The organism is Umezawaea sp. NPDC059074 (assembly GCF_042738955.1).
Lineage (GTDB): Bacteria > Actinomycetota > Actinomycetes > Mycobacteriales > Pseudonocardiaceae > Umezawaea.
The window spans coordinates 4,216-51,779 of sequence record NZ_JBHYHC010000062.1 but is presented as its reverse complement, the minus strand read 5'-3'; the positions used below and the strand labels follow the sequence as shown (position 1 = coordinate 51,779).

Here is a 47,564-nt window from a genome sequence, read left to right as displayed (position 1 = left end):
CCGCCCCCGGCGGGGGTGGCCGGGTCCGCAACGGGCACCCCGCCCCCCGCCACCCGTCACGCGCCGAGTCCCGAGGGGTCGTGCACGGCCTCGCCGCCCACGAAGGTGGCGACCACCGGGATGCGGCTGATCTTCGCCACGTCGTGGGTGCGCGGGTCGTCGCCCAGCACCGCGAAGTCGGCGAGCTTGCCCACCGAGAGGGTGCCCAGGTCGTCCTCGCGGCGGCAGGCGGCGGCCGCGCCCCTGGTGTAGGCCGTGAGGGCCTGGTCGACCGTGATGGCCTCGTCCGGCCCGATCCTGTTGCCGCCCTTGGACGTCCGGTCGACCATGAACTGGATCGCCTTCAGCGGGGCGCCGTCCGACACGGGCCGGTCCGAGCTGCCCGCGATGGTGATCCCGTGGTCCAGGAACGCCTTCCCCCGGTACATCCACGCGGACCTGCGCGCCCCCATGATCGTGCTGTAGTCGTCGCCGTTGTCGTAGAGGAACGCAGGCTGGATCACCGGGATCGCGTCCAGGTCGGCGATCCGCTTCAGCTGCTCCGGCCGGGTCATGCCGCAGTGCTCGATCCGGTGCCGCACGTGCCGCGGGAACCGCCGGTGCGCCTCCTCCAGCGTGTCCAGCGTGAAGTCCAGCGCCCGGTCGCCGATGGCGTGCACGGCCAGCTGCCACCCCGCCGCGTGCCCGTCCAGGATCGCGGCGGTCATGTACTCCGGGTCGTCCTGGAGGTGACCGCTGTTGTTGGTCCCCTCGTACGGCTCGGTCAACGCCGCCGTCCTGGCCATCATCCCGCCGTCGGTGAACACCTTGAGCGCCCCGATGGACAGCCGGTCGCCGCCGAACCCGGTCCGCAGCCCCAGGTCGATGGCGCGGGTGACCCGGTCGTCCCGGTGCGCGGCCACGGTGTGCAGCACGTCGGCGGACACCATCAGCTGCACCCGCAGCGGCAGCCGGTCCCGCTGGTAGGCCGCGACCTCCAGCGGGCTGCTGCCGACGATCCCGCCCGCGACCCCCGCCTCGGACGCCGTGGTCACGCCCTGCGCCAGGCACTGCCGGGCCCCGAGGGCGACGTGGTCCGCGATCTCGTCGACCGAGTACGGCAGCCGCAGCCGCCGGACGGCCGTCTGCGCGCCCTCCGCGAGCCCGCCGGTGGGGTTCCCGTCGCGGTCGAACTCGACGCCCGGAGTGCCGGGTGCCAGCGCCGACGGCGGAAGTTCCTTGAGCACGAAGGTGTTCACCACGCACGCGTGGCCGGACAGGTCCTGCACGTACACCCGGCGGTCCTGCGCGACGGCGTCCAAGTCGCGCGCGGTCAGCGGCCGGTCCAGCGCGCGATGGTCGTAGCCCGCGACCTCCAGCCACCCGCCCGCGGGCTCGATCTCCCTCAGCTGGGCGATGATCGCGGCGACGCTGCGGCACGCGGAGATGTCCGCGGTGACGCTCGCCCGGCCCGCCCAGGCGAGGTGGACGTGGGCGTCGACGAAGCCCGGCAGCACGACCGCGCCGTCGAGGTCGACCACCCGCTCGGCGTCGAGGTCGGCGATCTCCTCGTCGAAGCCGACGATCCGGCCGCGCCAGACCCCGACGCTGGTCGCTTCGGGCCTGGTGGGGTCCATCGTGACGAGTCGGCCGCGCACCAGCTTCATATCGAGGATCACAAAGTGGCAGGTTACCCACGCCTGTCCAGTTCGGTTAGCCTCACGTTACTTAGGTTAGGCTGACTTGATTTGGACGAGGAAGGGATGGCCATGCGGGTTGTCATGTTCGGCTACCAAACCTGGGGGCACCGGACCCTGCGGGCGCTGCTGGATTCCGAGCACGACGTCGTCCTGGTGGTCACCCACCCCAAGAGCGAGCACCCGTACGAGCAGATCTGGAGCGACTCGGTCGCGGACCTCGCGGCGGAGCACGGCGTCGAGACGCTCATCCGGAACAAGCCGGACGACGAGGAGCTGCTCACGCGCCTCAAGGAGCTGGAGCCGGACGTCATCGTGGCGACCAACTGGCGCACGTGGATCCCGCCGCACGTCTTCTCCCTGCCGAGGCACGGGACGCTGAACGTGCACGACTCGCTGCTGCCCGCCTACGCCGGGTTCTCGCCGTTGATCTGGGCGCTGATCAACGACGAGAAGGAGGTCGGCGTCACGGCGCACATGATGGACGACACGCTGGACGCGGGCGACATCGTCCTCCAGCGGTCGGTGCCGGTCGGGCCGCGCGACACGACGGCGGACCTGTTCCACAAGACGGTGGAGCTGTTCGGGCCGATCACGGTCGACGGGCTCGCGGAGATCGCGTCCGGGCGGACCGACTTCGTGAAGCAGGACCGGAGCAAGGCCAGCTTCTTCCACAAGCGCGCGGACACCGACCTGCGGATCGACTGGACCTGGTCGGCCGAGGAGCTGGACCGGCTCGTGCGGGCGCAGTGCTCCCCGTACCCGAGCGCGTACGCGTTCCACAAGGGCAAGCGGCTGGAGATCGTCGAGGCCGAGGTGTCGGCCGCCAAGTACGGCGGGACGCCCGGCCGGATCTTCTACCGCGAGGGTGACGGCGTGGCCGTCGTGGCGGGCGCCGACGCCCGGCGCGGGCGCAACCACGGGCTGCTCGTGAAGCGCGTGCGGACCGAGGACGGCGTCGAACTGGGCGCCGAGCAGTACTTCACGACCATGGGCGGATACCTCACCAGCACGCCCTAACGGGACCTGCCCGCCGCCCGTCCTCGGTGATCGCTGATCATAGGTCCGTCGATCACCGAGGACGGGAGAGCCGAGCGCATGGACCGCAAGCAGGCCACGGCGTTGACGAGCCTGGTCATCGTGATCGTCCTGGCGGCCCTGGCGTGGTACCTGGACAGGGCGAACAACGATTCGCCCACCGCCACGCCACCGTCGGCGGGGCCCCCGCCGTCGGCCGGTGACTCGACCGCCCAGCTGGCCGGGCTCGTGATCGCGCCCGAGGGCAAGATGGCCGGGTACAGCCGCGACCGGTTCCCGCACTGGGCGAGCCAGGGCAACTCCTGCGACACCCGCGAGATCGTGCTCCAGAAGCAGGGCACGAACGTGAAGGCCGACAAGGACTGCAAGGCCGTCGAGGGCACGTGGGTCAGCCCGTACGAGGGGCAGACCATCACCAACGCGGCCGACATGGACATCGACCACACGGTGCCGCTCGCGGAGGCGTGGCGTTCCGGGGCGGCGGCGTGGACCGACGAGGACCGGAAGAAGTTCGCCAACGACCTGGGCGGCGTGCAGCTGATCGCCGCGTCGGCCAAGACGAACCGGTCCAAGGGCGACCAGGACCCGGCCAAGTGGAAGCCCCCGGCCCAGACCTACTGGTGCAAGTACGCCAAGGACTGGATCTCGGTGAAGTCGACCTACAAGCTGACGATCGACCAGCCCGAGCACGACGCGCTGGCGTCGATGCTCACCTCCTGCGCGCCCTGATCACCCGGCCTGGGGCAGCCGGTCCCCCGGCGAGCCCTGGCCCCAGTCGGGGTACGGGACCGGGTTGGCGCTGACGGTGTCCAACTCCTCCAGGTCCTGCCCGGTCAGCACCAGGTCGACGGCCGCGAGGTTCTCGACGAGCTGCTCCGGCCGCTTGGCGCCGACGATCACGCTGGTCACGCCCGGCCGCGCCAGCACCCACGCGAGCGCCACGCGCGGCACGCCGACGCCGTGCCGCTCGGCCACGACCCGCAGCGCGTCCACGATGTCGTGGCCGCGGTCGAGGTCGACGGGCGGATAGCCGAACCGGGCGCGGCGCGCGGTCTCGTCGGTGGCGCCGTCGCGGCCGATCTTGCCCGACAGGAAACCTCCGGCGAGCGGGCTCCACACCAGCGTGCCGAGGCCCTGGTCCACGGCCATCGGCAGGATCTCGCGCTCGACCTCGCGGCCCGCCAGCGAGTAGTACACCTGCTGGGAGGCGAACCGGCTCAGGCCGCGCAGGTCCGAGGCGCCCAGGTACTTCATCATCTGCCACGCCGCCAGGTTCGACGCGCCGATGTAGCGGACCTTGCCCTGCCGGACGGCGTCGTCGAGCGCGCCGAGGGTCTCCTCCACCGGCGTGACCGGGTCGAAGCTGTGGATCTGGTAGAGGTCGACGTGGTCGGTGTCCAGCCTGCGGAGGCTGTCCTCCAGCGCCTTCGCGACCCACAGCCGGGAGAGGCCGACGTCGTTGGGCCCGGAGCCCATGCGGGCGAACAGCTTCGTCGCCAGCACGACGTCCCGGCGGCGGGAGCCGAGCGCCCGGCCGACGATCTCCTCGCTCTCGCCCGTCGCGTAGACGTCGGCGGTGTCGACCAGGTTCACCCCGCTGTCGAGCGCCATCCCGACGAGCGCGTCGGCGGCCTTGTCGTCCAGGCCGCCGATGGTGCTCCACGGCGGCGCGCCCCGCCCGCCGAACGTCATGGCCCCCAGGGCGATCCGCGAGACGAAGATCCCCGTGGTGCCCAGTCGCGCGTACTGCATGGTCCGCCTTCCGCCGGGTGCGCCGTTCGCACCGCCGCCACCGACGCTACGAACCGGCGGGCGCGCGGACCATGCCGCGGCGTCTACGGAACTTGCGCGGTCGTCCCGACCCGGAACTGCACGTCCGGCCACACGACCGGGCCCTCGAACGTGGCGAAGCGGTCGTCGCGGTACCGGGCGGGCGGCACGCCCGTGACGCGCTTGAACGCGGTGGCGAACGAGCTCTCCGAGGCGTAGCCGAACTCGGCGGCGACCGAGGCCACGGTCCGGTCGCTCGTCCGCAGCACCCGGCCCGCGGCGTGGATCCGCCAGCGCTGGAGGTAGTCCAGCGGCGGCAGGCCGACCAGGTCCTTGAACCGGGCGGCGAACCCCGCGCGGGACATCCCGACCTCGGCACCGAGCTTCGCCACGGTCCACGGGTCGCCGGGCCGCTGGTGCAGGGCGAGCAGCGCGCGGCCGACGTGCCGGTCGCCGAGCGCTCCCAGCCAGCCCCGCAGCCGGACCGGTTCCTCCACGAGCGCCCGCATGGCCTGGATGAACAGGATCCCGGTCAGCCGCTCGGACATCGCCGACGTACCGAGGCGGGTGTCGTCGACCTCGTCCAGGAGCAGCCGCATCAGGGGCGCGATGGCGAGCGCCTGCGGGGTGCCCGCCCGGATGACCGAGACCGGCGGCAGGCCCGCGAGCAGGAGCGCGACCGTGGAGTCCAGGAGGTCGACGCTGCTGCCGAGCAGGAGGAGTTCGTCGGCCGCGCCCACGCGCACGATCCGCGCGGGCGCCGCCCGGTACACGGCCACGCCGTCGGTGAGCGGGGCGGCGAGGTCGCTCGCGAGCTCGAACGTGTCCCGCGCGGCGAGCAGGTAGCAGTCGCCCGCCCGCAGCTCCACCGGGTCGCCGCCGTCCGCGGCCAGCCAGCACCGGCCGGTCAGCACGACGGCGATCTTGATGTGCTCGTGGACGGGGAAGCCGAACCGCCACGACCCGCTCGCGGCCAGCCCGGAGAGCGAACCGGTCCGCACGTTGAGCGAGGCGAACACGTCCGACAACGGGTCTTCCATGGGGCCAACGCTACGGGCGCAGGCCCTTCATCTGCTCGACGAGGTCGCCGTAGATCTCCGTCCGGCGCACCCACGCGGCCGAGCCGGAGGACGCCGACGGGATCGGGCCGAGCGGGCGCACCACGTCCGTCACGCCGTACTCCAAGCGGTACGCGACCAGGCCGGTGGCGGCCAGCAGCCACGGCGCCGGGTCGGGGCAGACGATCTCGCCGAGGCCGATCCGGAACCACACCGGCAGCCGCAGGTCCGCGGCCAGCGCCCGGTCGATCCTGGCCCGCGCGGCGGCCCAGATCTCCTCGCGCGCCTTCTCCCCGGCGACGATGGCCTCCAACCGCCACGCCTCCTGGGTCGCGCGCTCGTCGGCCGCCAACCGGTCGGAGGACTCCTGCGCGTTGCTCTGCCGCGCGCCGATGTGCCAGTCCAGCTGGTGGATCTCGTGGGTGATGTTGTCGCGCTCGAACTTGGCCTTGCGGCCGGACTCCAGCCTGCGGCGGCCCGCCTCGCGCCGGGCCTTCAGCTCCTCGAACTCGGCGACCTCCTGGCGGACCCGCACCCGCACCGAGTCGGCCAGCACCTCCTGCTCGGCGTCCCACGCCTTGCGCAGCGCCTCCACGACGTCCGCGATCTCGTCGTCGACGGCGTCGAGGTCCTCGTCGGGGCCGGAGCCCGCGCCGGACATCCGGCGTTCGAGCACCAGCAGCCGGGCGCTGACCCTGCCCAGTTCGGCGGTCAGCACCTCGGTGACGGTCTTGAGGTCGGCGATCGCGGGCTCGACTACGTCGAGCCGCTCCTTCTCCGTGGGTGCCACACGTCCAGCCAACCGCACGTGGGTCTCCTGCCAAGACCGTGATCGGGAAAACCAGCCGGACGGGCCCACGACTACCCCCGGCCAGGTCAACGGCCGCACACGGAAAGTGACCAGCGTGGCGAACACGGCTAAACGGACAGGGAACGGTGTATGTCTAGAAGATGCCGACCTCAGTGCAGGAGACCGAACGCAAGTACGAGGCGCCGTCCGGCGGCGACCTGCCCCCGCTCGACGGGTTCCCCGGCGTGGCCGCGGAGGCCGGGCCGGAGCGGATCGAACTGGAGGCCGTCTACTACGACACGGCCGACCTCCGGCTCGCTCGCGCGAACGTGACGCTGAGGCGGCGGACGGGTGGTGACGACGCGGGCTGGCACCTGAAGCTGCCGGTCGGCGTGGACACCCGCGAGGAGGTCCGGGTCCCCCTCGGACGGGCGAAGAAGCCGCCGAAGGAACTGGCGAACCTGGTCCAGGCGCACGCCCGCGGCAAGGCGTTGGAACCGGTCGCGCGGATCAGCACGACCCGCGAGCGGTGGCAGCTCGTCGACGACCGGGGCGGCCTGCTGGTCGAGGTGGTCGAGGACCTGGTGTCGGCGCAGGTCGTGGACGACGACTCGACGGCGGACTCGTGGCGCGAGATCGAGGTCGAACTGGGCGAGCGCGGCGACCTCGCGCTGCTGGACACGGTGGAGCGGAGGCTGGCCGACGCGGGCATCCGGCGGTCCACGTCGTCGGCGAAGCTGACCCGGCTGCTGTCCGACCGGCTGGAACCCGCCCCGAAGGGGCCGCGCACCGGCCGCAAGGCGACGGCGGGCGACGTGGTGCTGGCGTACCTGCACGAGCACGCGAAGGCCCTCAAGCACTACGACCCGGCCGTGCGCCGCGAGGCCGACGACGCCGTGCACCAGATGCGGGTGTCGACCCGACGGCTGCGCAGCGCGCTGCAGGCCTACGGCAAGGTCGTCGACCGCGAGCAGACCCGTGAGCTGACGAACGAGCTGAAGTGGCTGGCCGGGGTGCTCGGCGAGTCGCGCGACCTGGAGGTGCTGCGCGACCGCTTCGCCACGGCGGTCGCCGACCTGGACCCGGACCTGGTGCTCGGCCCCGTCCCCGCTCGGCTGACCAGGCACTTCGCCCCGTTGGAGACGGCGGCGCAGAAGAACGGCGCGGCGACGCTGAACGGCGCCCGCTACTTCGCGCTGCTGGACGCGGTGGACGCGCTGCTGGCCGATCCGCCGTTGACCGACCTCGCGGGCGAGCGGGCGGAGAAGGTCGTGCCGAAGCTGGTGGACAAGGCCTACCGCAGGCTGGCGGGGCACGCCGAGGAGGTGCCGCGCACCCGGCCGGGCGTCGACCGGGACGTGGCGCTGCACGAGTCGCGCAAGGCAGCCAAGCGCTTGCGGTACACGACCGAGGCGGCCGTGCCGGTGTTCGGCAAGCACGCCAAGGCGTACCGGAAGACGATCAAGGGCGTGCAGACGCTGCTGGGCGAGCACCAGGACAGCGTGGTGGCCCGGCCCGCGCTGCGGGAACTGGGCGTCCAGGCGCACCTCGACGGCGAGAACGGGTTCACCTACGGGCTGCTGCACGGGCTGGAGAGCGGTGTCGCCGCGCGGATCGAGGCGGAGTTCCCGGCCGTCTGGCGCAAGGTCGCCAAGCCGAAGCTGTCCTGATTGGTCTGGACCTTGACAGCTCCTGGGCGGGCTGTAACGGTGAAATCAGCCGCTGCCGCTCGGTTGGTTCCAGCCTGCCCAGGAGGAGTTTCGTGGGGATCGGGACAAGCACACGGCGGTTGCACGGCGCCGCGCTGGCGCTGCTGCTCGCGGCGACCTCGGCGGTCGCGGTGGGCGCGGCGAGCCCAGCGCAGGCGACCCCGGAGACATCGTTGCGCCACATCGTTCCCGCGCCGGTCAAGGTCACGCCCCGACCGGGCGTGACCTACTCGTTGACCGCGGGCGCGCGGATCCAGACCCAGCCCGGCTCGGCGGACGCGCGCAAGGTCGGCGAGTACGCGGCCGAACTGCTGCGGCCCGCCACCGGCTACCGGCTGCCGGTGTCCTCCGGCGTGACCCCCAGAGGGGTGACGCTGCTGCTCGTGGGCGCCGACCCCAAGGTCGGCCAGGAGGGCTACCAGCTCGACGTGACGCCGTGGGGCGTGGTGATCCGCGCACGGGCGGCGGCGGGCCTGTTCGCGGGCGTGCAGACGCTGCGGCAACTGCTGCCCGCGAAGATCGAGGCGAAGACCCGCCAGTCCGGGCCGTGGACCGTGCCCGGCGGCAGCGTCCTCGACTACCCGCGCTTCGGCCACCGCGGCGCGATGCTCGACGTGGCGCGGCACTTCTTCAGCGTCGACGAGGTCAAGCGGTACATCGACCAGATCGCCGCGTACAAGGTCAACTACCTGCACCTGCACCTCGCGGACGACCAGGGCTGGCGCATCGAGATCAAGAGCTGGCCCCGGCTCGCGACCTACGGCGGCAGCGTCGAGATCGGCCCCGGCGAGGGCGCGCTCTACTACACGCAGGAGCAGTACAAGGGCCTGGTGAAGTACGCCGGGTCGCGCGGCATCACGATCATCCCGGAGATCGACATGCCGGGTCACACCAACGCCGCGCTCGCCTCCTACCCCGAGCTGAACTGCGACGGCGTCGCGCCGCCGCTCTACGACGGCACCGAGGTCGGCTTCAGCTCGCTCTGCATCGACAAGCCCATCACGTACAAGTTCGTCGACGACGTCCTGCGCGAGCTGGCGGCGCTGACCCCCGGCCCGTTCCTGCACATCGGCGGCGACGAGGCCCACTCCACGTCCGAGCCGGACTTCAAGACGTTCATGGACAAGGTCCTGCCGCTGGTGGCGAAGCACGGCAAGCTCGCGATGGGCTGGCACGAGTTCGTGAAGACGAACCCGGCCACCTCCGCCGTGCCGCAGTTCTGGGGCACCGAGACCGTGGACGCCGACGTCGCCGCGGCGGCGGCACGGGGCAACAAGATCCTGATGTCGCCCGCCGTCAAGGCCTACCTGGACATGAAGTACGACGAGAACTTCCCGCTTGGCCAGGACTGGGCCGCCCTGATCGAGGTGAAGGACGCCTACGACTGGAACCCCGGCGCGTACCTGAAGGACGTGCCGGAGTCCGCGATCCGCGGCGTCGAGGCTCCACTGTGGACGGAGACCCTGGCCGACTCCTCCGACCTCGAGCAGATGGCCTTTCCGCGCCTGCCCGCGATCGCCGAGCTGGGCTGGTCGCCGCAGTCGACCCACAACTGGGACGACTTCTCGAAGCGCTTGGCCTACCAGGCCCCGCGTTGGAAGGCTGGTGGCGTCAAGTTCTACCCATCGACCCAGGTGAACTGGGTGAAGTAGGGCATGGCAACGGGCCGCGAGGGTTGTCCCCTCGCGGCCCGTTGTGCCGTCTAGCTGTTGAGCGCCAACGACTCCTCGTCGGTGAGCAGGCGCGACCGGATCAGGAAGCGCACCCCGAGCGGTGCTTCGAGGGAGAACCCGCCGCCGCGGCCCGGCACGACGTCGATCGTCAGGTGGGTGTGCCGCCAGTACTCGAACTGCTTGCCGGACATCCACACCGGCACGGCCTCGTCGTCCACCACGAGGTCGCCGAGGTGGACGTCCGACCCGCCGGTGCGGAACTCCCCCGCCGGGTAGCACATCGGGGCGCTGCCGTCGCAGCAGCCGCCGGACTGGTGGAACATCAGCGGCCCGTGGTCCGCCCGGAGGCGGCGGACCAGGTCCGCCGCCTCCGGGGTGAGCGCGACCCGGTCCATCAGAAGAAGCCCTGCGCGTTCTGCGAGTAGCTGACGAGGAGGTTCTTCGTCTGCTGGTAGTGGTCCAGCATCATCTTGTGGTTCTCGCGGCCGATGCCGGAGTCCTTGTAGCCGCCGAACGCCGCGTGCGCCGGGTAGGCGTGGTAGTTGTTCACCCACACCCGGCCCGCCTGGATGTCGCGGCCCGCGCGGTAGGCCGTCGCGCCGTCGCGGGACCAGACGCCCGCTCCCAGGCCGTACAGCGTGTCGTTGGCCGTCTTCACGGCGTCGTCGTAGTCGTCGAACCGGCAGACCGACACGACCGGGCCGAAGATCTCCTCCTGGAAGATCCGCATCTTGTTGTCGCCCTCGAAGATCGTCGGCTGGACGTAGTAGCCGCCCGACAGGTCGCCGCCGAGGTCGGCGCGCTCGCCGCCGGTGAGGACCTTCGCGCCCTCCTGCTTGCCGATGTCGATGTACGACAGGATCTTCTCCAGCTGGTCGTTGCTGGCCTGCGCGCCGATCATCGTGTCGGTGTCCAGCGGGTTGCCCTGCTTGATCGCCTTCGTGCGCTCGGCGGCGTCGGACAGGAACCCGTCGTAGATGGAGCTCTGGATCAGCGCCCGCGACGGGCACGTGCAGACCTCGCCCTGGTTGAGCGCGAACATCGTGAAGCCCTCGAGGGCCTTGTCGTAGAACGCGTCCCGCGTGGAGGCGACGTCCTCGAAGAAGATGTTCGGGCTCTTGCCGCCCAGCTCCAGCGTCACCGGGATGATGTTCTCGCTGGCGTACTGCATGATCAGCCGACCGGTGGTGGTCTCGCCGGTGAACGCGATCTTCGCGATGCGGCTGCTCGACGCGAGCGGCTTGCCCGCCTCGACGCCGAAGCCGTTGACGATGTTGAGGACGCCCGGCGGCAGCAGGTCGGCGATGAAGCTCAGCAGCACGTGGATCGACGCGGGCGTCTGCTCGGCGGGCTTGAGCACGACGCAGTTGCCCGCCGCCAGCGCGGGCGCGAGCTTCCACGTGGCCATCAGGATCGGGAAGTTCCACGGGATGATCTGGCCGACGACGCCCAGCGGCTCCTGGAAGTGGTAGGCCACCAGGTCCTGGTCGATCTGCGAGATCGAACCCTCCTGGGCCCGGATCACGCCCGCGAAGTAGCGGAAGTGGTCGATCGCCAGCGGGATGTCGGCGTTGAGCGTCTCGCGGACGGCCTTGCCGTTCTCCCAGCACTCGGCGACCGCGATGGCCTCGAGGTTCTGCTCGATCCGGTCGGCGATCTTGTTCAGGACGTTCGCGCGCTCGGTCGGCGACGTCCGGCCCCAGGCCCGCGCGGCGCCGTGGGCGGCGTCCAGCGCGCGTTCGACGTCCTCGGAGGTGCCCCTGGCGATCTCGGTGAACGCCTGCCCGGTGACAGGCGAGGGGTTCTCGAAGTAGTTGCCCTTGGCCGGGGCCACGTACTCGCCGCCGATGAAGTGGTCGTACCTGCCGAGGTACGACACGACACTGCCCGGCTGACCAGGTGCCGCGTACTCCGCCATGTGTCCCGCCTCCCGCTCCGTTGCGTGATGTGGGTCTCACGCTAGGCCAGGCCACGTTGCACGCCCGTTGCATCCGTTCGGGGGAACCGGCGGGTTGCGGTTTCCGGTAACCGCGGGTCATCCTGGGTGCGGGAGGTCCCATGGACGCCGAGCGGCACTCGCACGCGCTGAGCCGGGTGTACGACTCCGTCCTGGCGGGCGTCGGCGGGAAGCCCCGGCCGGTCATCTCCGACTCGTGGCACCGGTCGCTCGCCGCGCACGTCGACCCGGAGCAGCGCGAGGCCCCGGTCGTGTACGAGCCGTCGGAGGTCGTGGACCTGCGCGACGCGCACCCGCTCGCCTCGGTGCTGCCGATGCTGCGGGAGACGCTGGTGAGCATCGCGGACGAGGCGATGCACGTCATGATCATCACCGACGCGCACGGGTACGTGCTGTGGTGCGAGGGCGAGGCCGAGATCCGGCGGGCCGCCGACCGGGTGCACCTCACCGAGGGCGCGCAGTGGAGCGAAGAGGCCAGCGGGACGAACGCGATGGGGACCGCGTTGGCGTTGGGGCGGCCGGTGACGGTGCACTCGGCCGAGCACTTGGTCCGGGCCTACCACGGGTGGACGTGCGCGGCGAGCCCCGTGCGGGACCCGGACACCGGGCGGATGCTCGGGGTGGTGGACATCAGCGGGCCGCTGCGAACCGTGCACCCCGCCATGGGCGCGTTGGTGTCGGCCGCGGCCCGGCTCGCGGAAGGGCAGTTGCAGGTGCAGATCGCCACCCGCGACGAGCGGTTGCGGGCGCGGAACATGCGGCACCTGACGGCGTTGCGCGGGGAGCCGGGGGCGTTGTTGAGCCCCACCGGGCGGGTGTTGGCCGCCGAGCCGTTGGGGATGCTGCCGGGGCGGCTCGCGGTGGACGTGGACCGGCTCGTGCTGCCCGACGGGCGCGTGGGGGTGCTGGAGCCGCTGGCCGAGGGGTACCTGCTGCGGGTGCCCCGTGCCGGTGGGCCCACGCGGATGCCGTTGCTGGAACTGGCGTTCCTCGGCGCGGAGCACCCGACGGCGTCGTTGGACGGGCGGGAGCTGCCGCTGTCGCTGCGGCACGCGGAGATCCTGACGGCGTTGGCGTTGCACCCGGCCGGGTTGACGGCGGACCAGCTCGCCCTGCGGCTGTACGGCGAGCGCGGGAACCCGACGACCGTGCGGGCGGAGATGCACCGGTTGCGGGCACAGCTCGGCGACGGGGTGCTGCTGACCCGGCCCTACCGGTTGCGGGCGGACGTGCGGGCGGACTTCGCGGCGGTGCGGAAGGCGTTGCGGGGCGGGGACGTCGTGGGGGCCGCCGCCGGGTACCGCGGCACGTTGCTGCCCCGGTCGGAGGCCCCGGTGGTGTGCGAGGAGCGGGAGGACCTGCTGGCCGGGGTGCGGCGGGCGGTGATCACGCTCGGGGACGCGGAGAGCCTGTGGGAGTTCACCCGGACCGAGGACGGGCGCGGGGACGCGGAAGCGTTGCGGCACTTGAGCCGGGTGCTGCCTCGCGGGGACTTCCGGCGGGAACTGGTCGCGGGGGAACTGCGGCGGGCGTTGGCGGAGTCGTGATCGGGCGGAGGGCGACGCCCGATCTCCGGTCCCGTGGTGCTCAATAGGCGATGACCATGTTCTTCGTGTGCTGGTAGGACTCCACGAGACCGCGTGCGCATCCCTGGAAACCGGCGTGCGGCGGGGTGTTGTTGACCCAGAGGCGGTCCGCCCGGATGGCCCGTCCCGCGCGGTAGCCCGTGCCCGCGTCCCGTGACCACACCGCGGCGGAAGGGCTGCGGGGGACGTCGTTGGCCGCCTTGACCGCGTCGTCGAACTCGTCGAAGCGGCTCACCAGCGTGATGGGGCCGGTGCAGTCCTCGTGCAGGACGCGGGTGCGGTGGTCGGTCTCCAGGATCGTCGGCGTGACGTAGTAGCCGCCCGCGAGGTCCACGCGTTCGCCGCCCAGCACCACTCGCGCGCCCTCGCGGCGGCACAGGTCCACGCGGGACAGGACGTGGGCCAGGTGGCCCGCGCTGACCTGGGGGCCCGCCGTGGTGGCGGGGTCGAGGGGGTCGCCGAGGCGGACGGTGCCGGTGTGGGCGGTGGCGTCCAGGAGGAAGTGGTCGTAGGCCTTGCTCTGCACGAGGGCCGCGCCCGGCTGGTTGAGGGTGAACCTGGTGAACGCGGTCAGCGCCGCCTGGTAGCGGTCGTCCCGCTGCTCGGTCAGGTCGGCGAAGTAGACGGTCGGCGTCCACGTCGACGGTTCGCGGACGACCACCGCCTTCGCCACGCGGCGGTTCGCGGTGAGCGGGGCGGCGGCCTCCACGTCGAAGCCGGTGACGACGTTCAGCACACCCGGCGGGAGCAGGTCGCCGATCAGGCCCACCAGGACGTGGATCGACGCCGGGGTGTGCTCGGAGGGCTTGAGGACCACGGTGTTGCCCGCCGCCAGCGCGGGCGCCAGGTGCCACGCGGTGCTGAGCAGCGCCGAGGTCCACGGGAGGACCAAGCCGACCACGCCTAGCGGTTCGGCGAAGTGGTGGGCGACCAGGTCGCCGTCCGCCTGCGTGATCCCGCCCTCCTGCGCGCGGATCACGCCCGCGCAGAAGCGGAAGTGGTCCGCCGCGGCCGGGAGGTCGGTGAAGAGGGTCTCGCGGATCGGCTTGCCGGTGTCCCACGTCTCGGCCACCGCGATGGCCTCCAGGTTGTCCTCCAGGCGGTCGGCGATCTCGCACAGCACCACGGCGCGGTCGGCGGCCGAGGTGCGGCCCCACGCGCGGGCGGCGCCGTGCGCGGCGTCGAGGGCGTGGTCGACGTCCTCGGCCGTGCCGCGGGCGACCCTGGTGAACACCTCGCCCGTGACGGGGGTCGGGTCGTCGAAGTAGAAGCCCCGCGAAGGCGGCACGTACTCGCCACCCACGAAGTGGTCGTATCGGTCGCGGAACGAGACGACGCCGCCCGATCGGCCCGGTGCCGCGTACTTCGCCATGTCAGGCCTCCAGCTTGGGGGAAGCCCGGAAGCTAGGAAGATCGACGTTGCAGTCGCGTTGCATCGCGGCGGGTTGCCGCGACGCCCCGGCGCGCGTCATCCTGACGGCGGAGGCGGGAGGGCCGATGCACTGGGGGCACGATCAGCGGGCGAAGGCGCGCGCGTTGAGCCGGGTGCACGACGCGTTCCTCGGCGGCGGGTCCGCCGGATTCGTGCCGAGAAAGCTGATTTCCGAGTCCTGGGGCCGATCCCTGGCCGCGCAGATCGACCCGTACCGCCACGAGGCGCCCATCGTGCTCGGCCCGGACGAGGTCGCCGACCGGTGGGCCGAGCACCCGCTGTCCGGCGTGCTGCCGGTGCTGCGGGAGACGTTGGTGGGCATCGCGGAGGACGCGATGCATGTCATGATCATCACAGATGGCGACGGCCACGTCCTGTGGTGCGAGGGCGCGCGGAAGGTGCGGCGCAGCGCGGAGGACGTGCGCCTCGCCGAGGGCGCGCGCTGGACCGAGGAGGCCATCGGCACCAACGCGATGGGCATCGCGCTGGCCGTCGACACGCCCGTGGTCGTGCACTCCGCGGAGCACCTGGTGCGGACCTACCACGGGTGGACGTGCGCGGCGAGCCCCGTGCACGACCCGGACACCGGGACCACGATCGGCGCGGTCGACATCAGCGGGCCGCTGCACACCGTGCACCCCGCGATGGGCGCTCTGGTTTCGGCGGCGGCCCGGCTGGCGGAGAGCGAGCTGAGGCTGCGGCAGGCCGCGCGCGACGAGCTGCTGCGGTCGCGGAACATGAGGCACCTCATCGCGTTGCGCGGCGAGCCGGGCGCGCTGCTCAGCCCCACGGGCCGGGTGCTCGCCGCGGAACCGCACGGTCTGCTGCCCGCCCGGATCGACCCGACCGCCGACCGGGTGCCGCTCGCCGACGGCCGCGAAGGCGTGCTGGAACCCCTCGCCGAGGGCTTCCTGCTGCGCGTGGCGCGGACCACCGCGCAGCGGCACCCGGTGCTGTCGTTGACGTTCCTCGGCGTCGAGCACCCCAGCGCGGTGCTCAACGGCCGCGAGCTGCCGTTGACGTCCCGGCACGCGGAACTGCTGACGGCACTGGTGCTGCACCCGCACGGGCTGACGGCGGAGCAGCTGGCGCTCAAGCTGTACGGGGACCGCGGCAACCCGGCGACCGTGCGGGCCGAGCTGCACCGGCTGCGCGCCCAGGTGGGCACGGGCACGCTGCTGACCAAGCCGTACCGGCTGCGGGCCGACGTGCAGGGCGACTTCGTCGCGGTGCGGGAGGCGTTGCGGCGCGGGGACGTGGGCGCCGTCGCGGCGGGCTACCGGGGCGCGCTGCTGCCCCGCTCGGAAGCGCCGGTCGTGCGGGACGAGCGCGAGGACCTGCTGGCGGGCGTCCGCCGGGCCGTGCTGACCCTGGGCGACGCGGAGAGCCTGTGGGAGTTCACCCGCACCGACGGCGGGCACGACGACGTGGAGGCGCTGCACCTGCTCGTGCGGGCGCTGCCGCGCGACGACATAAGGCGGGAACTGGTGGCCGGGCAGTTGCGCCGGGCCCTGCGCGTGGATGGCTGAGGGGGGAGTCCGGCGCGGACTCCCCCCTCAGGGCTCAGGTGCTCGCTAGTACGTGACGTCCGAGCACGAGTAGAACGCCTCGGGGCTGTCCGACCGCTGCCAGATCACGTAGATCAGGTGCTTGCCGGTCTTGCCCGCGGGGAGCTTCACGTTGATCTGGTACGCGCCGTTGGCCAGCGGCGGCTCGGTGACCTTCGCGAACGACGGGTCGAGGTCGCTCCACTTGAGCGGCTGCGACGGGTTGTAGCCGTTCTTGGTGTTGAACAGCTCGAAGGTGCCCCGGTGCGGGGCGGTCGCCTTCAGCGTGAACGTGATGTTCGCGCCGCTGGTCAGCTTCGTGGAGGCCCAGTCGGTGCGGGCCAGGTCGAGGCCCTTGTACTTGTCGCGGCCCGCGCTGCACAGCTTGCCGTCCGGGATGATCGACCGGCTGTTGCCCGCGGCGTTGGCGATGTTCACCTCGTGCCAGTCGTACATGGCCTGCGTGCCGCCCGCGGCGACGGCGGCCTTGCAGCCGCCGGACGTGGGGGCCTCGGGGTTCTCGTTCCAGCGGCAGTTGTACGTCCGGCTGAACGGCCCCTGCGCCGAGCCGTGGCCCTGCGCTACACCGGTCATGAGCATCGGCAGCGCGACGGCGATCGACGCGAGCAAGGCCACCAGCCCAAGTTTGCGAGCTTTCACGTGGGTACTCCCTATCAAGTGTTCGGTTGGCGGCCTTGCACCCAGCAGAGGACTAGACCACTAGTGTCATAGGTCCAGACCTGTTGCACCAGGGCCGGATGGGCGTATGCGGACCCCTAAGCTGGTGACATGGGGTATTTCCGGCCGGGGGCCACGGTGCTGCGTCGCGAGGTCCTGCACGGCAGGCCGTGGGTGGTCACGCCGTCGCGGGTGGTCGTGGACGAGCCGGGGCTGCTGGCGGTGTTCCTGGTGCCGGGGACGCGGTTCGGGTACCCGCCGCACCCGTGGCCGCACGAGAAGCAGCTCGCCGGGAACGCGACCTGGCGCGGGCACGGGAAGCTCCAGCTGCACCGACCGGACGACGGGTACTCGGTCGACCTGTACTGGGAGGGGCCGGAGCGGCGGTTCAACGGCTGGTACCTGAACCTCCAGGACCCGTACCGGCGCACCGAACTGGGCTTCGACACGCTCGACCACGAGCTGGACTACTGGGCGCCCGCGGACGGGCCGTGGAGCGAGCGGGACCGCGAGGACTTCGAGCGGCAGGTCGTGGAGGGCAAGTACTCGCCGGAGCTGGCCGAGCGGATCCGGCGGCAGGGCAAGGAGATCGAGGCGATGCTCACCGACGGCACGACGTGGTGGGACCCCGCGTGGGCCGCGTGGGAGCCCGACCCGGACTGGCCCGTGCCGGTCCTGCCCGACGGCTGGGAGGACTACCCGCAGCCGTGAAGGTCCGCTCCCTGACCCCCGAGACCCTGGTGGACGAGCTGGTGGCGCGGATCGACGCGCTGCCCCGCGCCGCATGGGCCCGCGTGCTCGTGGACGGGGCCGCCCCCGCCGCGCCGGGCTCGCTGGCCGACGCGCTGGTCGACCCGCTGCGCGCCCGCGGCCGCCCGGTGCTGCGGGTGTCCGCCGCCGACTTCCTGCGGCCCGCGTCCGTGCGGCTGGAGCACGGCCGCACCGACCCGGACTCGTTCCGGCACGAGTGGCTGGACACCGGCGGCCTGCTGCGCGAGGTGCTGACCCCGCTGGAGCCCGGCGGGTCCGGCAAGGTGCTGCCGTCGCTGTGGGACGCGGCGGCGGACCGGGCCAGCCGCGCGTCGTACGTGACGCTGGGCGAGGGCGGGGTGCTGCTCCTGGACGGCACGCTGCTGCTCGACCGGTGGCTGCCCGTCGAGCTGGCGGTGCACCTCTGGCTCTCCCCCGGCGCGCTGAACCGGAAGACGGCCGACGACCTGAGGTGGACGCTGCCCGCCTACGACGACTACGACCCGGCGGCCGACGTGCTCGTCCGGTACGACCACCCGGATCGCCCCGCGCTAGTGGTGTGAGTCGGTATGGTGGCGGCATGACGAAACGGCAGCGGTTGCAGTTGCTGCTCGTCATGCTCTTCCCGGCCCTGTACGCGGTCACCCTCTTCCACAACCCGGTCGAGCTGCTGGCCGCGATCACCGCGCTGGCCGTCGTGCTGCTGCTGGTCGCGGGTCCCGTCACGCCGCGGAGCGCGCCCGCGTGGACCCGGTCGCTGTCGTTGCGCACCAAAGCCCTGCGCACGGCCTTCCTGCGCCTGCGCGATCCCGACGCGGCGGGCCGTCCCCGTCCTCGAGCACCCGGATTCGGCGTCTCCCCCGCCTGAGTCCTGTTCGTCCCGCTCGAGATCGACGGAGTGCTCCCCTTGTTCTACTCGCTGGGTTCCGCCCTGGCCGGATTCGTCCCGCCCGCGGCCGCCATCGTCCTGTTCACCCTCGCCGTCCGACTCCTGCTGCACCCGCTCACGCGGTCCGCGGTGCGCGCCGAGAAGGCCAAGACCGCCCTCGCACCGGAGGTGCGCAAGCTCCAGGAGAAGCACGGCAAGGACGTCGTGAAGCTCCAGGAAGCCACCATGAAGCTGTACCGGGATTCCGGCACGTCCCTGTTCGCCGGGTTCCTGCCGATGCTCGCGCAGGCCCCGTTCCTCATGGTCGTGTACCGGCTCGTCACGACGCCGAACCCGCTGCTGGACGGCACCGTCCTCGGCGCGCCGCTGGGCACGGGCTGGCTGGCCACGCAGCAGCACACGCCGGTGTTCCTCGGCCTGTTCGCCCTGCTGGCGCTGATCGCCTACGGCTCGACGCGCTGGTCGGCGCTGATGGCCGAGCGGAACGGGGTACCGCAGACCACGCTCACGCGGGTGCTGCGGTACCTCCCGTTCGGCACCGTGCTGATGGCCGCCGTGCTGCCGCTGGCGGCCGGGGTCTACCTGCTGACCACGACTAGCTGGACGTTGCTCGAGCGAGCTTGGCTGCACCGCGCAGCGGCGCGCCCGCCTCGTGCAGGTGTTGCAGCACGTACCCGTACGACCTGAACAGGCCGCACTTGGCGTAGGAGATCGAGTGCTGCTCGCAGAACTCGTGGACGAGGGCCTGCGCCCGGCGGAGGTTCGGGCGGGGCATGCTCGGGAACAGGTGGTGCTCGATCTGGTAGTTCAGGCCGCCCAGCGCCAGGTCGGTGAACCAGTTGCCGTTGACGTTGCGGGACGTGAGGACCTGCTTGCGCAGGAAGTCGAAGTCGTGCTCGTCGGTGAGGACGGGCATGCCCTTGTGGTTCGGCGCGAACGAGACGCCCATGTACAGGCCGAAGGCGGCCTGGTGCACCAGGATGAACAGGACGCCCTTGAGGGGTGACATGACCAGGAACACCGCGGCCAGGTAGCCGACGAGGTGCGCGGTCAGCAGCGCGGCCTCGATGGCCCAGCCCTTGACCTGCTTGCGGAACACCGCGTTCACGCTGATGACGTGCAGGCTGAAGCCTTCGAGCAGGAGCAGCGGGAAGAAGAAGAACGCCTGGTGCTTCGTGATGAAGCGGAAGATCCCCTTCTTCGTCAACGACTGCTCGGAGGTGAAGGCCAGCACCGAGATGTCGACGTCCGGGTCCTCGTCGATGTGGTTCGGGTTCGCGTGGTGGCGGTTGTGCTTGCCGATCCACCAGCCGTAGCTGAGACCGGTCAGCAGGTTGCCGTGCACCAGGCCGACGAGGTCGTTGGCCCTCTTGCTCTGGAAGATCTGCCGGTGCCCCGCGTCGTGGCCGAGGAAGGCGAGCTGCGTGAACAGCACGCCCATGAGCGCCGCGACGGCCAGCTGCCACCACGAGTCGCCGACCAGGACGAAGGCGGCCACGGCGACGGCGAGCGCCACCGCGTTGCCCGCCAGCCTGAAGGTGTAGTAGCGGATCCTGCGTTCCAGCAGTCCCGCCTGCTTGATGGTCCGGGATAGCTCAGCGAAGTCGCTGCCCCGCTTGCCTGCCGCGTCGACGGTCAACAGCCCGGTTTCCTTTCGGTGTGCCCCCGGACCGAAGAGTAGAGGTGCACTGTCCGAATTGGGTAAAGCAGCAGGAGAACCTCAGCCCAACCTCAGTTGCAGCTGGGCGAACAACCGCTGCAGCGGGTCGTCCAGGTCGACGCCGGACACCTCGGCCGCCCGGCGCACGCGGTAGCGGAGCGTGTTCGGGTGCACGTGCAGGACCCGTGCCGCCGAACGGACGTCGCCGAAGGCGTCGAGGTAGACCAGGACGGACCGGGCGAGGTCGCCGTCGAGCTTCGCGAGCCTCGGGTCGCGGACGCGCGGGTTGTCGGCCAGCAGGGCGAGGGTCTCGCTGACGAGCACCCGCGAGCGGACGTCGGCGAGCGTGGCCACGTCGACGTCCATGCCCCGGCCCATCGCGTCGAGCACCCGGTCGGCCTCCTGCCGGGACACCAGCGCTTCGTCCACAGTGGACACCGTGCCGCCCACGGCCGCCCGGACGCCGGGGCCGACGTGCTGGTGGGCCGCGGCGACGATCTCCTTGGTGAGGCCCAGGAGTTGGGCTCCCGGCGGCAGGTCGGGCAGCAGCACGTAGGTCCGCGCGCCGACCTGCGTCACGAGCGCGCTGCGCCGGTACGCCGCCGCGTGCACGGAGATCAGCCCGGTCAGCTCGGCCCGCTTGAGCTCGGCCTCGGTGCGGTCGGCGGACTCGTCGTGCAGGGCGAAGACGACCACGGCGGCGGGTTTGGCCGGGTCCGCGCCGATCTGGCCCGCCACGGACTCGGCGTCCATCCGGCCGTCCAGCAGGGAGGCGAGGAGGTTCTCGCGGAACGCCGTCGTGGGCTCGTTGCGGCGCTGGACGAGGTGCAGCGCGGTCACGCGGGCCGCGCCGAGCAGCGCCCGTTCGGCCTGCTCGGTCAGCGGTGCGTCACCTTCCTGGACCCAGATCGTGCCCAACGGCGTCGGGCCCGCGTGGATGCCGATGGCGATGCGGCGGCGGATCCCGAGTTCGGGGCGCTCGTCGATCCGCACGACCTCCTCACCGGAGCGGAGCAGCTGGTAGACGCCCCAATCACGAAGCATTTTCAGGTACGGCTCCGGGCCCTGCCTGCCGAGGATGGACAGCCTGCGCAGCTCGTCCACCTCGTCGCTGGACCGGGAGTACGCGAGCACCCGGCTGGAGGTGTCCTCGATGCTGACGATGCCACCGGTCAGCGCGGCGATCGTCTGCGCCAGCGCGAACAGGTCGCCGAGCACCTCGCCGTTCGCCGCCGGCCTGACCAGCACGCCCCGGACCAGCGACTCCAGGTGCTCCCACCGCACCTCGGGGCGGACCGCGAGCAGCGCGACCCCCGCGTCGACCGCCGCCTGCCGCAGCAGCGGGACCGGCCCGTCGACCTTGACCGCCACGGCCGCCGCCCGCCTCGCGGCCCTGATCAGCGGCACCGCCGCCCGCCCACGCGCGCCGATGACCAGCGCCAGGTCACCCGGCCGGACGTCCGGCACGTCGTCGGGATCGAGGATCACGACGTCCAGCACGTCCACGTCGAGCCCGCGTGGCGCGACCTGGAGCTCGACCAGCGGGTCGCCCAGGGCGATCAACACGTCCTGAAGGCTCATCTTTGTCCGTTCAGCCAAGTGGGTACCCCGATATTAGCCAGTCGGACAAAGGTCGGCAGGCCCTCTCGACCTACCGTTGAGGGAGACATCCGCTGTTGTGGAGGAGCTGCTCGTGGACGCTGTGACCAGGGTTCCGTCGCCGGTGAACGAGCCGGTCCTGACCTACGCCCCCGGTTCGCCGGAGCGCGCGGAGTTGCAGGCGAAGCTCGTCGAGCTGGTCAAGGAGCCGCTCGAGGGAACTCTGACCATCGGCGGCGAGCAGAGGGCGGGGGGCGGCCCGAAGTTCGACGTCGTGCAGCCGCACAACCACCGCTCGGTGCTCGCCACGTTCACCGGCGCGACGCACCAGGACACCGAGGCCGCCATCGCCGCGGCCCGCGCCGCCGCCCCCGGCTGGCAGGCGCTGTCCTACGACGACCGCGCCGCGATCCTGCTCCGCGCCGCCGACCTGCTGGTCGGCCCGTGGCGCTCGACGATCAACGCCGCCACCATGCTCGGCCAGTCGAAGACGGCCATCCAGGCCGAGATCGACGCGGCCTGCGAGCTGGCCGACTTCTGGCGCTACAACGTCGCCTTCGGCCGCACGCTCCTGGAGGAGCAGCCCGCCAGCTCCGCGGGGGTGTGGAACCGCACGGACCACCGCCCGCTCGAGGGCTTCGTCTACGCGATCACGCCGTTCAACTTCACCGCCATCGCGGCCAACCTGCCCACCGCTCCCGCGCTGATGGGCAACGTGGTGCTGTGGAAGCCGTCGCCCACGCAGGGCTTCTCCGCGCAGCTCACCATGCGGCTGCTGGAGGAGGCGGGGATGCCGCCCGGCGTCATCAACCTGCTGCCCGGCGACGGCATCGCCGTGTCCGACGTGGCGCTCGCGTCGCCGGACCTCGCGGGCATCCACTTCACCGGCTCCACCAAGACGTTCCAGCACCTGTGGGGCCAGGTCGGCGCGAACATCGCCGGCTACCGCAGCTACCCGCGGATCGTCGGCGAGACCGGCGGCAAGGACTTCGTGCTCGCCCACCCGTCGGCCGACGTCGACGTCCTGCGGACCGCCCTCGTGCGCGGCGCGTTCGAGTACCAGGGCCAGAAGTGCTCGGCGGCGTCCCGCGCCTACGTGCCGCGCTCGGTGTGGACGCGGATGAAGGACGCGTTCCTCGCCGACGTGGCCGCGCTGACCGTCGGCGACGTGACCGACTTCGACAACTTCATGGGCGCGGTCATCGACCGCCGGTCGTTCGACAAGCTCTCCGGCGTCCTGTCCTCCGCCCGTGACGCCTCGTCCCTGGAGGTCGTCGCGGGTGGCACGGCCGACGACAGCGACGGCTTCTTCGTCCAGCCGACGGTCCTGCTCGGCACGGACCCGACGCACGAGGTGTTCACCACCGAGTACTTCGGCCCGGTGCTGTCGATCCACGTCTTCGACGACGCCGACTACGACCAGGTGCTCAAGCAGATGGAGAGCGCGTCCCCGTACGCGCTGACCGGGTCGATCATCGCCCGCGACCGGGCCGCCATCGCCCACGCCCAGCAGGAGCTCCGCTTCGCGGCGGGCAACTTCTACGTCAACGACAAGCCCACCGGCGCCGTCGTCGGCCAGCAGCCCTTCGGCGGCGGCCGCGCGTCCGGCACGAACGACAAGGCCGGCTCGATCCACAACCTGCTCCGCTGGGTCAGCCCCCGCTCCATCAAGGAGACCTTCGTGGCTCCGACCTCGTACCGCCACCCGCACCAGGGCTGAGGGAGAACACCGCCATGCTCCGCTCCACGCTGCTCGCCGCCGCCCGCTCCACGGGCGCCCGTTCGCTGGTCGAACGCACCCCGCTGACCCGCCCCGTGGTCGACAGGTTCATCGCGGGCGAGGACGTCGACGCGGCGATCCGCGCCACCGGCGCGCTCGTGGCCGACGGCCGGTACGTGACGCTGGACCACCTCGGCGAGGACACGCTCGACGCCGCGCAGGCCGACGCCACGGTGGCGGCCTACGGGGAGCTGTTGTCGCGCTTGGACTCCGCCGGGTTCGCGGGCCAGGCGGAGGTGTCGGTGAAGCTGTCGGCCGTCGGGCAGTCGCTGGCCGTGGACGGGGCGAAGATCGCGCTGGAGAACGCCCGGAAGATCGCGGAGGCGGCCGAGGCCGTCGGCACGACCGTGACGCTGGACATGGAGGACCACACCACGACCGACGCCACGCTGGACGTCCTGCGCGAACTGCGCGTGGACTTCCCGTGGGTCGGCGCGGTGCTCCAGGCGTACCTGAAGCGGACCGAGCAGGACTGCCGCGACCTCGCGCACGCGGGCTCGCGGGTGCGGCTGTGCAAGGGCGCGTACCAGGAGCCCGCTTCGGTGGCGTACCAGGACAAGGCCGACGTCGACCTGTCGTACGTGCGCTGCCTGAAGGTCCTCATGGCGGGCGAGGGCTACCCGATGGTGGCGTCGCACGACCCGAGGCTCATCGCCATCGCGGCGGACCTGGCGGGCACGCGGGCGTTGGACAGCTACGAGTTCCAGATGCTGTACGGAATCCGGCCCGAGGAGCAGAAGCGGATCGCCGCGGCGGGCAACACCATGCGCGTCTACCTGCCGTACGGCGACGAGTGGTACGGCTACTTCATGCGCAGGCTGGCCGAACGCCCGGCCAACGTGGCGTTCTTCCTGCGGTCCTTGGTGACCACGGGCTGATTTTGGGCCCCCGGTTTCGACGTTAGCCGGGGAGTACGACGTTTCTGAGGGCCCCGGACCACGTCCGGGGCCCTCGGCTCAGTCCTCCCCGAGGATCCAGGTGCGGACCTGGGCCTGCTCGGCCTCGGTCAGGTCCATCTGCGCGTCCGCCGCCAGCCGGAGCACGTTGTCGACGAACGCGCTCGCCAACGCGGCCCCGTCGAGCGCGTCGTCGGTCCAGTCGAACCCGCTGTAGCGGTAGCCGACCAGGATGAAGTGCACGGTGGCCCTGGACACCGGCACGCCGCGCGAGGCGCACACGTCCCGCGCCACCCGTTCCGCCTCGGTCTGCCCCCGGTCGCTCACCAGCCGCGCGTCCGTGGCGAGCACGTCGAACAGCGACTCGTAGGACCGCCGCGAGAGCAGCGGCGCGCCGACGACCCGGTTGACGCGCTCGGCCACCTCGGGCACCCCGGCGGGCGCTCCCGCCACCGGCCCCTGGTGGGGCGGGGCGTGCCGCGCGGGGTCGTAGAGCCAGCCCGGCGGGCGGCTGGTGTCCACCACGAGGTGGTCGTCGGCCAGCGTGGCGGCGAACCGGCCGAACGTCCCGTTGCCCGCCCACCTCGTGGCGTAGACCTCGTCGCCGATGGTGGTCCGGACCTCGTGGGCGGCCTTGGCCATCACGACCGGCTCCCCCGCCGCCGCGACCAGGTCCCGCACCACGGCCTCCATCCGGTGGTGCAACGACTCCACCGCCCCCGGCACGACGACGACCTCCGGTTCCACGGGGTCGGCCTCCGGCTCCTCCGGCTCCGGGGCCTCGTCGAGCCCCAGCGCCTCGTCGAGGAACATCGCGTCGGGGATCGCGAAGTCGCACGCCGCCTGCATGGCGGCGGCGGCCGGTCCGCTCACCAGCATCGCCGTGCGTCGGTCGTGCTCCCGCAGCCGCAGCAGCACCGGCGTGAAGTCCGCGTCGACGGACAGCACGATGAACTCGTCGAACCACGTGGGGTGGGTCAGCGTGTCCAGGATGTCCAGCACCATGTAGATGTCGGCGCTGTTCTTGCCCATCGCCGTGAGCGCCGGGCAGTCGACGACCCGGAACCCGGCGCGGGTGAAGTACGGGCGGAACCGGCTGGAGCGGGCCGGGTCGAGGTAGCAGATCCGCCGCAGCAGCGTGCGCGGCTGGTCCTCGATGTCCACCAGGAACGGCCCGAGCTCGTTCTCCATCCAGGAGATCCAGCGGGCGGGCTGCGTGGCGAACCGCCACCCCGCCTCCTTGCTCGACTTGCACAGGCCGATGTAGACGTTCTCGAAGTCGACGAACACCGCCGCGCGTCTGTGGGTGCCTGTCGAGCGTTCCGCCATCAGCGCACAACTCCGATCATCACGGGGGGATCCTCCATCAGGTCGTCAGCGCGGCGGCGTCGAGCACCAGGTCGACCGCCACCAGCGCCCGGTTCAGCCCGCCCGGCGAGCTGTTCGCCCGCCGGGCCACCACCACGGCCCGGTGCGCGGCGTCCAGCGCGTGGTCGAGGTTCGTGCCGGTCTCGGCGCACGAACCGGCGTACGCGGCCAGCGCCTCGGCGTAGCCGATGTCCGTCTCCAGGTTCTCCGGCGTCCGCAGCAGGTGCCACAGCACGACCGCCGTGTGCCCGGCATCGCGCGCCTCGGCGTGGCGGCGGGCCGCTGCCAGCGCCAGCACCAGCCGGTGCAGCGCGAACAGGTGGGCGGCCGGTTCGCCCAGGTCGCGCCACAGCGCGACGACCTGCTCCGCCAGTTCCACGGCCTTGCCGTGGTGCCGGACCTTCGCCAGCTCGTCCGACAGCACCAGCGCGGCCCTGGTCAGGCGCGGCCCCTCCACCGCCAGCGCCTGGTACGACAGCCGCCGCAGGATCGCGAGCACCTCGTCGACCGCCCGGTGCGCCTCGTAGTCCCGCCGGTCGTAGAGCAGCACGCCCGCCAGCGCCGCCCACGCCACGGCCAGGTCCGCCCGGTGCGCGGGATCGCGCCGCAGCAGCTCCACGGCCTGTTCGGCGGCGGTGATCCGCTCGTCGAACCGGTCGGACGCCACCACCAGGTGCCCCAGCGCGCCCGCCAGCAGCGCCCGGTCCTCGGGCAGTCCCGACTCGGCCACCCGGCGGCGGACGGCGACCGCCTCCGCGGCGAACCGGACGGCGTCCGCGCGGCGACCCGCGTCCAGCAGCAGGGCGCTGCACGACACCAGCGCCACGGCCAGGTCGCCCTCGAACCCGCGCGGGTTGACCGCCACCAGGCGGCGCAGCACCACGATGGACTCCTCGACCACGTCCACGGCCTCGTCGCGCAGGTCGTTGGACCGCAGCACCCCGCCGATCTGCGCGAGCATCCGGGCGAACTCGGGCTCGTAGCGGGGATCCGACTCCGCCGCCGACCGCCACGCCGCGACCGCCCGCTCGGCCACCTCGGACGCCTCGGCGGTCCGCCCCACGTCGAACAGCCGGGTCGCCAACTGCTGTCCGGCCTTCGCGAAGTCCAACCGGAACAGGCCGGGGCTGGTCAGCGCCAACGTCTGGTAGAGCGCGGTGGCCCGGCCGATGGCCTCCACGGCGTCCGCGCGCTTGCCGACGGCCGCGCACCGCAAGGACAACTGCTCCAACGCCGCCGCGAGCTGGGGCGCGCTCTCGGGGTCGTCGTGCACGACGTCCTCCGAGAGCGACACGGACTCCAGCGAGGCCTCCAACGCCTCCTCGGGCCGGTTCACCGCCACGTACCGCAAAGCCAGGTCTCCCAAGGCGTCCGCCAGCGCGGGCCGGTGCTCGGCCTCGTCCGCCGCCGCGAGTTCCCGGTACAGCGCCACTTCCCGGTGCGCGGCGACCAGCGCCTCGTCCCGCAGCGCCGCCAACGCCGCCCGCGCGCCCAGCATCCCGTACAGCTCGGCGTGCTCCAGCCGGTCCGACCCGGCGACCACGGCGTGCTCCACCAGCCGCCGCGTCAGCACGGCGGGGAGCACGTCCCCGGTCAGCCGCTGCTCCTCGAACACGTGCGGCGCGATGGCCCGCAGCAACGGGATCGACGACATCTCGGTCAGCGCCAGCACCGTCGACGCGCTCGCCGTGCGGGCCAGGCCGGGGTCGCCGGTGAACAGCGTCTCGGCGCGCTTGCGCAGGTGCGGCCACCGCCGCGCGGCCTGCACGAGGGTGGCCAGCCCGGCGGCGGACACCTCGGCCTCGATGCGGTGGTCCAGCAGCGCGACGGCGAGGAAGTCCTCCGCGAGCCGGGCCGACCCGGCGGACACGCCGTCGCGGCTCATCAGGTGGCGGACGAGGTCGGAGCGGCCGGAGCCGGGTGCCGCGCCGAGGACGAAGGCGAGCGCGGACAGGTGCACGTCGAACGTGGTGTCGGCGTGCCGGGGCTCGACCGACGGCCGTTCCACGCCCAGCGCCTCGGCGAACCGGGCGCACGCCAGCGCGTGCTGCTCGGCGTGCTCCTCCGGCCGCGCCACCAGCGGGAGGTCCGACATCGCGTGGCCGAGGTCGGCGCCGCGCTGCCGGGTCGACGACCACCACCAGCCCGCCAACCGCGACAGCAGCAGGACCCGGCTCTCGGCGCTGGTGCGCTGCCACGGTTCGCGCAGCAGGTCGCGCAGGTCGGCCCACGGCCAGCGGTCGGCGTCGTCCACGACGATCAGCAGCCGGGTGGAGGAGACGGAGGGGCGCAGGTCCGCGGCTCCCTCGCCGTGCCGGGCGAGCAGCACGGTCCAGCCCGCGGCGCGGCTGTCGACGACGAACTTGGCCGCCAGCCTGGACTTCCCGACCCCCGCGACGCCGTGCAGCAGCAGCGTCGCCCGCCGCGTCGGGTCGTCGCGCCACCGGGTCAGCGCGGCCAGTTCGCGGATGCGGCCGTGGAACGGGACCACCTCGTTGCGCGCGTCGAGGAGACCGCCGGGCCCGGTGTCCGCGCTGACGACCGCCGTGCCGTTGGGCGGGGGGTCGAGCCGGTAGGAGGCGCCGCGATTCCGATCCACTGCGCCATAGTGCACTCCCCCGTGAGCCCATTGGCACCAACCACACCTTTCGGCGTTGACTCATCCGGCATCGCAACACTACTTTCGAAACATGTCTTTCGAACGGCGTCAGCTCACCGACGCGCACGACCTGCGCGCGCTGAGCCACCCGCTGCGCGTCCGGATCATGGAACTGCTCGCCCAGGAAGGCCCACTGACCGCGACCGAGGCGGCGGCCGAACTGGGCACGACGCCCGCGAACTGCTCGTTCCACCTGCGCCTGCTGGCGCGGCACGGGTTCGTCGAGGAGGCCGAGGGCGGCGTCGGCAGGCAGCGGCCGTGGCAGCTCGTCGAGCAGGAGACCCGGATCAGGTCGCGGGACCTGGACCAGGAAGGCCTGTCCGCGCTGCGGGCGCTGGACGAACTCCGCTGGGTGCGGCGCAGGCACCAGCAGGCGGAGTGGTGGCGCACCAAGGAGGAGTACCCCGAGCAGTGGCGGACCGCCGCGGCCGAGTCCTTCGCCGTGCTGCACCTGACCGCCGACGAGGTCGGCGAGCTGAACGACGCGCTCAACGAGGTGGTCGGCCGGTACGTGGACCGCGGCCTCGTGTCCCACCGCCGTCCCGGCACCGCGCCCGTGGACATCTCCACGTCGACGATCCCACTCCGACTTCCACTTCCTGGGGGAGAACATGGCTGAGCTCGAGGACTTCGCCCCGAAGCAGAGATTCCGCTCGACCATCGCCCTGTCGCCGGACGGCCGGTTCGCCGCCTACGCCGCGAACGCCGACGGGCAGCACAACCTCTACGTGGCACCGGTTTCCGGCGGCGAGCCGCGGAAGCTGACGAACTACCGGCACAACGCCGTCCGCCAGATCGCGTGGTCGCCGGACGGGAAGTCCGTGCTGTACACGGCGGACTTCCAGGGCAACGAGCAGTTCCAGCTCTACCTGGTCGACGCCCACGGCGGCGAGCCGCGGCCGTTGACCGACACCTCGGACCGGCAGCACGTGCTCGGCTCCAGCCTGTTCGACCTGAACGCCCTCACCCCGTTCACGCCGGACGGCGGTTCCGTGGTCTACGCGGGCAACGACCGCGACGCGGCGTTGCAGGACGTGCTGGTCCAGGACCTGGCGACCGGCGCGGTGCGGCGGATCGAGACCACGACCGGCACGATGCTGCACGCGGTGTCCGTGTCGCCGGACGGCCGGTGGCTGCTGACGTCGGGCTACCACAGCAACTCCGACAACGACCTCGCGCTCGTCGACCTGCACGATCCGGACGCGCCGCTGTGGATCGTCACCGCGCACGAGGGCAAGCGCCTGCACCTGCCCGGCCCGTGGACGGCCGACTCCGGCGGGTTCCACGTGCTGCACGACACCGGCGGCGAGTTCCTGGCGCTGGGCGTGTACTCGCTGGCCACGGGTGTGATCACCGACCTCGTCACCCCGGCGTGGGACGTGGAGCAGGTCGCGGCGTCGGGCGACACCACGGCGTGGACGGTGAACGAGGACGGGGTGTCCCGGCTGTTCGTGCGCCGCGACGACGCCCTGCTCGTCCTCCCCGAGCTGCCCGCGGGCGTGATCGGGTCGCTGTCGATCTCCGGGGACGTGCTGGCGTTCCTGCTCACCACCGGCACCCGCCCCACCGAGGTGGTGGCGCTGGACCTGGGCACCCGCGCGCTGACCTACCTGACGACCAGTTCCCCGGCCGTCGCCGTCACGTTCGTGGAGCCGGAGGTGGTCCGGTACCCGACCCACGACGGCCGCGAGGTGCCCGCGTGGCTCTACCGGCCGCACGGCGAGGGCGTGCGGGGCGTGGTGATCTCCATCCACGGCGGCCCGGAGGCGCAGGAGCGCCCGTTCTACAACTACGCCGGGCTCTACCAGTACCTGCTGTCCCAGGGCGTCGCGGTGCTCGCGCCGAACGTCCGCGGCTCCACCGGGTACGGCAAGACCTACCAGAGCCTGATCCTGCGCGACTTCGGCGGCGCGGAGCTCGGCGACTTCGAGCACGCGGTGAAGTACCTGCGCACGCTCGACTGGGTCGACCCCGAGCGGATCGGCGTGTGGGGCGCGTCCTACGGCGGTTTCGCCACCCTGTCGTGCCTGTCGCGGCTGCCGGACCTGTGGGCGGCGGGCGTGTCCATGGTCGGCCCGTCGAACCTGCTCACGATGGCCCGCTCGGTCCCGGAGACCTGGCGCGCGGAGATGGCGGACTGGGTCGGCGACCCCGACACCGAGGCGGACTTCCTCCTGGAGCGCTCGCCCATCACCTACTCCGACGCGATCACCGCGCCGCTGTTCGTGATCCAGGGGGCCAACGACCCGCGGGTCGTGAAGGCCGAGAGCGACCAGATCGTCGAGGCGCTGCGCAAGCGGGGTGTCGACGTGCGGTACGACGTCTACGAGGACGAGGGCCACGGCTTCACCAACCGGGTGAACGAGGTCAAGGCCATCGGCGACACGGCCGAGTTCCTCCTGTCGCACCTGGGGCGTTGAGGACAGGAACTGTCAGACCTGTGAAGCACAATCACGGGTGTGCTGGTCGCGGTGGTGTCCGACGGGGAGAACGGTGGCAGGGTGCGGACCCTGTCGGACACCGGCGTGCCCTCGGGAGCGGCTCAGACCACCGACGACCTGTGCGCGACCGTGGCGGAGTTGGAGGAGGCGTTCCACCCGCGGTGGGTCTGGGTCCGCACCGCCGAGGTGTACCCGGACCTGCTGAGCCGCGGTGTGCGGGTGGAGCGCTGCCTCGACCTGTGGCTCGTGGAGGGCCTGCTGCTGGGCTACCAGGGCAGGCACCGCGAGCCCCGGAACTTCGCCGCGTCCGTCGCACGGCTGCAAGGCCTGGAGGTCCCCGAGGACACCGGGCCGCGCAAGAAGGACGACCAGCCGACCCTGTTCGAACCGGAGCGGGAACGGCTGCCCGGCGACATGGACCCGCTCGACGCCGTGATCGCCGTGCACGACGCGCAGCAGAAGACCCTGGCAGCGCTGGGCCACGCGGACCGGTTGCGGCTGCTGGTCGCGGCGGAGTCGGCCAGCGCGCTGGCGGCGGCGGAGATGACCCACCACGGGCTGCCGTGGCGGGTCGACGTCCACGAGGAGATCCTGCTCGACCTGCTCGGCCCCCGACCGCATCCGGGGGCCAAGCCGAGCAAGCTGGCCGCGATCAACGACCGGATCACCGAGGCGTTCCACGGCAAGGCCATCAACCCGGACAACCCGGCGAACATCGTCAAGGCGTTCGGGCGGGAGGGCATCGACATCCCGTCGGCCAGGGCGTGGGTGATCAAGGAGCTGGACCACCCCGCCGTCGAGCCGATCATGGAGTACAAGGAGCTGTCCCGGCTCTACGCGGCGCACGGCTGGTCGTGGATCGAGCAGTGGGTGAAGGACGGCCGGTTCCGGCCGGACTACGTGGTCGGCGGCGTGGTGTCCGGCCGGTGGGCGACCAGCGGCGGCGCGGCGCTGCAACTCCCCCGCACGCTGCGGACGGCCGTGCGCGCCGACCCCGGCTGGCTGCTGGTGGCGGCGGACGCCTCGCAGCTGGAGCCGAGGGTGCTGGCGGCGCTGTCCAACGACCGCAAGCTGGCCGAGGTGGCGGGCGACGACGACCTGTACACGAACCTGGCGGGCGACGCGTTCGACGGCGACCGGGGACGGGCGAAGATCGCGATGCTGTCGGCGATGTACGGCGGCACGAGCGGGGAGGCCGGGCCGCTGCTGGCGGTGCTGCGGCGGCGGTTCCCGGACGCCGTGGGGTACGTGGAGGCGGCCGCGCAGGCGGGTGAGCAGGGCCGGATGGTCCGGTCCCGGCTGGGCCGGACGAGCCCGACGCCGTCCGCGGCGTGGCACGACCTGACCGGGAACACCGACGGCGACGAGGACGCGCAGCGGCGGTCGAGGCGGGCCGCGCGGGAGTGGGGCCGGTTCACCCGCAACTTCGTCGTGCAGGCCAGCGCGGCGGACTGGACGGCGGCGCTGCTGGGAGCGTTGCGGCGCAGGCTGCACCAGCGCGCTCCGGGCGCCCACCTGGTGTTCTTCGTGCACGACGAGGTGCTGGTGCACTGCCCGGCCGAGGTCGCGGAGGTGGTGCGGGAGGAGATCACGGCGGCGGGCGCGGAGGCGTCCCGGCTGGTGTTCGGCGACACCCCGGTCCGCTTCCCGATGAAGGCCGTGGCGATCTCCTCGTACGCGGACGCCAAGTAGCCGTTGGGCTGATCGGCTGCTTGCACGCGTCACGTGAGAGCGCTCTCATGAGTACGAGGCACCACACCCGAGTGACAAGGAGGTCACCCGCGCATGGAGCTCACCAGACGCCGACTCGTCGCCGCCGTCGCGGCACTGCTCGCCGCGATCCCGATCACGCTGGTCGCCACGGCCAACGCGTCCATCCCCACCACGCCACCGGGCTGGACGCTGGCCTGGGGCGACGACTTCACCGGCTCGAACGGCTCGCCACCCTCGTCGGCGAACTGGATCGTCGACCTCGGCCACGCCTACCCCGGCGGTCCCGGCAACTGGGGCACCGGTGAGATCCAGAACTACACCAGCAGCCCGAACAACCTGAAGCTCGACGGCGCGGGCAACCTGCGCATCACGGCCCTGCGCGACGGCGCCGGGGCGTGGACATCGGCCAGGATCGAGACGCAGCGCGCGAACTTCCGGCCCCCGGCGGGCGGCAAGATGGCCATGGAGGCGCGCATCCAGATGCCGAACGTCACCGGCCAGGCCGCGCTCGGCTACTGGCCCGCGTTCTGGGCGCTCGGCGCTCCCTACCGCGGCAACTACTGGAACTGGCCGGGCATCGGCGAGTTCGACATCATGGAGAACGTCAACGGGGTCAACGCCGTGTGGGGCGTGCTGCACTGCGGCGTGAACCCCGGCGGCCCCTGCAACGAGACCACCGGGATCGGCGCGAACCGGGCGTGTCCGGGGTCGAGCTGCCAGTCGGCGTTCCACACGTACCGCTTCGAGTGGGACCAGAGCACGAGCCCGCAGGCGTTCCGCTGGTACGTCGACGGCCAGCAGTTCCACAGCGTCACGCAGAACCAGCTGCCCGCGGACACGTGGGCGACCATGACCAACCACGCGGGCTACTTCATGCTGCTGAACCTGGCCATCGGCGGCGCGTTCCCCGACGCCCTCGCGGGCCCGACCCCCACGGCCGCGACGGTTCCCGGCGCGTCCCTGGTCGTCGACTACGTCGCCGTCTACACCGCGGGCGGCGGCACGACCCCGCCGACGACCACCACCACGACGACCCCGCCGAGCGGCGGGGGTTTCGACGCCTACAGCCCGATGCAGGCCGAGAGCGCGACCGCGCGGACCGGCGGCACGGTCGAGACCACGTCGGACACCGGCGGCGGCCAGGACGTCGGGCAGCTCGCCAACGGCGGCTCGCTGCGGTTCTCCGGGGTCCGCTTCGGCAGCACCACGGCGACGCAGTTCACCGCGCGCGTGGCGTCCGGCGCGGGCGGCGGGATCAGCGGGCTGGTGGAGGCGAGGATCGACAGCCCGACCGGCGCGGTGGTGGGCAGCTTCGCCGTCGGCAACACCGGCGGCTGGCAGAGCTGGCGCACGGTGCCCGCGAACATGTCGGGCGTGACCGGCACGCACGACGTCTACGTCACCTTCACCAGCGGCCAGCCCTCGCCGTACGTGAGCGTGAACTGGGTGCGCTTCGGCACCTGACGAGCCCGGTGGCGGGCCGCTGACCTGCGGCCCGCCACCGGACGGCGCTACCGTGGCCGCATGAGCTACGCGGAGCGGCCCGCGCTCGACGGGCGTGGCGTGGTCTGGACGAAGACGACGTCCGGCGGCGGGATCAGCCGGGTCGTCCCCGACGGCTGCACGGACATCATCTTCTCCCGCGACGACCACCGGCTGTTCGTCGCGGGCCCGGACACGTACGCGAAGGTCGGCGAGGACCAGCCGGGAAGCCTGTTCGCCGTGCGGTTCTTCGCGGGCGTCGGCCCGTCCGCGCTCGGCGTGCCCGCGCACGTGCTGCGCGACCTGCGGGTGCCGTTGGACGAGCTGTGGCCGGACGCCGGGGACCTGCTGGACGCGGTGGCCGCCGCGCCCGACCCGTGCGCCGTGCTGGCGGACGCGGCCCGGCGCAGGCTCCGCGAGACCCCGCCGGACCCGGCGCTGGACGCCGTCGTGGCGGCGGTGCGGGACCACCCCGTCCCCGAGGTGGCGGACCGGCTCGGCATCGGTGCCCGGCAGCTGCACCGGAGGTCGCTGGCGGCGTTCGGCTACGGCCCGAAGGTGCTGGCGCGGGTGCTGCGGTTCGACCGGGCGATGGGGCTGGCGTGGGAGGGCGTGCCGTTCGCGGACATCGCCCACCGGACCGGGTACGCCGACCAGGCCCACCTCTCGCGCGAGGTGAAGGACCTGGCGGGCGTCCCGCTCGGCGTGCTACTCGGCCGGTAGCCGCCCGAAGTTCCGCAGCAGGACCAGCGACTCGATCGTCACGATGGGCCCCCACTCGTACTTCGTGCCGGGCGTCCAGCTGGGCCACCCGAACGTCCAGCCGCCGTCCTCCTGCTGCCCCGCGGCGACCTTGTCCAGCGCGCGGTCGAACTCCGCGTCGCTGAACCACTGCCGGGCCAGGGAAGACGGTTCGGGAACGAAGTCGGTCGGCTGGTGCACCTCGCCCGCCGAGTAGCCCTCGGCCTCCGTGATCGGCTGACCGAGGTCCACGAGGTTCTGCTCGCGGACCAGGCCGCCGACGCGGGCCATCTGCGCCTCGGCGCGCTCGCGGTCCGGGACGTGGTCGAGGAACCGCGCGGCGGCGTTCGCCTCGTACGGGTGGGTCTTCGTGAGCCCCTCGACGCGGTCCCAGCAGAACTCCGTGGCGCGGGTCAGCCACGGGTGGTCGACCTTGTTCTTGTGCAGCAGCCCGGAGATGAGCGCGGTCGGCAGCAGCGACCCGGCGTCCTCGATCGCCCACCACGGCGAGTGCGGGTGGTCGGCCGAGGCCCGGACGCCGGTCGGCACGCCACCGTCGGGGAACGTCACGGTCGTCAGGAAGTCGCACGCGTCGAGCGCGTGCTGGGAGCCGCCGAGGCCGAGTTCGTCGAGCCTGCTCAACGCGCTGAACACGTGCAGCGGCTGGCTGTTCGGCCCGCGGCCGTCCGGTTCGAGCGCGTGGCCGAAGCCGCCGTCGGCGTTGCGGTAGGCGAGCAGCGCGTGCAGCACCGGCTCGACCGGACCGCCGTCGAACAGGAACTCGAACCGGCGCTGTTCCAGGACGCGGGCGTGGTGCCAAACGAAAGAACGGGCTTCTTCGATCATGCCAACCACCCTAGGTTCGGCCCCGCGCCGCGGTCTTGAACGAATCGGACGTCAGCGCCGGGCCCGCAGCGCGTCGCGGTTCAGCTCCGCCGGGCTGCGGTGCCCGGACAGGCCGAGGGTGAGGTCGAAGTCCGCGAGCAGGCTGCGCAGCACGTGCCGCACGCCGACCTGGCCGCCGTGCGCGAGCCCGTAGGCGAACGGCCTGCCGACCAGCACCGCCTTGGCCCCGAGCGCGACGGCCTTCACGACGTCCGCGCCGGTGCGGACGCCGGAGTCGAACAGCACGTCGACCTGCTCGCCCACCGCGTCGGCGATCTCCGGCAGCACCTCCAGCGACGCGACCGCGCCGTCGACCTGCCTGCCGCCGTGGTTCGACACGACGATGCCCTGCACGCCCGCGTCGACGGCCTTGCGCGCGTCGTCGACGTGCTGGATGCCCTTGAGCAGGATCGGGCCGTCCCAGTGCTCGCGCAGGAACGCCAGCTGGTCCCACGACTTGTCGGTGCCGGTGAACAGGTGCACCCAGCGCAGGATCGCCATCGGCAGGTCGTCCTCGGGCGACTTCTCCAGTCCCGCGCGGAACGCCGGGTCGGAGAACGGGATCGCCGTGCCGACCGCGCGCAGGAACGGCAGGTACGCGCTGTCCAGGTCGTGCGGCCGCCACGCCAGCGTCCACGTGTCCAGCGTGACGACGAGCGCGGTGAACCCGGCCTTCTTCGCCCGGTCCAGGATGCTCAGGCACACCTCGGGGTCGTTCGGCCAGTAGAGCTGGAACCAGCGCGGCGCGTCCCCGTTCGCCTCGGCGACGTCCTCCAGCGTGTGCGAGGACGCGGTCGACAGGATCATCGGCACACCCAGTTCCGCGGCGGCGCGGGCCGTGGCCAGCTCACCGTCCGGGTGCAGGATCGACTGCACGCCGACGGGCGCGAGCAGCACCGGCGCGGGCATCGTGGTGCCGAGCACGGTCGTGCCGAGGTGGCGGGTGGTCGCGTCGGTGAGCATCCGCGGCACGATCCGCCAGTCGTCGAACGCCTCCCGGTTCGCCCGAGCCGTCGCCCCGGTCCCGGCCGCCCCGGCCACGTACCAGAACGGCCCCGGCCCGAGCCGTTCCCGCGCGGAGGCCTCCAACGCGTCCGGGTCCGTCGTGAACGGCGGCACCGTGCCCGCGAGGCCCTGGAGGTAGATCTCGTTCTGATAAGAACCGAACGTACCAGGCATTATGTCCGTCTCCGTCCACTCAGGCCGTCTACAGGCCGTCCGGGTTGTCGCTCAGGCCGTCCGCTTCGTCGTCTGTCTGCGGATCATGGTCGTTCGCATCCGCCTCCCCCGCAAGCACACGATCGACCACCTTCCGAGCCCTCGCACTGCTGGAGGGCAGCAGGTGCGTGTAGACCCGCATCGTGAACGCCGGGTCCGCGTGCCCGAGCCACTCCGCGAGTGCCTTGATCGACTCTCCGGCGTCGAGAAGCATGGAGGCGTAGAAGTGCCGCAGCGCGTGCATACCGTCCTGCCTCAGCGTCCGAGCGACCTTGGCGCGCCCGAGCGCAGGAGTCCAGACGTACTGGTTGAAGCCATCGCGTCGGATCGGCTTGCCGTACTGGTTGACGAGGATCAGCGACACCGTCTCCGGTTCACCGTCAACTTCCTTCCACGGCAACGTGATCTGCGTGGGCGGGAACTGCGCCATGTAGGCGTCGAGGTCGCGGAGCACACTGCCCGGTAGCGGGACATCTCGTTCCTTCCCGCCCTTGGGTGGGGCGAAGACCTGGACGTTGTCCACGACTCGAACCTGCCGCACGATGTGAAGCACCTTTTCTTCACGGTCGATGTCCTCCGGAGACAGGCCGAACACCTCCCCTTGACGTAGCCCGCACCCAGCACCGAGAGGCACCACGATCTTGTATTTCTCTGACAGCTCAGCCCGAACAGCCGCGACCTTGCCCACCGTCCACGGCACGATCTTCCGCTTGTCCGGCTGAGGCCGAGTTACACTTTTGGCCTTGCACGGGTTCTCGGCGATCTTCTTATCATCGATAGCAGCGCTGAAAACTGCTGAAACATGGACGAACGCCACCGCCCGCGTACCACCCGCAAGTTTCTTCTGCTGTAGCGCCCGCAGCCAAGCTCGAATATTCGTGGGCAGAATCAAGCCGATCTCTCGATCACCCAAGTACGGGTACACCAGTTTGTTCAACCGGCGCTCAACCGCGTTCCGCGTGCTTCCATCAAACGCCTGATCGATCAGCCACGCGTCTGCGTAGGCACGAAACGTGATCTTCCCACCCTCAGGATCGAGGTAGGTACCCGTCCGCTTCTCACTCTCGACCTTGAGCAAGAAGTCATCCGCAGCACCCAACTGCCTATCGGGAAAGCTCTTGGCCCGCTCCTCTCCCGCAGGGTCGACATAGCGAACCTTGTAGCGCATTCCTGTTCCGTAAATCTCCGTCCTCTCACGGACTGGCTTCCCTTTTGCGTTCAGAACCGGCTTCCCGGAATCGTCGAGCTTCGGCCGCCACCAGCGATCTTGAACGTGACCCATGACAGTCTTCTCCTCTGAGTAGAATTCAAAAATTGACTAAGCGGCCTGGTCGTCCGGTTCTTCAGCCCAGGCTCGAACCTTCGCTGGCACGTAGCGGAGGTACTTTCCGACCTTCCTCACAGGAGGGCCGAGCCTCTGCCACTTCCACTGATAGAGCGTCTTTACAGGCACACCCAGGAAGATCGAAACCTCAACGACGCCCCAGAGGGGTTCAACATCTGCCATGCCATTCCCCCTGTTCAGGCCGCTACCGCCGGAGTTGCTGAAACATCGGGCGCAGGTCGAGGCAGCCCCGCCAAGGCCTCTTGCGCCCGCGTGTACTCGGCCTTCCATGTGAGCCGCTGCGAGATCATCTGCATCAGCAGCTCGACCCGGCTCGGGACGTGCGGATCACCGGGCTGAACGGGTCCCCACCGCAGCCGGGTGCGGTCGGGCTCAGGCTTGGACATCCCGGCCGCTTCAAGCGCTTCCCGGACGAACGCGGCCCGATCCTGCTTGTGCTCAGCCAAGGTCTTGCCCGACCACCGCCGCGACACCAGCACCCGCCGGCCGGGAAGGCCGAGGGTGTCTCGCCGATGGGCCTTTCCCTTGCAGTGCCCCGGAGTCATGCGCGAGGTGACCTTGCGCGGCTGGACCCCGTAGAGCAGCCACACGGCGCACCGCTCCGAGCACGGGGTCACGGCAAGCTCGGCCGCCAAGCGGTCGGCGTGGTCGGCCTGCCGAGGAGTCGCGTCCGTGTCGACGACTTCGGCGATGGACTTGGTCAGGTACTTCGTGAGGTAGCCGATGTGCCGTCCGGCTTCCTCGGTCCCGCCCAAGATCCCCTTGGAGTGCACCTGGCGGCCGAACTCGACCACGTGCGTCGGGTCGTCCAGGGCGGCCACCGCGTCCTCCCACGTCGTCAGAGGCACGTTGGTGTCGGGGTCGACGAACTGGGAGATCCGCGAATCCCAGACCGGCCGCTTCTCGCCCGAGTACTTGATCTCGTCGTGGGCGGGCCACCACACCTGGAGGTAGGTCGCGGCAGTGACCGCCTGGACGACCTTGTGCGGGATCGAGCCGCGAACGGCGAAGTGTGCGTGAGGCGTGATCCGCTTCTGAGGCTCGACCGTGCCGAAGTACTGCGCGTCGAAGCCCACGACCCGCCGGAGGTTCTGCCACCACCGATCCACCAGCGAGGCGAAGTGCACCGCGTCCCGTGCGGCCCGCCGGTAGTCATAGGTGCTCGGATCGACCGGGGTCGAGTCGGCGCGCACCTTGCCGTAGGTGTCCAAGGTCAAGGTGATGAAGGTCGAGGGCCGGTACTTGCCCGCAAACTCCCGGCCAACCGTGCGCTTGTCGACCTTGCGCCGAGGCAGGTTCGGCGAGTCCTGCCGACGCTTGGTCGACCGATTCGCCGTGGACTTGGCAGGACGCTCGACCGCCGGGAGGTTGCCCCGCACACCCTCAGTCCGCAGGTCCGCGTCAGCGTCCCGAATGCCGTCGCGCAGATCCTCCAGGAGCACCGGGTCACCCTCGGCCTGGGCCTGGCGGTACTCGGTCGTCAGGTCCGCCCGCACGGTCGCCACCGCGATCTGCGCATCGTTGGGCTTCTCGCGTTCGGCGACCGGTTCGGCGTCGAGGTGCCAGCCCTCGCGGCACTGCGCCATCCGCGACTTCCGGTTCCGATCGGCACACGCGGGGCACTTGGTCGCCTGCGTGGAGTTGCACCGCACAGCCACGATCCGCACCGCGTAGGTGTCCAGGTCGACCACTTCCCGCATCACCGGCCGGGTGCATACCCCGTGGGCTTCAGCGGCGGCTTTGACCACGTCCAGCGACAGCGGCAGCCGTGCCCGCTCAGCCGACGTCATCCCTGCAACATCGAGCGGTACGGCCGGAATCACAGTTATACCAACGGCTTCTGTGTCCACAGTGGAGTCATTCACGCTGCCACACCTCCGCTCGTGTTGCCACCATCGGGACGGGACGGGAACGCGTGCACGGTCGCGTCCGGGGTCGAGAAGAACAGCGACAGCTCGACCAGATCGGAGTCGGTGACGTGGAACGCCCGAACTCGCTCCGGAGCACCGCGACCATCGGTCTTCACCCACGCCACGCCAGGGGTGTTCTCGCTGATCTCGTGAGCCGCAGCACCCTTCTGTCGAACGCCCTCGCCCAGGACCATGTCCACCTGCTGGGCCTCATCCAGCCGCAGCGCCACGCGGGTGCCGAACAGGTGCCGGAACGCCACGACTTCCTTGCGCGGGTCTTGGACGAGGCCGAGGACGGCGTAGCCGGGTGCACGCCCCTGCGAGGTGATCGTTTGCAGCGCCCGCACGGCCCGCTCTCGCAGGTTCTTGTCCGGCTGGTAGGCGACCAGGTCGGCCAGTTCGTCGATCACGATCAGCGTGAACGGCTCACCGGTGCCCCGAGCCCACAACCGCCGCACACCCCGATACCGCGCCGCCCGTTCCTTGACCTCACCGGCCAGGACTTCCAGCAGCTCGACCGCCTCTAGGCCGTTGTCGAAGACGAGGCGTTCGAACGCGTCCGGGCACTGGCCCAGTTCCATCCCACCCTTGGGATCGATGCCCACCAAGCGCACGACACCGGCCTTGACCGCAGGCGCCAACGCCCACACGATCGACCACAGCAACGACCCCTTACCGGCACCCTGCACACCGACCCCGAGCAGTTGGTTGCCGAGCAGCCGCAGCGACCACCGCTTTCCGGTCTCCGTGACGCCGACCTGGACTTTCTTGAGGTCAACCGCGGACTGACCCCCTGTGACCAGCGCCGGAACGCCGATCGGTCGTGCCAGCGGGTCGGAGTGCACGAAGTCCAGTTCCACCACGCGGGGCTTGAGCACCCGGACCCGGCACGACTGGGCACCGAAGGCGTGGGCCAGGCCGTCACGGCGCAGCTCCCACGCGTCCGGCGACTGCGCCGGGATCATCCGCACCCGAACCCGGTCCCGCCATCCCTCCGACCGGACACGACGCAGACGCGGCCGATGTTCCCTGCCACGACTGGACTTCGTCAGATCCGCCAGCCGCACAGTGGTCCGCCACCGAGGCACATACACCGTCGCCCGACGCCACTCGGTCAACAGCCGGAACCAGCAGCACCGCAGGAACGACGGCAGATCGATCCCCGCCCACAACACCAGAGCAGCAACCAGCGCCAGCAGCGCCAAGACCAACGGCGACAGCCCGAACCGGCCGTAGAACCACAGCGCCGACAACGGCACCAACGTGACCACCGGGTAGCGAACGACAACGAGCACCAGGCGCACGACGACCCACGCCGCAAGGAACGCCACCATGAACGGCAACGCGATCCACTTGACCCGACCAGGCAGCAACGTCCACCACGGCACACGCGGCCGGTAGCCCTCGAACGGAGCCGGATCAACCCACTTATTGCGGCCCATCACGCCTCACCGCCGACCATCACAACGGCGAAGCACTCAAACGTGGGAACGCGCACACTTGACGCGCCACCCCTACCGACAGATATCCTCATAGTGACCGAATCTCCTTGTGTGCCAACACATTCAGGGGTCGTTCGAGTCGATGAAGTCGCCGGGGAACAGCCGAGCCCGCCAAGACTTGGGCTGTTCCACGGCGACCACATCAACGGTCTATTCGGTTATCACTTCCACGATCAGGTCAGGCGCACTGCTCTCCGCGCTGCTCCTCGTAGGCCTTGCAGTACGGGCACAGCGGGCGCGGTACGTCGATCCGCATCCAGCCGCCGTCCGAGCACCACGAGCAGCGCAGCCACGTCACGCGAACCCGCCCGCTGTCCGGGTCCACCGCCGAACGTCCATTCCTCCATTTCCAGCGAGCCACGCAGGCACGTAACCTCACTGGCACCACCTCCACTCACGTGGGTCGTGGGAGGTCCGGAGCGGGCGAGGCCCTCACGAAGTCACTCCCGCCCCGGACCGGCTTCACATCACTACTGCGGCTTCCGTGATCAGGCCGACCGGCCCGTCGGGCAGGTGGTCGTCGGCAACCCCCGCGAACAGCGCCAAGCCATCGAACCGCCGCAGGTACGGGCACGCCGCCACCCGCACCTCGGGAGCACAAGACCGCCGGTACGCCACGCCGACCTCCGCCAACACGTCGAACATGTCCACGTCCAGCGCGTCGCAGAACCGACCCAAGGTCTCCAAAGACGGCCCTCGGAAGCCCTTCTCCATCTTGGACACCGTCGCAGTGGAGACACCGGCCTTCCGCTGCATGTCCGTACCCCGCAACTTCCTGTCCTTACGCAGGGCGCGCATGTGACGACCCAGAATCCCCAGGTAGGCCGCGCGCTTCTCATCGACGCTCAACCGGCTCACTGCCCCACCTCCGGCCCGAACCCGCCGGCACCCGACGCGCTGAACCAGCGAGCCAACGGCCCCTCCGGTGCACCGTCACCAGCCGTGGCCCGCTCACGCGAGGGCACCGTGGGATCCACCGACGCCGCGAGCAATGCCGCTTCGGTGGACAGCCGGGCCATGAACGTCGCGAAGTCCCGAGGACCGTCCGGACCCTCAGCAGCGGTGATCACCAGAACGCCGGGGTCGATCTGGAGTCGCAGCGCGAGCACCCCGGTCTGAGGATCACGAGCGATCTCCGGCACCGCCCGCGCCCCCAAGGCCAACTTCATCTTGAGGAACATCCGATGCCCCTCAGGCCGCGTTCTGCTGACCGGGGGCAGCAGCCTTGCTCTCTGCCTTGACGCCACGGTTGGGAGCCAATGCCGACACCATGTCGTCAGCCCAGACCGTGTAGTTGACCCAGCCGTCGCGCACGTACGGCGTCACCTTCAACCCACGGAACACCGCCGGACGAAACGGCGTACCAGCCAACGTCTCCGGCGGAACCGGCTGGACAGCCGCAGCCATCTTCACGACCTGCCCCGTGTTCTTCCCCTTCGCCGATGGGTCGGTCCCCTGAACCGCCCACACCGGCAGACCGGTGATCTTGCAAACGGCGGGCTTGCTCTTACCGCCCTCAGCCCAGTCCACCGCCCGATCCACGCTCATCACGTAGAACCCCTCAGGGAACAGCTCATCGAACGTGATCGGGAACCTGTGTCCACCTGGGATAGCCATGTCAGTTGTCCTTTTCGTTGTGGGGCGCACGTTGTTGCGCTGCTTGGTCGTCGTCCTGGAGCTGCTGACAGCGGTCCGCGAACGTCGTTGCCGCTTCGGCCAGGCGGCGGGCGTACGTGGTAGCGATCTGGAGACCTCCCGCACGGGGAGGCACAACGACCCGCACGCTGCTGTTTCCTGCCGAGATCAACAGGCACGGACGACCCGGCTCTGCCTCGACCACATCCGGCTTGTCGTGGGGCTCCGGATGCACCAGCCCGTACAGAGGCACCTGAATCACTTCCTCGACTGCGGTTCGAAGACGGTTCTTCGTCCTTACAGATTCGTCCGTTTGGGCGGACGGCAGCACCGCACGACCAGGACATGACGGGACGTTGTGCTAGCGTCGAAACGTCCCCGAAACGTCCTAGGAGTCCCACTTGATCAACGAACGCCTCCGCAGCACCCTCCAAGAGCGCGGCTACGCGGCGCGCGACTTCGCCGAGGACATCGGGGTGGACGCGAAGACCGTCGAGCGGTGGATGAGTTCCAACAGGACGCCCCACAGGGAGACCGCGTACCGCGCGGCCCGGCTACTGGACGTCTCTCCGGGCTGGCTGTGGCCAAGCCTCCAGAAGCCCCGCCAGAGCGCGAGCCGGGCCGAGGTCGTCGCGTTCTACCCCCACCGGTCGGACGTACCCAAGAACACGTGGCTTGAGCTGCTCAAGAACGCGACGGGGAAGATCTACCTACTGGCCTTTGCGAGCCTGTTTCTTCCCGAAGAAAACCCGGAAGCAATCACGATTCTTCGGAAAAAAGCGGCTGATGGCGCGGATATTCGAATCTGTCTAGGCGACCCGAACAGCCCCGAGGTCGAGCAGCGCGGCGTGGAAGAACAGCTATTCGACGCTATTCCGGCAAGGGTTCGAATGGCCCTCGCCTACTACAGTCCACTGCTTGCAGTCCCGGAGGTGAAATTTCACCTGCACAGGACCACGCTGTACAACTCGATCTTTCAGTTTGACGATCAAATGCTGATAAACCAGCACGTCTACGGAACGTACGGTTATGTCGCACCAATTCTGCACCTTCGCCGAGTGGAAGGCGCAGACCTCTTTCACACCTACGAAAGGAGCTTCGAACGAGTGTGGGAGACTTCCTACCCGTTCGACGGAAACGTCAAGCCCAAGTAGGTGACTTATCCCAGCCCAGCAAGGTCGCGAACAGCCGCAATCACCGACGCTGCGTCCTCCATTGACTCAAACACCCGGTCTGCACCAGCTTTGAGCAGGTCATCGGCGGACACCTTCCCCGTGGCCACACCGATCACGCGAGCACCTGAGTCAACCCCTGCCTCAATATCGCGCAGCGTGTCGCCGACCAGGACAATCGACGAGAGCGGAAGGAGCGTGCCGAACTTCTCCTCCACACGTGACCTGGCGACACCGACAAGCTCAGACCTCACCGCGGAATCAGATCCGAATCCTCCGATCTCCCAGTCAATGGGACCATCCAAGGAGAAGGCAGCAAGTTTCAGCTTGGCGTTGGCAATGATGTTGCCGGTGAGTGCTGACTGCACAAGCCCATCAATCTTGCCCGCAAGTTCCAAAACCTCATGCGACCCAGGCAGAGCGCAGCCACGTTCTTGCATTTTCGGAATATTACTGACAAGTGCAGCTTCCAACTCGGCGGGAATTCTGTCCCGAACGTCAGGGGTTACAGAAAACCCGTTGCGCTCCAACATGTCCGACATGATTTGAGGATCAGTGCGCCCGTCAGTCTCGGCCGGAAACTCCGGCTCCCTTCCAGCGATACTGGAGAAGGCTTTGGCGTAGGTCGCCTTGCTCATGCCGCCATTCTCAATCAGAGTATGGTCAACGTCCCACAACACAAGCGCCCGGACTACCACTACACTGCACCACCGCTCTACCGACGTGGATGTACCCGTGGTCAATATACCCTGTAGCGGCGCATACCAACCATCGAGAACTATCCCAGAAAGTACACAAGGTAAATTTCAGAAGCGCCGAAAGTTGCCATACAATTAGGGATATCTACGGATAAATATCCCAAAATTGCACGCGCGACCCCAAACGGTCACCATCACGCGAAGCATGACGATTTCCCAAGGGAAATTGACTAGCTACGAATAATTCCGGCCTGATCGAATTTCATCACAACAGAGCTTGCGCCAGTTACAGGTGAAACGAGCGCCTGTACTGCCATCTTCAATATCGGCGGCAATGCAACCATCCAAGAAACCTGACCAGGAAGCAGGGCAGCAACCCCCAAAAAGCCAATATCGATCGTTTCCATCTTTGCTCGACTTAGGCGCGCAGAAAGCGAACGATCGGATCTCACCTTTCTATTTAGGTCATTAATCAGCAATCCAATCACTTCTGCGAAATGTTCTTCGACATCATCCAGAGAGAATTCAGATGAGATCGCTTTACTGGCAACGATCCTGGATAGTTCGGCACGCCAATCAGCAAAACTCTCATCCTGACTTCTGATTTCGCAAATCTCATTCAAGCTTTCATTGTCAAAGTTTGGGACTGTAAAACCATCAAGCGCGCGAACCATAAGAACATCACGCAAGTTGCGATCAAACGCCACTGCCTGCTTTACTTTATGCAGCAATAGTGCAAGATCCGAATCCGCGGTAGGCGTAAACTTCGCTTGAGTGGCGGAGGAAATAAAAAGTGTTCGATTGAAGTAAAGAGATGGGGTTTCGACCAGCGCCCTTGCAGCATCAGCCGGATGCCAACCAGATACCGGCGAAACTTCCAATCCACGAATGACGTCAGACATTGCTGGCCTGCTACGCCAATTGCGGCTCAGCAAATCATGCAACTCCAAATCCAGGACATCTCGTCGAATTTGGGCCCATACCTTCTCTTCACCGTCTTTCCAATATCGAAGATGCGGAATTGCCATAATCCATCCGCTTCGAATCGGACGCTCAAACTTTTGCAGTTCCGCTACGGCACGGCTAAGCTTAATGACATTTTCTTCGTGACTCGAACGATTAAAACCACCTCGATTAACTTCCGCGCCCGCCTCAAGGGACATGCGATTGCGCGAGTTATAGGCGCGATACTCACCAGGAACCCTAAAAGATCCGCGTCCAGGATATACCCATTCGTCAATTGGGCAGTGAATCAACAACTCATCCGCATACAGCAAAGAACTCGACAAAAAGGGAAGTCCCACATTGCGAGGCTGGAGTATTGACGCACCTCCAGCATATGAACGATAGCGAGAATCACTAATCGGCGGAATTGACCAATTCCTATAAAAGTAGTCAACCTGAAAAGCCAACTCCCGCAGCCGATCAGGGGCCAGTTTCTCCACGTCCGAGGCGCTCCAGCTGGCGCCGAAAAAGGCATCTAGAACGTCGAACACGGAGTTGCTTACATCAGATGACATCTTCACCATTATGCCTCCCATGGCACCTATGTCCACTGCTGAATTCTGCTTTATGGGATCAAGGCGCGCCGCCTGCGGCGGCGCGCTCTGGGCCTGTCACCTACCAGCGTGGGCATGTATCCATCCCGACCTAGCCGACCTCCGCTCCGCTGCGTCGGCTGGCCGGGCGGCACGGCCCCGAGGCGGTGCGGCAGCGCGCCACCACAGGCAGCACGGAGAGCCTCAAGCTAACTTGGCAGATGCTCCAGACCGGACGATCGCGCGCATGGTCGGCTCGGTCGAGCTGGGCACGGCGATCGGCTGCCGCGACGGCTTCGCCCTCTTGCCAACGGGTTCGTGAGTTCAGTCGACGAGGTGCACGGAGCCCAGGACGCGGTAAAGGGCATCACCCCGATACGCCATGATCAGCCACGGTCAGCAGCACCGCGTCAAGGCTGGAAAACGCACCTTGACCCGCCACCACTGGCCGCAGGATCCGCTTCGTATCGGGGTGATGCCCTCAGAGTGGTTGATCTTCGCCAGGCCGTCGCCAGGCCGTGGGACGTCGGGCAGCCACGAGAAACGGCGAGAACTACCGAGATGGTTTTGCCAGGTCAGAAGGCTTTGCGCCGACCTACGGCCAGGTCGGTCGGACGCGGTATCAGAAGATCTCGTTCTGATACCCGGCGAAGGTCATCCCGGAAGTCTGCTACCGAGTCCTCGGCGCGTCCAACCGGGTGGTCCGGCCGCACGGGAGCCCCGGCGGGCGGGCAGCCGGGGGGACCAGGGGCGTCTCCAGAACGAAAAC

Annotated in this window: 43 protein-coding genes; 18 read left to right on the top strand and 25 right to left on the bottom strand. The window is 70.1% G+C overall.

What is annotated here, in order from left to right:
* Window positions 1-56: 56 nt before the first annotated feature.
* Window positions 57-1,658: an amidohydrolase gene (locus tag ACFWW9_RS26285; protein WP_390383280.1), complete on the bottom strand. Its 1,602-nt coding sequence runs from the start codon at window positions 1,656-1,658 to the stop codon at window positions 57-59.
* Window positions 1,659-1,748: 90 nt separating this feature from the next.
* Between ACFWW9_RS26285 and ACFWW9_RS26280 the strand changes: the two genes are divergently transcribed.
* Both ACFWW9_RS26280 and ACFWW9_RS26275 read left to right on the top strand, forming a co-directional pair.
* Window positions 1,749-2,696 (top strand): methionyl-tRNA formyltransferase, encoded by a 948-nt coding sequence (locus tag ACFWW9_RS26280; protein WP_390383286.1) that lies wholly within the window; start codon window positions 1,749-1,751, stop codon window positions 2,694-2,696.
* 78 nt (window positions 2,697-2,774) lie between these two features.
* A complete protein-coding gene (locus tag ACFWW9_RS26275) occupies window positions 2,775-3,443 on the top strand; it encodes an HNH endonuclease family protein (RefSeq protein ID WP_390383277.1) in 669 nt (222 codons plus the stop codon).
* Here ACFWW9_RS26275 and ACFWW9_RS26270 read toward each other — a convergent pair whose 3' ends face one another.
* From ACFWW9_RS26270 to ACFWW9_RS26260, 3 genes are all read right to left on the bottom strand, one after another.
* On the bottom strand, window positions 3,444-4,466 hold the full coding sequence (locus tag ACFWW9_RS26270; RefSeq protein WP_390383275.1) for an aldo/keto reductase: 1,023 nt from the start codon (window positions 4,464-4,466) through the stop codon (window positions 3,444-3,446).
* 83 nt (window positions 4,467-4,549) lie between these two features.
* Window positions 4,550-5,524, bottom strand: coding sequence for an AraC family transcriptional regulator (locus tag ACFWW9_RS26265; protein WP_390383271.1), 975 nt, complete (start codon window positions 5,522-5,524; stop codon window positions 4,550-4,552).
* Window positions 5,525-5,534: 10 nt separating this feature from the next.
* Window positions 5,535-6,332 (bottom strand): hypothetical protein, encoded by a 798-nt coding sequence (locus tag ACFWW9_RS26260; RefSeq protein WP_390383268.1) that lies wholly within the window; start codon window positions 6,330-6,332, stop codon window positions 5,535-5,537.
* A 161-nt stretch (window positions 6,333-6,493) separates the two neighbouring features.
* On the opposite strand from ACFWW9_RS26260, the gene ACFWW9_RS26255 reads away from it, so the two are divergent.
* Window positions 6,494-8,002: a CHAD domain-containing protein gene (locus ACFWW9_RS26255; protein WP_390383265.1), complete on the top strand. Its 1,509-nt coding sequence runs from the start codon at window positions 6,494-6,496 to the stop codon at window positions 8,000-8,002.
* 92 nt (window positions 8,003-8,094) lie between these two features.
* Window positions 8,095-9,693, top strand: a complete 1,599-nt coding sequence (locus ACFWW9_RS26250; RefSeq protein WP_390383262.1) for a beta-N-acetylhexosaminidase — start codon at window positions 8,095-8,097, stop codon at window positions 9,691-9,693.
* 50 nt (window positions 9,694-9,743) lie between these two features.
* Here ACFWW9_RS26250 and ACFWW9_RS26245 read toward each other — a convergent pair whose 3' ends face one another.
* Window positions 9,744-10,109, bottom strand: a complete 366-nt coding sequence (locus ACFWW9_RS26245) for a DUF779 domain-containing protein (protein WP_390383259.1) — start codon at window positions 10,107-10,109, stop codon at window positions 9,744-9,746.
* Complete coding sequence (gene adh / locus ACFWW9_RS26240; protein WP_390383256.1) at window positions 10,109-11,632, bottom strand: aldehyde dehydrogenase; 1,524 nt, start codon at window positions 11,630-11,632, stop codon at window positions 10,109-10,111. Before adh ends, ACFWW9_RS26245 begins: the two co-directional genes overlap by 1 nt.
* A 140-nt stretch (window positions 11,633-11,772) precedes the next feature.
* Between adh and ACFWW9_RS26235 the strand changes: the two genes are divergently transcribed.
* Window positions 11,773-13,218 carry a GAF domain-containing protein gene (locus ACFWW9_RS26235; protein ID WP_390383253.1) on the top strand — a complete coding sequence of 482 codons (1,446 nt, stop codon included), beginning with the start codon at window positions 11,773-11,775 and terminating at the stop codon, window positions 13,216-13,218.
* 40 nt (window positions 13,219-13,258) lie between these two features.
* On the opposite strand, the gene ACFWW9_RS26230 is transcribed toward ACFWW9_RS26235, so the two are convergent.
* Window positions 13,259-14,629, bottom strand: a complete 1,371-nt coding sequence (locus ACFWW9_RS26230; RefSeq protein WP_390383250.1) for an aldehyde dehydrogenase family protein — start codon at window positions 14,627-14,629, stop codon at window positions 13,259-13,261.
* 125 nt (window positions 14,630-14,754) lie between these two features.
* On the opposite strand from ACFWW9_RS26230, the gene ACFWW9_RS26225 reads away from it, so the two are divergent.
* Window positions 14,755-16,218: a GAF domain-containing protein gene (locus ACFWW9_RS26225; RefSeq protein WP_390383246.1), complete on the top strand. Its 1,464-nt coding sequence runs from the start codon at window positions 14,755-14,757 to the stop codon at window positions 16,216-16,218.
* 45 nt (window positions 16,219-16,263) lie between these two features.
* Here the strand turns inward: ACFWW9_RS26225 and ACFWW9_RS26220 are convergent, their stop codons facing one another.
* Entirely contained in the window at window positions 16,264-16,872 is a 609-nt protein-coding gene (locus ACFWW9_RS26220; RefSeq protein ID WP_390383243.1) for a lytic polysaccharide monooxygenase, read from the bottom strand.
* A gap of 153 nt (window positions 16,873-17,025) precedes the next feature.
* On the opposite strand from ACFWW9_RS26220, the gene ACFWW9_RS26215 reads away from it, so the two are divergent.
* From ACFWW9_RS26215 to ACFWW9_RS26200, 4 genes are read left to right on the top strand one after another with little or no spacing between them, the layout of a single operon-like run.
* Window positions 17,026-17,625, top strand: a complete 600-nt coding sequence (locus ACFWW9_RS26215; protein ID WP_390383240.1) for a DUF402 domain-containing protein — start codon at window positions 17,026-17,028, stop codon at window positions 17,623-17,625.
* The gene (locus tag ACFWW9_RS26210) at window positions 17,622-18,227 is read left to right on the top strand and encodes a uridine kinase (protein ID WP_390383237.1); all 606 of its coding nucleotides are present in this window, start codon (window positions 17,622-17,624) and stop codon (window positions 18,225-18,227) included. Before ACFWW9_RS26215 ends, ACFWW9_RS26210 begins: the two co-directional genes overlap by 4 nt.
* 17 nt (window positions 18,228-18,244) lie before the next feature.
* Window positions 18,245-18,532 (top strand): DUF6412 domain-containing protein, encoded by a 288-nt coding sequence (locus ACFWW9_RS26205; protein ID WP_390383234.1) that lies wholly within the window; start codon window positions 18,245-18,247, stop codon window positions 18,530-18,532.
* A 39-nt stretch (window positions 18,533-18,571) separates the two neighbouring features.
* A complete protein-coding gene (locus ACFWW9_RS26200) occupies window positions 18,572-19,240 on the top strand; it encodes a YidC/Oxa1 family membrane protein insertase (RefSeq protein WP_390383231.1) in 669 nt (222 codons plus the stop codon).
* On the opposite strand, the gene ACFWW9_RS26195 is transcribed toward ACFWW9_RS26200, so the two are convergent.
* Together ACFWW9_RS26195 and ACFWW9_RS26190 are read right to left on the bottom strand one after the other, a co-directional pair.
* A complete protein-coding gene (locus tag ACFWW9_RS26195; RefSeq protein WP_390383283.1) occupies window positions 19,149-20,195 on the bottom strand; it encodes a fatty acid desaturase family protein in 1,047 nt (348 codons plus the stop codon). The genes ACFWW9_RS26200 and ACFWW9_RS26195 overlap by 92 nt on opposite strands.
* A gap of 78 nt (window positions 20,196-20,273) precedes the next feature.
* Window positions 20,274-21,794 (bottom strand): PucR family transcriptional regulator, encoded by a 1,521-nt coding sequence (locus ACFWW9_RS26190; RefSeq protein ID WP_390383228.1) that lies wholly within the window; start codon window positions 21,792-21,794, stop codon window positions 20,274-20,276.
* A gap of 112 nt (window positions 21,795-21,906) precedes the next feature.
* Here ACFWW9_RS26190 and pruA point away from each other — a divergent pair, with 112 nt between their 5' ends.
* Together pruA and ACFWW9_RS26180 are read left to right on the top strand one after the other, a co-directional pair.
* The gene (gene pruA, locus ACFWW9_RS26185) at window positions 21,907-23,532 is read left to right on the top strand and encodes an L-glutamate gamma-semialdehyde dehydrogenase (protein WP_390383225.1); all 1,626 of its coding nucleotides are present in this window, start codon (window positions 21,907-21,909) and stop codon (window positions 23,530-23,532) included.
* 14 nt (window positions 23,533-23,546) lie between these two features.
* Window positions 23,547-24,470, top strand: a complete 924-nt coding sequence (locus ACFWW9_RS26180) for a proline dehydrogenase family protein (RefSeq protein ID WP_390383222.1) — start codon at window positions 23,547-23,549, stop codon at window positions 24,468-24,470.
* A 78-nt stretch (window positions 24,471-24,548) separates the two neighbouring features.
* Here ACFWW9_RS26180 and ACFWW9_RS26175 read toward each other — a convergent pair whose 3' ends face one another.
* Window positions 24,549-25,817, bottom strand: coding sequence for an NYN domain-containing protein (locus tag ACFWW9_RS26175; RefSeq protein WP_390383219.1), 1,269 nt, complete (start codon window positions 25,815-25,817; stop codon window positions 24,549-24,551).
* A 37-nt stretch (window positions 25,818-25,854) separates the two neighbouring features.
* Window positions 25,855-28,455: a hypothetical protein gene (locus ACFWW9_RS26170; RefSeq protein WP_390383216.1), complete on the bottom strand. Its 2,601-nt coding sequence runs from the start codon at window positions 28,453-28,455 to the stop codon at window positions 25,855-25,857.
* 91 nt (window positions 28,456-28,546) lie between these two features.
* Between ACFWW9_RS26170 and ACFWW9_RS26165 the strand changes: the two genes are divergently transcribed.
* The 5 genes from ACFWW9_RS26165 (at window position 28,547) to ACFWW9_RS26145 (ending at window position 34,874) form a co-directional block, all read left to right on the top strand.
* Window positions 28,547-29,134 (top strand): ArsR/SmtB family transcription factor, encoded by a 588-nt coding sequence (locus ACFWW9_RS26165; protein WP_390383213.1) that lies wholly within the window; start codon window positions 28,547-28,549, stop codon window positions 29,132-29,134.
* Window positions 29,127-30,935: a S9 family peptidase gene (locus ACFWW9_RS26160; RefSeq protein WP_390383210.1), complete on the top strand. Its 1,809-nt coding sequence runs from the start codon at window positions 29,127-29,129 to the stop codon at window positions 30,933-30,935. Before ACFWW9_RS26165 ends, ACFWW9_RS26160 begins: the two co-directional genes overlap by 8 nt.
* 39 nt (window positions 30,936-30,974) lie before the next feature.
* Window positions 30,975-32,648 (top strand): bifunctional 3'-5' exonuclease/DNA polymerase, encoded by a 1,674-nt coding sequence (locus ACFWW9_RS26155; RefSeq protein WP_390383207.1) that lies wholly within the window; start codon window positions 30,975-30,977, stop codon window positions 32,646-32,648.
* 93 nt (window positions 32,649-32,741) lie between these two features.
* Window positions 32,742-34,133 (top strand): carbohydrate-binding protein, encoded by a 1,392-nt coding sequence (locus tag ACFWW9_RS26150; RefSeq protein WP_390383204.1) that lies wholly within the window; start codon window positions 32,742-32,744, stop codon window positions 34,131-34,133.
* A gap of 60 nt (window positions 34,134-34,193) precedes the next feature.
* Complete coding sequence (locus ACFWW9_RS26145) at window positions 34,194-34,874, top strand: helix-turn-helix domain-containing protein (protein ID WP_390383201.1); 681 nt, start codon at window positions 34,194-34,196, stop codon at window positions 34,872-34,874.
* On the opposite strand, the gene ACFWW9_RS26140 is transcribed toward ACFWW9_RS26145, so the two are convergent.
* From ACFWW9_RS26140 to ACFWW9_RS26090, 11 genes are all read right to left on the bottom strand, one after another.
* Complete coding sequence (locus ACFWW9_RS26140) at window positions 34,860-35,738, bottom strand: hypothetical protein (protein ID WP_390383198.1); 879 nt, start codon at window positions 35,736-35,738, stop codon at window positions 34,860-34,862. The genes ACFWW9_RS26145 and ACFWW9_RS26140 overlap by 15 nt on opposite strands.
* Window positions 35,739-35,789: 51 nt before the next feature.
* Window positions 35,790-36,956 carry a lactate 2-monooxygenase gene (locus ACFWW9_RS26135; RefSeq protein WP_390383195.1) on the bottom strand — a complete coding sequence of 389 codons (1,167 nt, stop codon included), beginning with the start codon at window positions 36,954-36,956 and terminating at the stop codon, window positions 35,790-35,792.
* A 28-nt stretch (window positions 36,957-36,984) separates the two neighbouring features.
* Complete coding sequence (locus tag ACFWW9_RS26130) at window positions 36,985-38,163, bottom strand: tyrosine-type recombinase/integrase (protein WP_390383192.1); 1,179 nt, start codon at window positions 38,161-38,163, stop codon at window positions 36,985-36,987.
* A gap of 150 nt (window positions 38,164-38,313) precedes the next feature.
* Entirely contained in the window at window positions 38,314-38,502 is a 189-nt protein-coding gene (locus tag ACFWW9_RS26125; protein ID WP_390383186.1) for an excisionase, read from the bottom strand.
* Between the two features lie 14 nt (window positions 38,503-38,516).
* Window positions 38,517-40,130 carry a replication initiator gene (locus tag ACFWW9_RS26120; protein WP_390383183.1) on the bottom strand — a complete coding sequence of 538 codons (1,614 nt, stop codon included), beginning with the start codon at window positions 40,128-40,130 and terminating at the stop codon, window positions 38,517-38,519.
* A gap of 71 nt (window positions 40,131-40,201) precedes the next feature.
* Complete coding sequence (locus ACFWW9_RS26115) at window positions 40,202-41,692, bottom strand: FtsK/SpoIIIE domain-containing protein (RefSeq protein WP_390383180.1); 1,491 nt, start codon at window positions 41,690-41,692, stop codon at window positions 40,202-40,204.
* Window positions 41,693-41,930: 238 nt separating this feature from the next.
* A complete protein-coding gene (locus tag ACFWW9_RS26110; RefSeq protein ID WP_390383178.1) occupies window positions 41,931-42,077 on the bottom strand; it encodes a hypothetical protein in 147 nt (48 codons plus the stop codon).
* A gap of 137 nt (window positions 42,078-42,214) precedes the next feature.
* The gene (locus tag ACFWW9_RS26105; RefSeq protein WP_390383175.1) at window positions 42,215-42,610 is read right to left on the bottom strand and encodes a helix-turn-helix domain-containing protein; all 396 of its coding nucleotides are present in this window, start codon (window positions 42,608-42,610) and stop codon (window positions 42,215-42,217) included.
* Window positions 42,607-42,933 (bottom strand): hypothetical protein, encoded by a 327-nt coding sequence (locus ACFWW9_RS26100; RefSeq protein WP_390383172.1) that lies wholly within the window; start codon window positions 42,931-42,933, stop codon window positions 42,607-42,609. Before ACFWW9_RS26100 ends, ACFWW9_RS26105 begins: the two co-directional genes overlap by 4 nt.
* Window positions 42,934-42,943: 10 nt before the next feature.
* Window positions 42,944-43,369, bottom strand: a complete 426-nt coding sequence (locus tag ACFWW9_RS26095; RefSeq protein ID WP_390383170.1) for a hypothetical protein — start codon at window positions 43,367-43,369, stop codon at window positions 42,944-42,946.
* A 1-nt stretch (window position 43,370) separates the two neighbouring features.
* Window positions 43,371-43,718 carry a hypothetical protein gene (locus ACFWW9_RS26090; protein WP_390383168.1) on the bottom strand — a complete coding sequence of 116 codons (348 nt, stop codon included), beginning with the start codon at window positions 43,716-43,718 and terminating at the stop codon, window positions 43,371-43,373.
* 70 nt (window positions 43,719-43,788) lie between these two features.
* Between ACFWW9_RS26090 and ACFWW9_RS26085 the strand changes: the two genes are divergently transcribed.
* Window positions 43,789-44,541: a helix-turn-helix domain-containing protein gene (locus tag ACFWW9_RS26085; RefSeq protein ID WP_390383165.1), complete on the top strand. Its 753-nt coding sequence runs from the start codon at window positions 43,789-43,791 to the stop codon at window positions 44,539-44,541.
* A 5-nt stretch (window positions 44,542-44,546) separates the two neighbouring features.
* Here the strand turns inward: ACFWW9_RS26085 and ACFWW9_RS26080 are convergent, their stop codons facing one another.
* Together ACFWW9_RS26080 and ACFWW9_RS26075 are read right to left on the bottom strand one after the other, a co-directional pair.
* Window positions 44,547-45,197, bottom strand: coding sequence for an HAD hydrolase-like protein (locus ACFWW9_RS26080; RefSeq protein WP_390383162.1), 651 nt, complete (start codon window positions 45,195-45,197; stop codon window positions 44,547-44,549).
* 290 nt (window positions 45,198-45,487) lie between these two features.
* Entirely contained in the window at window positions 45,488-46,813 is a 1,326-nt protein-coding gene (locus ACFWW9_RS26075; protein WP_390383159.1) for a hypothetical protein, read from the bottom strand.
* Window positions 46,814-47,564 lie beyond the last annotated feature (751 nt).

Bases quoted from the DNA above. Each gene is read 5' to 3' on its own strand.
- ACFWW9_RS26280 (WP_390383286.1), top strand. From the start codon at position 1,749: ATGCGGGTTGTCATGTTCGGCTACCAAACCTGGGGGCACCGGACCCTG.
- ACFWW9_RS26275 (WP_390383277.1), top strand. From the start codon at position 2,775: ATGGACCGCAAGCAGGCCACGGCGTTGACGAGCCTGGTCATCGTGATC.
- ACFWW9_RS26270 (WP_390383275.1), bottom strand. From the start codon at position 4,466: ATGCAGTACGCGCGACTGGGCACCACGGGGATCTTCGTCTCGCGGATC.
- ACFWW9_RS26265 (WP_390383271.1), bottom strand. From the start codon at position 5,524: ATGGAAGACCCGTTGTCGGACGTGTTCGCCTCGCTCAACGTGCGGACC.
- ACFWW9_RS26255 (WP_390383265.1), top strand. From the start codon at position 6,494: ATGCCGACCTCAGTGCAGGAGACCGAACGCAAGTACGAGGCGCCGTCC.
- ACFWW9_RS26245 (WP_390383259.1), bottom strand. From the start codon at position 10,109: ATGGACCGGGTCGCGCTCACCCCGGAGGCGGCGGACCTGGTCCGCCGC.
- adh (WP_390383256.1), bottom strand. From the start codon at position 11,632: ATGGCGGAGTACGCGGCACCTGGTCAGCCGGGCAGTGTCGTGTCGTAC.
- ACFWW9_RS26235 (WP_390383253.1), top strand. From the start codon at position 11,773: ATGGACGCCGAGCGGCACTCGCACGCGCTGAGCCGGGTGTACGACTCC.
- ACFWW9_RS26230 (WP_390383250.1), bottom strand. From the start codon at position 14,629: ATGGCGAAGTACGCGGCACCGGGCCGATCGGGCGGCGTCGTCTCGTTC.
- ACFWW9_RS26225 (WP_390383246.1), top strand. From the start codon at position 14,755: ATGCACTGGGGGCACGATCAGCGGGCGAAGGCGCGCGCGTTGAGCCGG.
- ACFWW9_RS26215 (WP_390383240.1), top strand. From the start codon at position 17,026: ATGGGGTATTTCCGGCCGGGGGCCACGGTGCTGCGTCGCGAGGTCCTG.
- ACFWW9_RS26205 (WP_390383234.1), top strand. From the start codon at position 18,245: ATGACGAAACGGCAGCGGTTGCAGTTGCTGCTCGTCATGCTCTTCCCG.
- ACFWW9_RS26190 (WP_390383228.1), bottom strand. From the start codon at position 21,794: ATGAGCCTTCAGGACGTGTTGATCGCCCTGGGCGACCCGCTGGTCGAG.
- ACFWW9_RS26180 (WP_390383222.1), top strand. From the start codon at position 23,547: ATGCTCCGCTCCACGCTGCTCGCCGCCGCCCGCTCCACGGGCGCCCGT.
- ACFWW9_RS26175 (WP_390383219.1), bottom strand. From the start codon at position 25,817: ATGGCGGAACGCTCGACAGGCACCCACAGACGCGCGGCGGTGTTCGTC.
- ACFWW9_RS26165 (WP_390383213.1), top strand. From the start codon at position 28,547: ATGTCTTTCGAACGGCGTCAGCTCACCGACGCGCACGACCTGCGCGCG.
- ACFWW9_RS26160 (WP_390383210.1), top strand. From the start codon at position 29,127: ATGGCTGAGCTCGAGGACTTCGCCCCGAAGCAGAGATTCCGCTCGACC.
- ACFWW9_RS26150 (WP_390383204.1), top strand. From the start codon at position 32,742: ATGGAGCTCACCAGACGCCGACTCGTCGCCGCCGTCGCGGCACTGCTC.
- ACFWW9_RS26145 (WP_390383201.1), top strand. From the start codon at position 34,194: ATGAGCTACGCGGAGCGGCCCGCGCTCGACGGGCGTGGCGTGGTCTGG.
- ACFWW9_RS26140 (WP_390383198.1), bottom strand. From the start codon at position 35,738: ATGATCGAAGAAGCCCGTTCTTTCGTTTGGCACCACGCCCGCGTCCTG.
- ACFWW9_RS26135 (WP_390383195.1), bottom strand. From the start codon at position 36,956: ATGCCTGGTACGTTCGGTTCTTATCAGAACGAGATCTACCTCCAGGGC.
- ACFWW9_RS26130 (WP_390383192.1), bottom strand. From the start codon at position 38,163: ATGCGCTACAAGGTTCGCTATGTCGACCCTGCGGGAGAGGAGCGGGCC.
- ACFWW9_RS26125 (WP_390383186.1), bottom strand. From the start codon at position 38,502: ATGGCAGATGTTGAACCCCTCTGGGGCGTCGTTGAGGTTTCGATCTTC.
- ACFWW9_RS26120 (WP_390383183.1), bottom strand. From the start codon at position 40,130: ATGACGTCGGCTGAGCGGGCACGGCTGCCGCTGTCGCTGGACGTGGTC.
- ACFWW9_RS26115 (WP_390383180.1), bottom strand. From the start codon at position 41,692: ATGGGCCGCAATAAGTGGGTTGATCCGGCTCCGTTCGAGGGCTACCGG.
- ACFWW9_RS26100 (WP_390383172.1), bottom strand. From the start codon at position 42,933: ATGTTCCTCAAGATGAAGTTGGCCTTGGGGGCGCGGGCGGTGCCGGAG.
- ACFWW9_RS26095 (WP_390383170.1), bottom strand. From the start codon at position 43,369: ATGGCTATCCCAGGTGGACACAGGTTCCCGATCACGTTCGATGAGCTG.
- ACFWW9_RS26080 (WP_390383162.1), bottom strand. From the start codon at position 45,197: ATGAGCAAGGCGACCTACGCCAAAGCCTTCTCCAGTATCGCTGGAAGG.